This is a genomic window from Bacillus sp. WC2503, assembly GCF_052682895.1.
On record NZ_JBQYMD010000001.1, the window covers coordinates 4,667,501 to 4,715,000 of the forward strand.

Here is a 47,500-nt window from a genome sequence, read left to right on the forward strand (position 1 = left end):
CCGTAACTATAACGGTCCTAAGGTAGCGAAATTCCTTGTCGGGTAAGTTCCGACCCGCACGAAAGGTGTAACGATTTGGGCACTGTCTCAACCAGAGACTCGGTGAAATTATAGTACCTGTGAAGATGCAGGTTACCCGCGACAGGACGGAAAGACCCCGTGGAGCTTTACTGTAGCCTGATATTGAATTTTGGTACAGTTTGTACAGGATAGGCGGGAGCCATTGAAACCGGAGCGCTAGCTTCGGTGGAGGCGCTGGTGGGATACCGCCCTGACTGTATTGAAATTCTAACCTACGGGTCTTATCGACCCGGGAGACAGTGTCAGGTGGGCAGTTTGACTGGGGCGGTCGCCTCCTAAAGTGTAACGGAGGCGCCCAAAGGTTCCCTCAGAATGGTTGGAAATCATTCGTAGAGTGCAAAGGCATAAGGGAGCTTGACTGCGAGACCTACAAGTCGAGCAGGGACGAAAGTCGGGCTTAGTGATCCGGTGGTTCCGCATGGAAGGGCCATCGCTCAACGGATAAAAGCTACCCCGGGGATAACAGGCTTATCTCCCCCAAGAGTCCACATCGACGGGGAGGTTTGGCACCTCGATGTCGGCTCATCGCATCCTGGGGCTGTAGTCGGTCCCAAGGGTTGGGCTGTTCGCCCATTAAAGCGGTACGCGAGCTGGGTTCAGAACGTCGTGAGACAGTTCGGTCCCTATCCGTCGTGGGCGTAGGAAATTTGAGAGGAGCTGTCCTTAGTACGAGAGGACCGGGATGGACGCACCGCTGGTGTACCAGTTGTTCTGCCAAGGGCATAGCTGGGTAGCTATGTGCGGAAGGGATAAGTGCTGAAAGCATCTAAGCATGAAGCCCCCCTCAAGATGAGATTTCCCATAGCGTAAGCTAGTAAGATCCCTGAAAGATGATCAGGTTGATAGGTTCGAGGTGGAAGCATGGTGACATGTGGAGCTGACGAATACTAATAGATCGAGGACTTAACCATATAATATGTAGCAAATGTTATCTAGTTTTGAAGGAATATGCCTTCATAGTTTGGTGATGATGGCAGAGAGGTCACACCCGTTCCCGTACCGAACACGGAAGTTAAGCTCTCTAGCGCCGATGGTAGTTGGGACCTTGTCCCTGTGAGAGTAGGACGTCGCCAAGCAACTAAAACACAAGTCTTTTGATTTGTGTTTTTTTGTATTGTTAAACAGTGCATAAAAGAAGTAATGGTAATACAAACACGTTGCCCAAGAGTAAATCATATTATATAAGAGATGGATGTATATTTTTCTGTAAATTGTTAAGGAATAGAGGTATCAAATATGTTTATTTAAATAAAGGGAGGGAAGGTTATGAAATTACAAAGTGAAATTTGCATTGTTTGTGAGACAAAAAGAGAAGAAGGTATATATGTTTATAATAATTTGATATGTCATGAATGTGAAAAAGATATGGTGAGTACTGAGACAGATGATCCAAAATATATACATTATTTAAAACAGCTTCGGAAGTTAGAAGTATCATATTTATAAATAGGCATCTGCCTATTATTTTTTTTGCCTTAATATCTGTATAATAGATACAGAATGAATAATAAGGAAGAGATAGATATGAATCAAAAGCGTATGCCTTTATATGAGGCGTTAATAGAGTTTAAAGAAAGAGAACCACTGTCCTTTCATGTTCCAGGTCATAAGAATGGTGTAAACTTCCCTCAGGAAGCCATTGGGGAGTTTAAAGATATACTATCCATTGATGTAACCGAACTAACAGGGTTAGACGATTTACATAGTCCGTTTGAATGTATAGATGAAGCACAAAAATTATTAGCTGATGTATATGGTGCGGAAAAAAGTTATTTTTTAATTAATGGTTCAACGGTCGGAAATCTAGCAATGATTTTATCTTGCTGCGGTGAGCGTGATATTGTCCTTGTACAAAGAAATTGTCATAAATCAATCATTAATGGATTAAAACTAGCGGGTGCGAATCCAATTTTTCTAGACCCATGGATTGATGAGGCATATAACGTACCAGTAGGAATTGGTGATGAAGTTATTAAAGGGGCAATTAAAAGATATCCTAATGCTAAAGCCCTCATTTTAACGCATCCTAATTATTATGGTATGGGGATAGATTTAGAAGCAAGTATTGCTTATGCACATGCACATAAAATCCCTGTTTTAGTAGACGAAGCTCATGGAGCACACTTTTGCTTAGGGGAACCATTTCCAAAGTCAGCATTAGCATATGGTGCAGATATTGTGGTTCATTCTGCACATAAAACATTACCTGCGATGACAATGGGATCTTATTTACATATAAATAGTCATTTAGTGAATGAAGAAAGAGTTTCTGCTTATTTGAGTATGCTACAATCTAGTAGTCCGTCATATCCAATTATGGCTTCACTTGATATAGCGCGCTTTACACTAGCAAGTATAAAGGAAAAAGGTCATGATGAAATTGTCGAGTTTTTACGGAGATTTAAAAAAGGATTGTGTTCCATTTCGCAAATAGCTGTTTTACAATATCCGTTGCAAGATGATTTAAAGATTACTGTACAAACTCGTTGTCAGTTATCAGGATATGAATTACAGTCTGTATTTGAAAGGGCCGGAATATATACAGAAATGGCAGATCCATATAATGTCCTACTTATTTTACCTCTACAAGCAAAAGAGGAGTACATGAGGGCTATAGAGATAATTCGAGTTGCGTTGGAACATTATGAGGTGAAAGACAAGAACGAATCTATTCGTTATACTTATAAAAGAGAATCCTCTCCTTTACCGTATACATATAAACAATTAGAAGGATACAAAACAAAAGTAGTACCTATAGAAGAAGCGGTAGGGATGATAGCGGCGGAAATGATAATTCCATATCCGCCTGGAATTCCATTGATTATGTATGGAGAGAGAATTACTTCAGAACATAAAGAACAAATTATGTATTTAGAGAAAACAGGAGCTCGTTTTCAAGGTAGCACGAAAGATATGAAAGTGTATGATATAGAAAGTAGGTTTTAGGATGAAGGGATTATTTGTAACAATTGAGGGGCCAGAAGGTTCGGGTAAAACAACGTTAATTAAAAAATTATTACCATACTTTGAGCAAAAAGAACAAAAGGTAATGGCGACGAGAGAACCAGGTGGTATAGCAATTTCTGAAGATATTAGAACAATTCTACATAAACAAGAATATACGATGATGGAAGCACGTACAGAGGCGCTTCTTTATGCTGCTGCACGTAGACAACATTTAGTAGAAAAAGTTATGCCAGCGCTTAATGAGAACTATCTTGTATTATGTGATCGTTTTATAGATAGCTCTTTAGCGTATCAAGGATATGCAAGAGGCTTAGGAATGGATAAAGTATTTGAAATAAATCGCTTCGCAACAGAAGACTGTATGCCTAGTGTAACGATTTACTTAGACATTGAACCAGAGATTGGTTTAGCTCGCATTGAAAAAGATGCGGGGCGTGAAGTGAATCGATTAGATATGGAAGATATCTCTTTCCATAAACGTGTACGTGAAGGGTATTTAGAAGTTGTAGAACGTTTTTCTGATCGTATTGTATTAGTAAATGCTGATCAACCAATGGAAAAACTTATAGAAGAAGTTGTTCAGATTATAGAAGATAAATTGTTATAATAGAAGGAAAGAATGAAATAAGTGAGGTATGCATTATGAAGAAGACGTGGGAGCAGCTTTCTGCTATACAGCCCATCGGTGTAAAAATGTTGATGAATAGCATTGCAAAAGAGCGTATATCCCACGCTTACTTGTTAGAAGGAGGGAAAGGAACAGGGAAGTTTGCAACAGCGATTCAAATGGCAAAGAGTTTCCTCTGCTCTCAAAGGAATGAGGTAGAACCATGTCATGTATGTACAAATTGTAAACGAATTGACTCAGGTAACCACCCTAACCTACATATTGTAAAACCAGATGGATTATCTATTAAAAAGCAACAAATTCATGATTTACAGGAAGAATTTTCAAAAACAGGATTAGAGGCAAATAAAAAAGTTTATATTATCGAGCATGCAGATCGTATGACAGCAAATGCGGCAAATACACTATTGAAATTTCTAGAGGAACCGAGTAGTGATACAACAGCTATTTTACTTACTGAACAAAGTCATCAAATTTTAAATACGATTTTATCTCGCTGTCAAGTTGTTACATTTAGACCGTTACCTACGGAGTCTTTAAGTAGAAGATTACAGGATGAAGGCATTACATCCTCTTTATCAACTCTAGCTGCACAGCTTACGAATAGTTTTGATGAAGCTTTAGCTTTATGTAATGATGAATGGTTTGCACAAGCACGAACTTTAGTGATAAAATTATGTGAAGCGCTCGAAAAAGATAAAGCCTCTATTTTTTTTGTACAAGAAAAATGGGGAAAACACTTTGGAGAGAAAGAACAGTTACAGCAAGGTTTAGATATGTTGCTCCTTATTTATAAGGATTTATTATATGTTCAACTTGGAGAAGAAGATCGTCTTGTTTTTCATGAGCAGAAAGAGATGTTTGAATCTTTTTCCTATGCTCAGAAGCGCATTGTATCAGCTCTCTTTAATATATTAGAGGCAAAAAATAGAATCAACGCTAATGTAAATGCGCAGCTTGTGTTCGAACAGTTAGTGTTGCGGTTGCAGGAGGGATGACCGTTTTGTATGATGTAGTAGGTGTTCGCTTTAAGAAGGCCGGCAAGGTATATTACTTTGATCCGAATCAGTTCGATATCTCTGAGAATGAGTTTGTAATTGTAGAAACGGTAAGAGGTATTGAATACGGAAAAGTAGTTATTACCAAAAAGCAAGTTGATGAAAACGATGTTGTGTTACCGTTAAAAAAGGTTATTCGTATCGCAAATGAAAATGATCGTACCATTGTTGACGAGAACAAACATGCTGCGAAAGAGGCATATCAAGTTTGTCAACAAAAGGTAGTAGAGCATAATCTAGATATGAAACTTGTAGATGTAGAGTATACGTTCGATCGTAATAAGATTATTTTCTACTTTACTGCAGATGGTCGGATTGATTTCCGCGAACTAGTGAAAGACTTAGCGGCAATTTTTAGGACGAGAATTGAACTAAGACAAATTGGTGTTCGTGATGAAGCGAAGATGCTTGGTGGTATTGGTCCATGTGGTCGTATGCTTTGTTGTTCTACTTTTTTAGGAGATTTTGAACCTGTATCCATTAAAATGGCAAAGGATCAAAATTTATCATTAAATCCTGCAAAAATTTCTGGTTTATGTGGTCGCTTAATGTGTTGCTTAAAATATGAGAATGATGAATATGAGGCAGCAAAGGAACAACTTCCTGATTTAGATCAACGTATACAAACACCACATGGTACTGGCCGTGTTATCGGATTAAATATTTTAGAAAGATTAATTCAAGTGGAGCTAGTAGACAAGGAACGGATAGTAGAATATACGTTAGATGAGTTAGTGAATAAAGGGGTCGTTTCGAGTCAAACCACAGATTAATGAGGTGGGTGCTTGTGGAGAAAAAAGATATTTTTGCATCGGTTTCTAGTATGGAAGAGCAAATTGGACATTTATATAAACAGTTGGGTGAATTAAAACAACATCTTGCAGAGTTGTTGGAAGAAAATCAACATATAAAAATGGAAAATGAAAATTTGCGACACCGTTTTGAAGAAGTGCAGAATAAAGAAAAACAAAAAGCTCAAAAACGTAAAGAAGTGAAGCCGAAGACGGATATTGGTGAAGGCTATGACAATTTAGCAAGACTATATCAAGAAGGTTTCCATATTTGCAATCTACATTATGGAAGTGTACGTAAAGAGGGAGATTGTTTATTCTGTCTGTCATTTTTAAATAAAAAGTGAAATTACCTTTCCAATTATAATTGGAAAGGTAATTTTTTATACATGAGAATAGAACAAAATGTATTTGTATATTAGTAGAAGATGAAATAGGGTAGGTTAAGTGTAAGAAAAGGAGTAATATATGAATTTATACGAAGATGAACGTTTAGATTATTTATTAGCGCAAGATATGAAGATTATACAAAGTCCATCGGTGTTTAATTTCTCTTTAGATGCCGTTTTACTTGCAGATTTTGCTTGGGTGCCAATTCAAAAAGGAAATTTACTTGATTTGTGCACAGGTAATGCGGTTGTGCCCCTTCTATTAAGCACGAGAACAAAAGGGAATATTACAGGTGTGGAAATTCAAGAACGTTTATATGATATGGGAATAAGAAGTGTTCAATACAATAAGTTAGAAGAAAGAATTCAACTCATACATGGAGATTTGAAAGATATGCCAGAGAAACTTGGGCGCCATCAATATGATGTTGTTACATGTAACCCTCCTTATTTTCAAACACCTCAAACGTCTGAGAAAAATATGAATGAACATTTAGCAATAGCTCGTCATGAAATTATGTGTACGTTAGAAGATGTTGTATCTGCAAGTAGTCAGCTAGTAAAACAAGGTGGGAAAGTAGCGTTTGTACATCGCCCAGGTCGTTTACTCGACATTGTTACATTAATGCGTAAATACAAAATTGAACCAAAGCGTGTGCGATTTGTTTATCCTAAGGCAGGTAAAGAAGCAAATACATTGTTAATTGAAGGAATTAAGGATGGGAACGCAGATTTGAAAATCCTACCACCTCTTTTTGTATACGAAGAAAATAACGAATATACAAAGGAGATTCGTTCAATTTTATATGGAGAAGAATAAGCATTGTTTTTATGTGGTGGAATGTTCTGATGGAAGTTATTATGCTGGATATACAAATCATATAGAAAAACGGATTCAGACTCATAATAGTGGAAAAGGTGCTAGATATACACGTGCTAGACTTCCAGTTGTTTTAAGGTATGTAGAGAATCATGAGGATAAACGAACAGCTATGCAGGCTGAATATCATTTTAAGCAGTTAACGAGAAAACAAAAAGAAGAATATATGCAAAAAGGAGAACGCTATGTGGCAGCAAAAAAGCTTTCAACAAAATGAAAAGGGGATGTTATATCTAGTACCTACTCCAATTGGAAATTTAGAAGATATGACATTTCGTGCAATTCGGATTTTAAAAGAGGTAGATGTTATTGCAGCGGAAGATACAAGACAAACAAAAAAACTTTGTAATTATTTCGAAATTGAAACACCTGTCATGAGTTACCATGAGCATAATAAAGAAGTAAGTGGAAAGAAAATATTAGAGAAGCTAGAGGAAGGGAAGAATATAGCACTTGTTAGTGATGCTGGTATGCCGTGTATTTCCGATCCAGGCTACGATATTGTTGTCGAGGCCGTAGCTGAGCAATATCATGTGGTTCCGCTTCCTGGGGCAAATGCAGCCCTTACAGCGTTAATTGCATCCGGTCTTGAAACAAAGCAGTTTTATTTCTATGGATTTTTACAAAGAAATAAAAAGGAAAGAAAAATGGAATTAGAAAAACTTCGCTATGTGCAAACTACAATGATGTTTTATGAAGCACCTCATCGTCTAGATGACACTTTAATCTCGATGCAAGAAGTGTTAGGCAATAGAGAAATTGTATTATGTCGAGAGTTAACGAAAAAGTTTGAGGAATTTATTCGAGGAACAATCGAAGGAACAATTGAATGGACGAAGCAAAATGAAGTTCGTGGTGAGTTTTGCATTTTAGTAGCTGGTTCAACGGAAGAACCTGCTCCAGAAGAACAATGGTGGGAATCTATTTCAGTATATGATCATATTGAACATTATATAAATAAAAAAGGCATGAATTCAAAAGAGGCGATAAAAACAGTCGCTAAAGATCGGGATTTGTCGAAACGCGATGTATATCAAATCTATCATGTCGATAAAAAATAAGCTTCTCATAATTGAGAAGCTTATTTTGCTGTTTCGATATAATCTTGAAGTTCGTTTAAGATTTGCTCAGCGCCTTCTTTGCTTAAGATAATTTTACCTTCAGCTAAAGATAGGTTACCATCAGATACTTCACCAGTTACTTGGCAAGTCATGTTTGGTTTATATTTTTTTAAGATGATTTTTTCGTCATCAACATAGATTTCAAGTGCATCCTTTTCTGCAATACCTAAAGTACGGCGTAATTCGATTGGAATTACAACACGACCTAATTCATCAACTTTACGAACAATACCAGTAGATTTCATAATTCTTTTCCTCCTAAATAAATAGTTTATAAGTTTCGAGTCTATTTTTTTGATTCGTCATTTTTCGACAAAATACCCTATGGACATATGATACCAATCATTTACATTTCCGTCAATTCTTAAATTCTATATTTTTTAAAAAGATTTATAGATTTCTTACTTCTTATATATAATAGAATGGGAGTAATTTTTGCAATTATTTTCTGAAAAATATATTTATTTAAAAGTAGGGTTGTATATTTTGTTTGAATATGAGTAATAGATGATAAAGATATGTAGCATTAACTGGTGTTTATCCCGCGTTAACGAGCAATAAGATTCCCGCTTTAAAATGCGGTTGGAGCAAAGAAGTTAAGTTGGAGTCGGGCTGCTCGTAAAAGCTTGATTAGTGAGAGTTAATAATTTGTGGGGGATAAACACCCCTACGGATTAAAGTTTCACTTTATATATGAGTTTTTGATATACTATTTATAAATACATATGAGGTTATTCGGGAGGTCCAAAACAATGACAAAGGAAAATAAGTCCTTTTATATTACTACCCCAATTTATTATCCAAGTGGAAAGTTACACATTGGACATGCTTATACGACAGTAGCAGGAGATGCAATGGCACGATATAAGCGTATGCAAGGCTACAATGTTCATTATCTAACAGGAACTGATGAGCATGGGCAGAAGATCCAAAAGAAAGCAGAAGAGTTAAATGTGACACCACAAGCATACGTGGATAATATTGTTGCAGGAATTAAAGAGCTTTGGGAGAAAATGGATATCTCTTATGATGATTTTATTCGCACAACTGAAGATCGTCACAAAGATGTTGTCGAAAAGATCTTCAAGCAACTAGTAGACCAAGGTGATATTTATCTTGATGAATATGAAGGTTGGTATTCTGTACAAGATGAAACATTCTATACAGCGCATCAATTAGTAGATCCAATTATGGAAGGTGACAAAGTAGTTGGAGGAAAAAGTCCAGATAGTGGTCATGATGTAGAACTTGTTCGTGAAGAATCATATTTCTTTAGAATGGGTAAATATGTCGACAGACTATTAAAGTTCTATGAAGATAATCCACATTTTATTCAGCCAGAGTCTCGTAAAAATGAAATGATTAATAACTTCATTAAACCAGGATTAGAAGATTTAGCAGTTTCTCGTACTTCATTTGATTGGGGAGTTCGTGTTCCAGGCAACCCAAAACATGTTATTTACGTATGGGTTGATGCATTATCTAACTACATTACAGCATTAGGTTATGGAACAGAAAATGAAGAGATGTATAAGAAATTCTGGCCGGCAGATGTGCATTTAGTCGGAAAAGAAATTGTTCGTTTCCATACAATTTATTGGCCAATCATTTTAATGGCATTAGATTTACCTCTTCCGAAAAAGGTCTTTGCTCATGGCTGGATTTTAATGAAGGATGGAAAAATGAGTAAGTCAAAAGGAAACGTAGTAGATCCAGTTACATTAATTGATCGTTACGGATTAGATGCATTACGTTATTACTTACTTCGAGAAGTTCCGTTCGGATCTGATGGTGTATTCACACCAGAAGGATTTGTTGAACGTATCAACTTCGATTTAGCAAATGACTTAGGTAACTTATTAAATCGTACAGTAGCTATGATTGATAAGTACTTTAACGGAGAAATACCTGCATTTAAAGCAAATGTAACGGAATTCGATGAAACGTTAGTAACGTTTGCAAAAGATACATTGCAAAAAGTAGAAGACGCAATGGAAAATATGGAATTCTCTGTAGCGCTAAGCTCAATTTGGCAATTGGTTAGCCGTACGAATAAATATATTGATGAAACACAACCGTGGGTATTAGCGAAGGATGAAAATGATCGTGAAAAGTTAGCTTCTGTAATGGCTCATTTAGCAGAAGTACTTCGTCAAACAGGTATTATGCTTATGCCATTCTTAACAGTAGCACCAAGCAAGATGTTTGCTCAACTTGGTCTTACTGAAGAAGCACATAAATCTTGGGAAAGCCTATCTACAATTGGATGTATTCCAGGTGGAACAAAAGTAGAAAAAGGAAACCCAATTTTCCCTCGTTTGGAAATGGAAGTAGAAGTAGAGTATATTAAAGAACAAATGAAGAGCTCTGCGCCTAAAGTAGAAGAGAAAAAAGAAGAAGAACCGCAGGCAGAAGAAATTACAATTGATGATTTCTTTAAAGTAGAATTACGAGTAGCTGAAGTAATATCGGCTGAACCTGTAAAAAAAGCAGATAAGCTGTTAAAAATCCAGCTTGATTTAGGTACAGAAAAGCGCCAGGTTGTTTCAGGTATCGCAAAATTCTATTCTCCGGAAGACTTACAAGGTAAAAAAGTTATTTGTGTAACAAACTTAAAACCTGTAAAATTACGCGGTGAATTATCACAAGGTATGATTTTAGCGGGTGAAGAGAATGGAGTATTGTCATTAGCAACAATCGACCAAAATCTTCCGAATGGTACAAAAATCAAGTAATTAAGGCAAGAAAAGAGATGTTTCACGTGTAACATGTGTGAAGCGTCTTTTTTCTTTTTAAATTTCCTTTTTTTGCATTAAAATTGTAGTATTGTTATCGTTGAGTTAGAAAGAAAATCGTTTTTCTCTATGATAGAATTGATTTCAATATAAAAGGAGTTATTTATTATGTTGTTTGATACACATTCACATTTAAATGCAGAGCAGTTTGAAGAAGATTTACAAGAAGTTATTGCACGAATGAAAGAAGCTGGAGTTACATATACAGTTGTTGTTGGATTTGATGAAGTAACGATAAAAAAAGCGATTGAATTAGCTGAGGCTTATGATTTTATTTACGCTGCAGTTGGATGGCATCCTGTAGATGCTATCGACATGAAAGAAGAACATTTAGCTTGGTTAGAAGAATTAGCTTCACATCCTAAAGTCGTTGCAATTGGAGAAATGGGACTAGATTATCACTGGGATAAGTCTCCTAAAGAAATACAGAAGGAAGTATTCCGTAAACAAATTGCATTAGCTAAAAAAGTGAAATTACCAATCATTATACATAACCGTGATGCAACTCAAGATATTGTTGATATTCTAGAGGAAGAGAATGCGGCTGAAGTAGGAGGTATTATGCATTGCTTTAGTGGTAGTGTCGAAGTAGCACAGCGATGTGTTGATATGAACTTTTTAATTTCATTAGGTGGACCGGTTACATTTAAAAATGCTAAGAAACCGAAAGAAGTTGCAGTAGAGATTCCCTTAGAGAAATTGTTAATAGAGACGGATTGTCCATATTTAACACCACATCCATTTCGAGGGAAGCGAAATGAACCGAGTTATGTAAAGCTTGTAGCAGAAGAAATTGCGAATTTAAAAGGGATTTCTTATGAGGAAGTAGCAGAAGTTACAACAAAAAATGCAAAGGCTTTATTTGGTGTTGAATAAAAAAGGAATGGGAGAACCCATTCTTTTTTATTTTTTGAGAAAAGAAATAGTAGAAGCGAAAGAGAAGATAAGGGGAAATTAGGAAGTGTTACAATAAGGAGAGAGAACAAAGTTTGTACCAGTCTATTTTTTAAAATGTAAGAATGGGGAAAATAATAATGGAAAAGTCGTCATTTTTTTGTTTTACTAAGTAGAGACGAAATGAGTGTGGAGGCAAGCATGAAAATTAAAGAGATTATCGTTGTAGAAGGTAAAGATGATACAGTTGCAATTAAGCGTGCTGTTGATGCGGATACAATTGAAACGAACGGTTCAGCAATCGGTGATCATGTTATTGAGCAAGTTAAATTAGCGCAGCAAAAACGAGGCGTTATTATTTTTACAGATCCGGATTATCCAGGAGAGCGTATTCGAAAAATTATTTCTGACAAGGTACCTGGATGTAAGCATGCTTTCTTACCGAAGGAAGAAGCGCTTGCTAAAAGAAAAAAAGGTGTTGGAATTGAACACGCTTCTAATGAATCGATTCGCCGTGCTTTAGAGAATATACATGAAGAAATGGAAGCTTACACAAGTGAAATTAGTTGGAGTGATCTAGTCGATGCAGGCTTAGTGGGCGGAGAAATGGCAAAGAGTCGCAGAGAAAGAATGGGTAAGCTATTAAAGATTGGTTATACAAATGCAAAACAGTTACATAAACGTTTACAGATGTTTCAAGTTTCAAAAGAGACGTTTGCAGAAGCTTATAAACAAGTAATACAGGAGGAAAAGAAATGAAAGATATCGCAACGCCGAATCGTACGAAAGACATTGTTGAAAAGTATGGATTCTCATTCAAAAAAAGTTTAGGACAAAATTTCTTAATTGATACAAATGTATTAAATCGTATTGTTGATCACGCAGAAATCGGTTCAGAAAGTGGTGCAATTGAGATTGGACCAGGTATCGGTGCGTTAACAGAGCAGTTAGCGAAGCGTGCTAAAAAAGTGGTGGCTTTTGAAATTGATCAAAGATTATTACCAATTTTAGACGAGACGTTAGCTCCATATAGTAACGTTACAGTTATAAATAAAGATGTACTAAAGGCAGATGTACACGAAGTGTTTAGTGAGCAATTTGAAGAAGGACAAGATGTAATGGTAGTAGCTAATTTACCATACTATATTACAACGCCAATTTTATTTAAATTGCTTGAAGAAAAATTACCGGTTCGTGGATTTGTTGTTATGATGCAAAAAGAAGTTGGAGATCGTTTAGCTGCTAAACCTGGAACGAAAGAATATGGTTCTTTATCAATTGCTATTCAGTATTATACAGAGGTAGAAACAGTTATGACTGTACCGCGTACAGTGTTTGTACCACAACCAAATGTTGATTCTGCGATTATCCGTCTTCTAAAGCGTCCGAAACCAGTTGTAGAAGTGACAAATGAGACTTTCTTCTTTGAAGTAGTAAGAGCAAGTTTCGCACAGCGCCGTAAAACTTTAATGAATAATTTATCGAATAATTTAAATGGTTTCCCGAAAGATAAAGAGCTGTTGGATCGAATTTTAACAGAAGTAGAAATTGATCCAAAGCGAAGAGGCGAAACGCTATCTATCGAAGAGTTTGCAACATTAAGTAACGCATTAGTTCTTCATAAGTTATCATAAGGATATGAAAGGGACAGTTCAATTTGAGCTGTCCCTTTTGTCACCTTTCCTTTCCTAAATTCATACTTTAAAAACAGGTAAGATGGCCTAACGAGTTTGGAGGTAGGAGAATGGCTTTACATGTTGGAGAATTAGTGGAACGATATTCTCATAATAGGGATATCCTTTTTCGTATTATAGAAATAAAAGGCGAGATAGCTATATTGTTTGGGGAGGAAATTAGACTTGTGGCAGATGCGCCGCTTGAAGATTTAATTAGTATAGATCAACGAGAACATAAAAAAAGAGTGAAGCGTGAAAAAGAAACAATGGAGCGCACGTACCGTTTATTTCAACAGGATTATGTATTGATGAAACAAAGGCATGAACACACTTCAACTGGTGGATACACAAGTGAAGTGAATTACTTTCAAATGCCAGGACGCGTATTGCATATAGATGGGGACCCTTTGTATTTGCGCAAGTGTTTAGACCTATATAATAAAATTGGTGTTCCTGTACAAGGTGTTCATTGTAAGGAAACAGAGATGCACGAAAAGGTAGTAGACTTAATAGATCATTTCCGCCCAGACATTTTAGTTATTACAGGACACGATGCCTATACAAAATCCAAAGGGGTAAAGGGAGATTTAGCAGCATATAGGCATTCAAGGCATTTTGTACAGGCTGTCCGAGAAGTACGAAAAAAATATCCATCATTGGATCAACTCGTTATTTTTGCTGGGGCGTGTCAATCGCATTTCGAGGCGTTAATTCGAGCGGGTGCTAACTTTGCTAGTTCTCCGTCTAGGATTAACATTCATGCACTAGACCCTGTGTATGTGGTTGGTAAAATTAGCTTCACTTCATTTATGGAGAGAGTAAATGTATGGGATGTTGTACGTAATACGATTACTGGTGAAAAAGGACTGGGTGGAATTGAAACGAGAGGGATTTTACGAACAGGATTACCCTTCCAACATTATGAAGAATAAGCAAGGTACATACGTATCTTGCTTTTTTATGCGTAAGAGAATGAAATGAATTTGGATAAAAAGTGGTAAGAGCGTAAAGACTATACAATGATACTTTTACAATATAGTATTTCTTCTATCTATTCGAACGCATGATGCTTTTATAATGATATAGTCTGTGAATTGCGGTTAATAATTGGGATAGATATATCGTGTTTTAAGTGTTCAATCTAAATTACAGCGAGGTGTAGCAAGGTATATGTCAAAACGTTTAGATGAAATTAAAAGCGAATTAGATCACCATCTTGGACAGCGACTTATGTTAAAGGCGAATAGCGGAAGAAGAAAAACAGTGGAGCAATCAGGTGTACTTGCAGAAACTTATCGTTCTGTGTTTGTTGTACAGTTAGACCAACAAGAAGATGCATTGCAACGTGTATCTTATAGTTATGCAGATGTTTTAACAGAGACGGTAGAGTTAACATTTTATGGTGAACCCCATAATGAAATTATTTTATAACTCATGTGTCGTTACATATATTCCCACAAATGAAAAGTTATATTATTTTGCATACTAATTATACCGTAGCAAAATAAGGGGGGACTCTGCATTGAGTAGACGAAGAGGTGTCATGTCAAACCAGTTTAAAGAAGAGCTAGCAAAAGAGCTGGGCTTTTATGATGTTGTTCAGAAAGAAGGATGGGGCGGAATTCGTGCGAAAGATGCTGGTAATATGGTGAAACGCGCTATAGAAATTGCAGAACAGCAATTAATGAAACAAAACCAGTAGTTGTAAGATTACTTTCTATGCTACGGTAGCCGAGGAGAGATTCCTCGGCTTTTTGTACTCTGAAAGGTGCCATCATTTTACATAAGTAGTTTCATTCTGAATGCTTTTCGTTATAATTAGGGAAGTGTCATCGTCTTACTATAAATTTATGGTAAAATAAACGATAAAAGATTGAGTACATAGAGTGGGTGAATAGATTGAAGCTACTAGTGAAAGCACCAGCAAAGATTAATCTGTCGTTAGATGTACTGGGAAAAAGACAAGACGGATATCATGAAGTGAAAATGATTATGACAACAATTGATTTAGCGGATCGTTTAGAACTAATGGAATTAGCAGAAGACCGTATTGAAATTTTATCCCATAATCGGTATGTCCCAGACGACCAACGAAATTTAGCTTATCAAGCAGCGAAATTATTAAAAGAGAAGTTTAATGTGAAAAAAGGTGTATCTATTACTATTGAAAAAACGATTCCAGTAGCAGCTGGATTAGCAGGTGGAAGTAGTGATGCAGCAGCGACATTACGTGGTCTTAATAAATTATGGAATTTAGGGCTTACAATTGACGAATTAGCAGAGCTTGGCTCAGAAATTGGATCAGATGTATCGTTCTGTGTATATGGAGGGACAGCAATTGCCACTGGAAGAGGAGAGCGAATTGAGCATATAAAAACGCCACCTTCTTGTTGGGTTATTTTAGCGAAGCCACATATTGGTGTATCTACTGCTGACGTGTATGGAAATTTAAAACTAAATCGAGTTACACATCCAAATGTAGATAAAATGGTTGATGTCATCAATGCTGGGGATTACAAAGGGATTTGTGATACTGTTGGTAACGTCTTAGAAGATGTAACATTTAAGATGCATCCCGAAGTTGCTCGTATTAAAGCACAGATGAAACGATTTGGAGCAGATGCTGTATTAATGAGTGGAAGTGGTCCAACTGTATTCGGACTTGTACACCATGATTCGCGAATGCATCGCATTTATAACGGATTAAAAGGATTTTGTGAACAAGTATATGCGGTACGTTTATTAGGAGAGCGAGAAACGCTTGAATAAAGACGTATAATACGTTATGATTTGTTTAGAATATTCGTGATTTGAGGTGGGCGTATGAAAATTAGACGAAGTACAAGATTAGTCGATATGACATATTACTTGTTACAAAACCCTCGTCAGCTAGTTTCTCTCACTTTTTTTGCTGAAAGGTATCAATCGGCTAAATCCTCTATTAGTGAAGATTTAGTTATTATTAAGCAAACGTTTGAACAACAAGGGGTCGGCACATTGCAAACGGTACCAGGAGCAGCAGGAGGAGTGAAATATATACCATATATAAGTGAAGAAGAGGCAGATCTAATTATTGATGAGCTTTGTAGCTTATTTGAAAATCCAGATCGTATTTTGCCTGGCGGTTACTTATACATGACAGATCTTTTAAGTAATCCTCGTCATATTAATGGTGCAGGTCGTTTGTTTGCTTCTGTCTTTGCTAGGCAACCAATCGATGCAGTTATGACGGTAGCAACAAAAGGGATTCCACTTGCTTATGCAGTGGCAAACTACTTAGATGTACCGGTAGTAATTGCGAGGAAAGATAATAAGGTAACAGAAGGTCCAACTGTTAGTATTAACTATGTATCAGGTTCTTCTAAACGAATACAAACAATGACGTTGGCAAAGCGTAGTCTTCCAGAGGGATCAAACGTTTTAATTATTGATGATTTCATGAAAGCTGGCGGAACAATTCAAGGTATGATGAGTATGCTAGAAGAGTTTAAGGCTAATGTTGTTGGTATCGGTGTATTAGTAGAATCCACAGATATCGAAGAACGACTTATTAATAACTTTGTATCATTAATTCGCCTTTCAGAAGTTGATGTGAAAGAAAAATCGATTCAAGTGGAGAAGGGGAATTATTCACTTACACCATTTGATGAAGGACTTGTAGAGGTTGAATAAAAAAGGTAAAGCAAATGGCTTTATCTTTTTTTTATTCTATTTATAAATTATAAAATAGATGGACAAACTGCTTTTCGTGCACTATTTTTAAAGAGTAAAAATAAATAATAAAAGGGTGAAAAAATATGAAAGTTGTTCAAACAAGCAAGGCACCACAAGCAATTGGACCTTATTCACAAGGGATTATTGTAAATAATATGTTTTACAGTTCAGGACAAATTCCATTAACAGCAAGTGGAGAGCTTGTAACGGGAGATGTAACAGTACAAACAGAACAAGTATTTGAAAATTTACAAGCAGTATTAGAAGAAGCAGGTGCTTCATTTGATACGGTAATAAAAACAACAGTATTCTTAAAAGATATGGATGATTTTAATGCTGTTAATGAAGTATACGGTTCTTATTTCTCTACTCATAAACCAGCACGTTCTTGTGTACAGGTAGCAAAATTACCGAAAGATGTTTCAGTTGAAATCGAAGTAATCGCCCTAGTTAAGTAACCTTTTGTAAGCGATAACCTCTACTAATCCTTATATTCAATTGCAATAAAAATTTTTATCTTAAAAATTTTTAAAAAATTAAAGGGAAAATAGAAAATTTGTGGAATTTATACAAATATATCGCTTATTTAGAAAAGGGTGGTGAACACAAGATGGAAGTGACTGACGTAAGATTACGCCGCGTAAACACAGAAGGCCGCATGAGAGCAATTGCCTCTATTACTCTAGACCATGAATTTGTTGTTCATGATATTCGTGTAATTGATGGTAATAATGGATTATTTGTAGCAATGCCAAGTAAACGTACTCCAGATGGAGAATTCCGTGACATTGCACATCCGATTAATTCTAATACACGCTCTAAAATTCAAGATGCGGTTTTAACGGAGTATCATCGTTTAGGCGAGTTAGAAGAGGTTGAGTTTGAAGAAGCAGGTGCTTCGTAAAATTCGAATGAAAAGGCTTTTGAAAGAAAGTCTTATAATTTTGTAGCAAACTCCTGTAAGCATTTACAGGAGTTTGTTTTTTTTTGACTTTATATAATTTATATTTAAAACATTCATCGTTTATTAAAATGAAGAGAAGAAACTACTAATTTTTTCAAAATCATTTTAAATAGTATAGCTTATTTCTTAAAAAAGATACTAAAGAGTAAAACATCTTATAAGAATTATGGTAAAATTTAATAGTTAAAATGTGTTTCTTGAAATATATGATGATTTAGGATAATATCGTTAATGGATAAATAGGTTGCGATGGAGGGTCTATATGTCAAACAGATTTGCAGTGATTCTAGCTGCAGGTAAAGGCACACGTATGAAGTCTAAGCTATACAAAGTGCTGCATCCTGTATGTGGAAAACCTATGGTACAACACGTAGTCGATCAAGTAACTCAATTAGGATTGCAGAAACTTGTAACGGTCGTTGGACATGGTGCTGAAATGGTACAAGAACAGCTAGGAAACGTAAGTGAGTTTGCATTACAAGCAGAACAACTTGGTACAGCGCATGCTGTAGATCAAGCTGCTAGCGTACTTGCAAATGAAGAAGGAACAACTTTAGTTATTTGTGGTGATACACCTTTAATAACTGCTGAAACGATGGAAGCATTACTTCAGCAACACAAAGAAGCAGGAGCAATGGCAACTGTGCTAACAGCATACATAGAAGAGCCTGCTGGATATGGTCGTATCGTTCGTAACGAAAATGGTCATGTTGAAAAGATCGTTGAGCATAAGGATGCAAATGAAAAAGAATTAGCTATTAAAGAAATCAATACAGGTACGTATTGTTTTGATAATAAAGCTTTATTCGCTTCACTTTCTAAAGTTTCAAATGATAACGTACAAGGTGAATATTACCTTCCAGATGTTATTGAGATTTTAAAAAATGAAGGTCATATCGTATCAGCTTATCAAACAGAGCACTTCGATGAAACGTTAGGTGTTAACGACAGAGTCGCTCTATCGCAAGCGGAAATTATTATGAAAAATCGTATCAACCGAAAGAACATGGTAAATGGTGTTACAATTATTGATCCAAGTAACACGTATATTTCTGCTGATGCAATTATCGGTAGTGATACAGTTCTTCATCCAGGAACAATTATTGAGGGAAACACTGTAATTGGTTCTGATTGTGAAATTGGACCGCATACAGTAATTCGCGATAGTGAAATTGGAGATCGTACGACAATTCGTCAATCTACTGTACATGATAGTAAGCTTGGTACAGAAGTATCGGTTGGTCCATTTGCACATATTCGCCCAGATTCAGTTATTGGAGACGAAGTACGCGTTGGAAACTTCGTGGAAATCAAAAAAACTGTTTTTGGTAATAGAAGTAAAGCTTCACACTTAAGTTATATCGGGGATGCACAAGTTGGAGAAGACGTGAATCTTGGTTGTGGTTCAATTACGGTGAACTATGACGGCAAGAATAAATTTAAAACTGTGATTGGTAACGGGGTATTTATTGGATGTAATTCAAATCTTGTTGCTCCTGTAACAGTTGAAGATGGTGCTTATGTGGCAGCAGGCTCTACAATTACAGAGAATGTCCCATCAAAAGCATTATCGGTAGCACGTGCACGTCAAGTTAACAAAGAAGACTATGTTGATCAATTGCTGAATAAGAAAAAATCATAATGTGGAGGGTTAATCTAGATGTCGACTCAATATCTAAATTCTAATTTGAAAGTATTCTCTTTAAACTCTAATAAGGAACTTGCTGAGCAAATCGCAAAGCATATTGGAGTGGGACTAGGAAAATGTTCTGTTGATCGTTTTAGTGATGGAGAAGTTCAAATTAACATTGAAGAAAGTATCCGTGGTTGCGATGTATTCATTATTCAATCTACAAGCTTCCCAGTAAACGAACATATCATGGAATTACTTATTATGATCGATGCATTAAAGCGTGCATCTGCAAAAACAATTAATATTGTTATTCCTTACTATGGTTATGCGCGTCAAGACCGTAAAGCGCGTTCTCGTGAACCAATTACATCGAAACTTGTAGCAAACTTGCTTGAAACAGCAGGTGCAACTCGTGTAATCACTCTAGATTTACATGCTCCACAAATTCAAGGATTCTTTGATATCCCAATCGACCACTTAATGGGTGTACCGATTCTTTCAGATTACTTTGAAACAAAAGGTCTTAAAGACATCGTAATCGTATCACCTGATCATGGTGGTGTAACTCGTGCTAGAAAAATGGCAGATCGCCTAAAAGCGCCAATCGCTATTATTGATAAACGTCGTCCTCGTCCGAATGTATCAGAGGTAATGAACATTATCGGTAACATCGAAGGCAAAACAGCAATTTTAATTGATGACATCATTGATACAGCTGGTACAATTACATTAGCAGCAAACGCTCTTGTTGAGAACGGTGCTTCTGAAGTATATGCTTGCTGTACACACCCAGTATTATCTGGCCCAGCAATTGAACGTATTCAAAATTCGAATATTAAAGAGTTAGTTGTAACGAACTCTATCGTATTACCAGAAGAAAAGAAAATCGACAAAGTACATGAACTTTCAGTTGCTCCATTAATTGGAGAAGCAATCATTCGTGTATACGAAGAAGAATCTGTAAGTGTATTATTCAATTAATTGGATAGAATGAGACGTAACCAAGCTTGGTTACGTCTTTTCGTATCGAAAAAAGAAAGTAGTGGTACAAGAATGAAATTGATAGTAGGACTTGGGAACCCAGGTAGAGAATATGAATTAACAAGGCATAATATTGGATTTATGGCAATTGATGAACTTGCAAAGCGTTGGAACATTTCTTTGAATGAACAGAAGTTTAAAGGCGTATTTGGTGCAGGATTTGTTAATGGAGAAAAAGTAATCTTATTAAAGCCACTTACATATATGAATTTATCTGGGGAAAGTATTCGTCCACTTATGGATTACTATAAAATTGATGTTGATGATTTCGTTGTTATGTATGATGATTTAGATATCCCGGTAGGTAAATTACGCCTTCGTATGAAAGGGAGTGCCGGTGGACATAATGGCGTGAAATCAACAATTTCGCATTTAGGAACGCAAGAGTTTCAACGTATCCGTATGGGAATTGATCGCCCGAAAAATGGGATGAAGGTAGTAGATTACGTATTAGGACGTTTTACATCCGAAGAGATTCCTGATGTCAATCATTCCATTGAAAAAGCAGCGGATGCATGTGAAGAGTGGTTAAATAAGCCTTTTCTCCAAATCATGAATACTTTCAACAGTTAAGGTTATGATTGGGAATATTTTATTTTATTTTTACCCATACTAGTAGTAACTGGATATTTAGGAGGCTAGTATGGAAGGGTATTATTATTGTAGGCATTGCGGGAGTAATGTAGGCTCCGTTACCGCAGAAAAAGTATATAGCGACGTTTTATTTCAACTAACAGAGCAAGAGGTAGTAGAGATGATTCATTTTCATGAGAATGGAAATATATATATAAAAACGATTTGTGAATCGTGCCAAGAAACGCTCGCATCTTATCCTGAGTATTATGAATATGAAAAATTTCTACAATAAAATGTTGTCGCTTTGGCATGTCCAAAGCATTTTTCTGTTTTCTTTTTCCAAAATATTTGCATAAAATATGGTGACTTGCTCTTTATGTTGAGAGGAGTTTTGATAATGATAGGTTTATTAGAGCAATTTTATAAAAATGAAGAAATACAATCGGTTATTAATGGGTTAGAAGATGGTTTAAAAGAACAACTTATATCAGGTATGGCAACATCTTCTCGTTCATTATTAATGGCAGCTTTATATAAAAAAACAAAGAAATCGCAACTTATTGTCACACACAATCTATATCAAGCACAAAAGGTACATGAAGATTTAGTGGCATTACTTGGTGAAAAAGATGTATGGCTGTACCCAGTGAACGAATTAATTGCATCAGAAATCGGTGTTGCAAGTCCAGAATTAAAAGCGCAACGCATTGAGGTGCTAAATCGTTTAGCGGCAGGAGAGAATGGGGTTATTGTAGCGCCAGTCGCAGGATTACGTAGATTTTTACCGATAAAAGAATTATGGAAGCAAAAGCAAATTGAAATTAATCTAGGGCAAGAGATTGATTTAGAGGCGCTCTTGCATACATTACATCATATTGGCTACGAACGTAAGTCGATGGTAGAAGCTCCGGGGGAGTTCAGTTTGCGCGGGGGCATATTAGATATTTACCCATTAACTGAAGAATTACCATTCCGTATTGAATTCTTCGATACAGAAGTCGATTCTATTCGATTATTTGATGTGGATGAACAGCGTTCTCAAGATAAAAAGGAAAGTGTTAAGTTTGGTCCGGCAACAGAGTTTTTATTTTCACAGGAAGAATTGAAATCGGGAATTAAGCATCTTGAAGAAGGTTTGACTAAGACGATGCAAAAACTTTCCGATGACAAATTAAAGACTGCAGTGCTTGAGACAGTAAGTCATGAAATTGAAATGTTGAAAAATGGCCAAAGTATAGAACAGATGTTTAAATATTTATCTATTTTCTATAAAGAACCTGCTAGTCTGATAGATTATTTACCAGAAGATGGTGTTGTAATTTTAGATGAAATCTCTCGTATTCAAGAAACAGCATCACATCTTGAAACGGAAGAAGCGGAATGGTATATATCACTTCTTGGTGAAGGAACAATAATTCAGGATTTATCTTTCTCCCACTCATTTGAGGGATTTCTTCATCATAAAAAAAGAAGTTTTGTATATTTAACGTTATTCTTACGCCATATAGCACATACGCATCCGCAAAACATTGTGAATGTGACATGTAAAACAATGCAAGATTTCCATGGGCAGATGCAGTTATTAAAAACTGAAATTGATAGATGGAATGAAGGGCACTTTACGACTGTTGTGCTTGGAACAGATGATGAACGTGTAAAAAAACTACAACATATTTTAAGTGATTATGATATTGAAGCGGATATTGTAGAGGGCACAGATATTTTATTGCCTGGAAGGTTACAGATTGCTGTAGGTGATTTACATGCAGGATTTGAAATGCCGATGCAAAAGCTCGTTGTCATTACTGAAAAGGAGCTTTTTCATAAGAAAGTTAAAAAATCACAACGTAAGCAAAAGTTATCTAATGCTGAGCGTATTAAAAGTTATTCGGAATTAAAAGTTGGAGATTATGTAGTTCATGTAAATCATGGTATAGGTAAATTTTTAGGTATTGAGACATTAGAGATTAATGGTGTTCATAAAGATTATTTAAATATTAAATATCAAGGTAACGATAAGCTATATGTTCCAATTGAACAAATCGATCAAGTGCAAAAATATGTGGGTTCTGAAGGTAAGGATCCGAAAGTTTATAAATTAGGCGGGAACGATTGGAAGAAGGTCAAAACGAAGGTTGAAAAATCTGTACAAGACATTGCAGATGACCTAATTAAATTATATGCTGAGCGCGAAGCTTCAAAAGGCTATGCATATACACCAGATACGGCAGAACAACAAGAATTTGAATCTTCCTTCCCGTATCAAGAGACAGATGACCAATTACGTTCTATTGAAGAAATTAAGAAAGATATGGAACGCGGACGTCCGATGGATAGGCTTCTTTGTGGTGATGTAGGATATGGAAAGACCGAAGTAGCTATTCGTGCAGCATTTAAAGCAATCATGGATGAAAAACAAGTTGCGATTTTAGTACCGACAACAATTCTGGCACAACAACACTATGAAACAATTCGAGAGCGTTTTCAAGATTACCCGATTAATATAGGGTTACTAAGTAGATTCCGCACGCGGAAACAACAAAATGAAACGCTTAAGGGGTTAAAAGATGGCACAGTAGATATTGTAATCGGAACGCATCGTATTTTATCTAAAGATGTTACTTATAAAGATTTAGGACTTCTTATTATTGATGAAGAACAAAGATTTGGTGTGACGCATAAAGAAAAAATTAAACAATTAAAAGCAAATGTTGATGTGTTAACCCTAACGGCAACGCCAATTCCACGTACACTTCACATGTCTATGCTTGGTGTGCGGGACTTATCTGTCATTGAAACGCCACCAGAAAATCGTTTCCCAGTCCAAACGTATGTGGTGGAATATAATCCAGCGTTAATGAGAGAAGCGATAGAGCGAGAGCTTGCAAGAGGTGGGCAAATTTACTTCTTATATAACCGGGTAGAGGATATCGAAAGAAAAGCAGATGAAATTTCGATGCTAGTTCCAGACGCTCGTGTAACATACGCACATGGGAAAATGAACGAAAGTGAATTAGAGTCTGTTATGCTATCGTTTTTAGAGGGACAGCATGATGTTCTTGTAAGTACAACAATTATTGAAACAGGTGTAGATATCCCGAACGTTAATACGTTAATTGTATTTGATGCAGATCGTATGGGACTATCGCAGTTGTATCAGCTTCGTGGGCGTGTTGGGCGTTCTAATCGCGTTGCATATGCATACTTTGCATACAAACGTGATAAAGTGCTATCAGAAGTTGCAGAGAGACGTCTACAAGCAATTAAAGAGTTCACAGAGCTTGGATCTGGTTTCAAAATTGCGATGAGAGATTTATCAATTCGTGGTGCGGGTAACTTGTTAGGGGCAGAACAACACGGGTTTATTGATTCTGTCGGATTTGATCTATATTCTCAAATGTTAAAAGATGCAATTGAACAGCGCAGAGGAACCGATGGAGTTGAAAATACAGTTAATGTTGAAATTGATTTAGAAGTAGATGCGTATTTACCAGATGCTTATATTTCAGATAGTAAACAAAAGATTATGATGTATAAACAATTTAGAGGTGTTTCTACAATTGAGGATATTGAAGAATTACAGGAAGAGATGATCGATAGATTTGGTGATTACCCACAAGAAGTTGGTTATTTATTACAAATTGCAAATATTAAAGTATTGGCAATGAAAGAACAAATCGAATTAATTAAGCAAAATAAATTTGAAGTAACAATTCTGTTCTCAGAACAAGCAAGCCAAAATATTGATGGTGGAAAATTATTCATGCTTGGAAATAGTTTTGGGCGTATGATCGGTCTTGGAATGGAAGGATCACAATTGAAAATCGTTATGAAAACGAATGGATTAGAGACATCGAAGTGGTTAACAATTGCTGAAAATTTATTAAAAGGCTTACCAGATGTAAAAAAAGAAGTAATAAATGCCTAATATTAGATAAAAAAATACAATTCGACGTGCATAGAAGAACTAATGTGTAAAATACTATGTCTAACAGTTGGTGATTTTTACATGAACAGGTAAATTCACCACTTTGATCATCAGTAGAAAGTGAGGTAGCATTAGAATGAAAGCAACTGGAATCGTACGTCGAATTGATGATTTAGGCAGGGTAGTAATCCCGAAGGAAATTCGTAGAACTTTACGTATTCGAGAAGGAGACCCACTAGAAATATTTGTTGATCGCGATGGAGAAGTAATTTTGAAGAAATATTCTCCGATTAGTGAATTAGGGGATTTTGCAAAAGAATATACGGAAGCTTTATACGATAGCTTAGGACATAATGTGCTTGTATGTGATCGTGATTCTATTATCGCAGTAGCAGGCATATCTAAAAAAGAATACTTAAATAAAAGTGTTGGCGATTTAATTGAGAAGACAATGGAAGAGCGTAAGTCTGTAATTATGACGGACGAAAGCGAAATTTCAATTATTGATGGAGTAACAGAAAAAGTTAGCTCCTATACAATTGGCCCGATTGTTGCGAATGGGGATCCAATTGGAGCTGTTATTATCTTCTCTAAAGAGGCTATTATAAGTGAAGTAGAGCATAAGTCAGTAAATACAGCAGCGAGCTTCTTAGCGAAGCAAATGGAGCAGTAAAGATATATAATTTTAGAAGTTGCAATCTTTCCTAATTATGATATTTCTTTTGAAAAATCAATTATTTGGAGATATAGGTATATTGAATGAAGGTAGCGCTTTGCTACCTTTTTTCGTTGAACATTTTTAGTTTTGTAAGAACTCTTTATTACTCGTGGGTGTAAGGGAGCCTGTTTTTTCTTTGTGATATAATACGAAAGGTGAGAATAGAAAAAGGAGTTTTCTTGTATGGAAGCGAAGAAGTATCAAGCCTTTTGGCGTGGGGCTATTATATTAACGATCGCAAGTTTTATTACAAAAGTATTAAGCGCTTTTTACCGTATTCCATATCAAAACATAGCGGGAGATGTTGGTTTTTATATTTACCAACAAATTTATCCGTTTTATGGATTTTGTTTAATTTTAGCTACTTATGGATTCCCTATTATAATTTCAAAAATGGTTGCAGAAAGATTAGAAAGAGGAAAACAAAAAGAAGCAGAAGAAATAATTTGTGTATCTTTTTGGTTTTTATTAGGAATTGGCTTTATAGGGTTTTTCACATTGTTCTTTGGTGCCGAAACGATTGCATCGGCTATGGGTGATGTACACTTATATAAGTTATTACGTGTTATTTCATTTTCATTCATATTAATGCCATTCTTATCCGTAGCGAGAGGATATTTTCAAGGATTTAATAATATGATGCCGACGGCTGTTTCACAAGTAATTGAACAAACGATTCGTGTATCTATTATTGTCTTTTTATCACTATTCCTTATTGCTCACGGATTTGATCTATATACAGTCGGTGCAGGTGCTATGTTAGGTTCGATTGCAGGCGGGCTTATTGGGATTATCGTACTTTTACTTTATATGCGTCATGATTTTCGCGCCATTTTCTTTAAAAGCTTGAAGAGAGTTGGGGGAAAAAGAAGAATTGTTAAAATCCTTTTTTGGCAAGGAATAGCTATTTGTGTTAGTAATTTAGTCCTTATTTTTATACAAATGGCAGATTCGGTTTCCTTCTATACTTTACTCATTGGGGCAGGGGAACAGGCTGAAAGTGCAAAGGTACTAAAAGGTGTTTATGACAGAAGTATCCCTCTCATGCAATTAGGTACTGTCGTGACAACGTCTTTCTCATTGTCACTTATTCCGATTATTACAGCGGCAAAGGAAAGAGGAGATCTTGCTTTTATTCAAGAAAAGGTAAAGTTAGCGATGAAAATAACACTTGTTATTGGATTTGCAGCAGCCATCGGATTAACTTGCATTATTCAGCCTACAAATATTATGTTATTTGAGAATAGTGATGGGTCAGATGTGTTATCGATTTTATCTTTATCTATTTTATTTAGTTCATTGTCAATTACAACTGCTTCTATTTTACAAGGGCTGGGACAAACATTAAAACCAGCAATATTCGTTGTATTTGGAGGTTGTTTGAAGTTAGTTTTAAACTATATGTTAATGCCGCATTTTGGAGTTAAAGGAGCTGCGATTGCAACTTTAATTGCGCTTGTTGTAATTGCCTTGTTAAATAGTGTATTACTTATGCAATCTGTATCGGGGTCGCTTATTAATAAGCAGAAGATGTTCGGTATAGTTATTAGTGGTATCAGTATGGGATTTGTATTAATAATGTTTATTCGTGTGTTACAAATGTCTGGGTTGGTAATTGATGGGAATCATAGAGGAATCGCGACATTTGAAGCGTTGTTAGGTGTAGCTATTGGCGGATTGACATACATGTTTTTAATTTTAAAATTACGTGTATTTACAAAAGAAGAATTAGGATCCGTTATGAAAAAAGAGAAAAAAGAAGGTTCATTGAAGAAGAGTGGATAGAGGTGACAGGTTGTGAGTGGAATCATTACTATTTTAGGATTAGGTGCTGGTGAATTAGATCAGCTGACGATGGGCGTATACCGAAAGATAAAAGTAGCAGACCATATGTTTGTTAGAACGAAGGAGCACCCGGTTATAGAAGAGTTGGAGAAAGAAGGTATAAAATATACGGCTTTCGACAATATATATGAAGCGCATGATACATTTGAAATTGTATATGAAACAATTGCGAATACATTGCTAGAACAAGCTGAAGGTGCAGAAATTATTTATGCTGTTCCAGGTCATCCGCTAGTAGCAGAAAGAACAGTTCAGCTACTTTTAGAAAAAGGAGAAGTAGCAAATGTTGAAGTGCGAATTGAAGGTGGACAAAGTTTCCTTGATCCAATGTTCGCAAGTTTAAAAATCGATCCGATTGAAGGATTCCAATTAATTGATGCTACATCATTTGAAAGAGGGCAATTAGAATTACGTCAACATTTAATCTTTTGCCAAGTGTATGATGCGTTCGTTGCTTCAGATGTGAAGTTAACATTAATGGAAATATTGCCAGATGATTATGAAGTGTATATCGTAACAGCTGCAGGAACTTCGTTTGAACAAGTCAAAAAGGTACCGTTGTACATGTTAGATCATGAAACAGAATTGAATAATTTAACGAGTGTGTATGTACCACCAGTTCAGGAACGTGCATCCTTGTATCAACAGTTTGATGTACTGAGAGAAATTATTGCAGACCTTCGTGGACCGAATGGTTGTCCGTGGGATAAAAAGCAAACACATCAATCTTTAAAGAAGTATTTAATTGAGGAAGCTTATGAAGTATTGGAAGCAATTGATGAAGAGGACGATGATCACTTAGTAGAAGAGCTAGGTGATATATTATTACAAGTCATGCTTCATGCCCAAATTGGAGAGGATGAAGGTTGGTTCTCCATCGATGATATTATTCGAACTTTATCGGAGAAAATGGTTCGTCGTCATCCACATGTGTTTGGAAATACAGATGTAAATAATGCTGAAGAAGTCATTGCGAATTGGGAAGGAATTAAAAAACAAGAAAAGGGATTCGTAAAAGAATCTGTTTTAACTGGAATTCCAAAAAGTTTGCCGCAATTAATGCGTGCCTACGAAATTCAGAAGAAAGCTGGAAAGGTTGGATTTGATTGGGTTGATGTACAGCCAATGATAGAGAAAGCCCTAGAAGAATGGCAAGAATTCCAGCAAGAAGTTATAAATATGGATGAGGAAAAGATGCTAGGTGAATTTGGCGATTTACTATTTGCATTTGTTAACATAGCTCGTCATTATAAATTAGATCCAGAAGAAGCATTACGTTCAACTAATGAGAAATTTATGGGGCGTTTTTTATACATGGAAGCAAAAGTAGCTGAAATGAATAAAGAAATGCAAGATCTGTCATTAGAACAGTTGGATGTTTTATGGGAAGAGGCAAAGCAAACAGAGCGTTAATAGGGGGATTTGATATGCGTCTAGATAAATTTTTGAAAGTGTCACGTTTAATTAAAAGAAGAACATTAGCAAAAGAAGTATCTGATCAAGGAAGAATATCTATCAATGGTCAAGTCGCAAAAGCGAGTTCAGATGTGAAAGTGGCTGATGAATTAACAATTCGTTTCGGTCAAAAAATAGTAACGGTGAAAGTAAATGAATTGAAAGAAACAACAAAAAAAGAAGATGCAGCAAATATGTATAGCCTAGTTCGCGAAGAAAAAGTAAAAGCAGAAGAGGGCTTGTTCTAAAATATGCTATCCCTTCATACATTACTATTAGCTAGTATAAAGCTATGGGGGGATTTTCGTGAATAATGGTTACTCACCTATGTCTTCTAATCAACAAAATGTTTCTGTAGAGCATGATATTATTATGCGTGGTAGGCGTGTGATCGATATTACTGGTGTAAAACAAGTAGAGAGTTTTGATAGCGAAGAATTTTTACTCGAGACTGTGATGGGTTTTTTAACAATTCGTGGACAAAACTTGCAAATGAAGAATTTAGATGTGGAAAAAGGTGTTGTATCGATTAAAGGCAAGATTCATGAGATGTTGTATATTGATGAGAATCAAGGGGAGAAAACTAAAGGCTTCTTTAGTAAGTTGTTTAAATGAGTCTAACAATTCAGTTGTATACAATGCTTTCGATGATCGGAATGGGTGCTTGGATTGGAGCATCATTAGATACATACCAACGTTTTTTAAAGCGTCAGGAACGTAAACGTTGGCTTGTATTTATACATGATATACTATTTTGGGTTGTCCAAGCATTATTCGTTTTTTATGTATTACTTCTCGTAAATGAAGCTGAACTACGTATATATGTATTTTTGGCATTATTATGTGGTTTTGCGGCATATCAAAGCTTATTGAAAGCACTATACATGAGGTTGTTAAATTTTCTCATCTATATTTTTGTGCAAACAACACATTTTTTTGTTCGAATTATACAGCTACTCATGATAAAACCTGTTATTATTATAGCGCAGCTATTTATTACATTTATATTATTCTTATTTCGTATACTGCTTTCAATTGGACATGTGTTATGGAAAATGGTGATTTGGATATTACTTTTCATATGGAAAGTTTTTTTCTGGCCTGTTCGATTTATTGCTTTGCTCATATGGAAACTTCTCCCTAATCGTGTTAAACTTTTTATAATGAAACATGTAGGGTTCCTGCAATATATAGCAAAATTGAAGGGACACATCTTCCAACTATGGGAGCGTATAAAAAAGAAGTTAGGGGGACCTCGGAAATGAGGGAACTGAGACAAAGAACAATCGAAAAACAGAGTCCAAATCCTGTTAAAGAGCATATAATACAAACGGATGAGAACAGGAAGCGACTTTATCGCCGTTTAGCGGTTTTTCTTGTCTTTGCTTTTACAATTATTGCGAGTATTAGTGTAACTTTTTATCAACAAAACAGTTCCATTAAAGCAAAAGAAGCAAAAGTTAAGGACATGAAAAAAGAACTAGATTCATTAACGAATAAAGAAAAAAGTCTAAAAGACGAAGTTCAAAAGTTAAATGATGAAGAGTACGTATTAAAGATTGCTAGAAGGGATTATTTCTTCTCCGGAAAAGGGGAGATAATTTTTCCTGTTTCTAAGTAAAGTATGTCTTATTGACACTATATTTTAGGATTATATATAATAAAGTAAAATTTGACTTTTTAATCACTAAGGAGGAGCATTTTTTTTATGTCAATCGAGGTAGGCAGCAAGTTACAGGGTAAAGTAACAGGTATTACAAATTTTGGGGCTTTTGTGGAGCTGCCAGAAGGCTTAACGGGTCTTGTTCATATTAGTGAAGTTGCTGATAATTATGTGAAAGATATTAATGATCACTTAAAAGTGGGCGACCAAGTAGAAGTAAAAGTTATTAATGTTGAAAAAGATGGGAAAATTGGTCTATCTATTAAAAAAGCGAAAGAACGTGAAAAAACAGAAGGAGATCGTCCACGCGGTGAATACCAACGCGGTGGTGATCAACAACGTTCTGGACGTCCACAACGTAATAATCGCTCTTTCAACAGAGATAATCGCGGTGGCGGTAACGACCGAGCTCCAAAAGAAACATTTGAGCAAAAGATGGCACGCTTCTTAAAGGATAGCGAAGATCGTTTAACTTCTTTAAAGCGTAACACAGAGTCTAAACGTGGTGGCCGTGGCGCACGTCGCGGATAATAAGAACGTTTAGTTTTTAACATATAGAGAGGTACCCAGAGTGATGGCTCAGGGTGCTTTTTTATATGCGAAAATATATTTTTTAAAAAAGTTTTTGAGATGTGTTGACTTTAAATGATATCTGATGTAAGATACTAATTGTCCGTTAAATAAGACGACATGGCGGTGTAGCTCAGCTGGCTAGAGCGTACGGTTCATACCCGTGAGGTCGGGGGTTCGATCCCCTCCGCCGCTATATTTAATTTAACGGCCCGTTGGTCAAGTGGTTAAGACACCGCCCTTTCACGGCGGTAACACGGGTTCGAATCCCGTACGGGTCATCTAAAAAGATCATGCAAACTTGCATGATCTTTTTTTGTTAAATAAAAAAGTAAGACATACAATACTTCTACAAAATCACCTTAAATTTTCTGAATCTTCAATATAATAAAGGGAGATAAATTACATACTATGTATATATGTAGAGTTATTTCGAATAAAAAGTCGAACGATTATAAAAGTGAAAACTGTTGTTTTGACAAAAATCCCAATAAGCATCTTTTATAATGACAGTAATTAAACTATGCAGGTGGTGTTAAAAATATGCCTAAAGCAGGAAGGAATACTATGAATACAAGTGCATTGGCAATAAATGAAAGTCAGCTTGGAGGAATAAAGTGGACGAGTAAGTTGCGAATGAAGTTTGAACAAGTTTTCTTTAGATGGGGATTTATTATTGTTGTTATTGGTTTTCTTTTGGGAAGAGCGTATATATTAACAAACATTTTACCGTTTGCATTACCGTTTTTCGCTGCCGTTTATGTTATGAAGCGAGATAAAATGCCGCTCGCATTCCTAGCTTTAATGGGAGGAGCACTTTCAGTTTCGATAGATAATTTATTTTTTACTTTCGCGTCTATCTTTACTTTCTTCATTTATAATATCTTCTTTAGTCGGTTTACACGTAAAACTGTTGGACTTGTACCATTCCAAGTATTTATCTCCGCATTAACCGCACATTTAGTTGTTGTATATTTTGCACAGCAAACTATCACCATGTACGATTTGCTCGTTAGCACGATTGAAGCGGGGCTTAGTTTCGTATTAACGATGATATTTTTACAAAGTGTTCCGCTCTTAGTAGAAAGGAAAGGGAAACAACAAGCATTAGAGACAGAAGAAATTGTTTGTTTAATTATATTACTAGCATCTGTTTTAACAGGTACGACGGATTGGTTTGTATATGACGCTTCTATTCAACATATTTTCACTAGATATTTAGTGTTAGTATTTGCCTTCATCGCCGGCGCTGCTACAGGATCCACAGTTGGGGTTGTCACCGGCTTAATATTAAGTTTAGCGAATGTGTCCAGTTTGTCTCAGCTTAGCCTTCTTGCTTTTTCTGGATTGCTTGGAGGGTTATTGAAAGAAGGGAAGCGTCTAGGCGTTAGTTTAGGTTTGTTAATTGGGACAAGCTTAATTACATTATATGTAGATAAGCAAACGAACATTGTAACAACTTTAATTGAATCAGGTGTGGCAATTGTTTTCTTTTTATTAACACCGAAACTTGTTCTGGATCGCATTGCTAAATTTATGCCGGGAACACAAGAGCATTCACAAGATCAACAACAATATTTAAGAAGAATGCGCGATGTTACAGCGAACAAAATTAATCAATTTGCAAATGTGTTTGCGGCTTTATCTAATAGCTTTTCTGTATATGGTTATGTGGAGGAGGAAGATAAAGAAACAGAGGCAGATTTATTTTTAAGTACAATTACTGCGAAAACATGTCAAACGTGCTTTAAAAAGGATCAATGCTGGGTGGTTAATTTTGACAAAACGTATGATTATATGAAACAAATAATGAGTGAAACGGAAGAAGGAACACTGCAGCATAATCGGAAGTTAGTTCGTGAATGGGACAAGCATTGTGTGAGAGGTAAGAAAGTAACAGATTTAGTAGCCGGTGAATTAGATCACTTTTATGAGGGACAAAAATTACGAAAACAAATGAAAGAAAATCGCAGAATAGTAGCGGAGCAATTATTAGGCGTATCAAAAGTTATGGAGGATTTCGCACAGGAAATACAAAGAGAGCGAGAAAATCATCAAGTACAGGAAGAACAAATTTTGCAAGCGTTTCGTGATTTTGGCGTCGAAGTGGAGCATGTTGATATTTATTGTTTAGATAGAGGGAGCATTGATATTGAGATGTTAATTCCGGCTGCATCTAATGGGCATGGTGAGTGCGAAAAATTAGTTGCGCCGATGCTTTCGGATATTCTAAAAGAAAATATTGTCGTTAAACATGAAGAAAAGTCTTCTTATCCAAATGGTCACAGTTTAATATCATTTGGTTCAGCAAAGACGTATTCTCTTGATACGGGATTGGCTACAGCTGCAAAAGGCGGTGGGTTTGTTTCGGGGGATTCTTATGCGATGATGGATTTGAGTGTGGGTAAATATGCACTTGCGATTAGTGACGGTATGGGAAATGGGCAACGAGCTCATATGGAGAGTAAGGAAACGGTAAAATTATTACAAAAGATACTTCAATCAGGTATTGATGAGGAAATAGCAATTAAATCGATCAATTCAATTCTTTCTTTAAGAACGACAGAAGAGATGTTTACAACACTGGATTTGGCGATGGTAGATTTACGGGATGCGAATGCGAAATTTTTAAAGATCGGATCGACGCCGAGTTTTGTTAAACGCGCAAATAATATTTTGAAAATTGAAGCAAGTAATTTGCCAATGGGGATCATTGAAGATGTTGAGGTTGATGTAGTGGGTGAGCAATTAAAAACGGGCGATATTCTTATTATGATGAGCGATGGTATTTTTGAAGGAGCGCAGCATGTGGAGAACCATGAATTATGGATGAAACGAAAAATTAAGGAACTGCAAACCGAGGACCCGCAAGAAATTGCTGATATCATTATGGAAGAAGTGATTCGTTCTTGTGATGGTTATATAAATGACGATATGACAATTGTTGTGGCGAAAGTAAAGAAGAATATGCCGAAGTGGGCTACGATTCCAATTGTAGGAATGCAGGCGCAATAAAGTAAAACTTTAATCAGTGGGGGGTTCTCCATCCCCGCAGATAAAAAGCCCGTACCAATCGGGCTTTTTATCTGCTATTGATTCATATAGTCTATTCTGAAAAACCTAGGCGAATTCCTAGGTTTTTTTGCTTTAAAAGGTAATGTTATTATTTTTTTGAATATGTGCGGAGGATGTAAGATAAAAATGTAATTTTTGTATATCTTTTTTTTGCACAATGTTTGTAAAAGTTGTACCATTATAGACAAGGTAACTAACGTTGCTGTTCTTGTTTAATGAAAGGTGATTACGAAGTTGAAAGATACATTTGTTGAAAAGGTAGATGACTTTGTAAAGCAGCATGATGTATTAAAGGAATGTTCAACAATTGTTGTAGGAGTTTCGGGTGGCCCTGACTCTTTAGCTCTTCTATATTATTTGTTAGAAAAAAGGGCAGAAAAACAGTTGGAAATTGTAGTAGCGCATGTGGATCATATGTTTAGAGGCGATGAATCTCATGAGGATCTACAGTTTGTGCAGGATCTTTGCAAAGGACTGGGAGTTACTTGCGAAACGATAAGGGTTAACGTGTCGCAATATCAACAGCAATACGGAATGAATGCGCAGGTTGCTGCTAGAGAATGCAGATATGCATTTTTGGAAAGAATAATGAAGAAATATGATGCGAGATATGTAGCTCTTGGGCATCATGGAGATGATCAAGTAGAAACGATTTTAATGCGCCTTGTACGAGGGAGTACTCCGAAAGGGTATGCAGGAATTGCAGTGAAGCGTCCTTTTCATAATGGATATTTAATTAGGCCTTTACTTGGAGTAACGAAGGAAGAAATTGTTAATTACTGTAATGAGCTAAATTTAATTCCCCGTATAGATCCGAGTAATAAAAAGGAAGTATATACAAGGAATCGATTACGTAAATATGTCCTTCCTCATTTGAAAGAAGAAAATCCACAAGTGCATGAGAAATTTCAAAAATTTAGCGTGCAGATGCAAGAGGATGAGGCTTATTTGCAGGAATTAGCTTTTGAGAAAATGAATAAAGTAATTACAAAAAAAAGTGATAAACAAATTAGCTTATCAATTCCTGCCTTTGAATCCATGTCTATGCCTTTACAAAGAAGAGGGATTCAACTAATATTAAACTATCTTTATGAATATAAGATTCCATCTTCTCTTTCCTCTATACATATTGACAAAGTGATTGAGTTTTTTAAGCGGACACAACCTTCGGGTTCACTTGATTTCCCAGGTGATTTAAAAATTGTTCGCACATACGAGGAGTGTAGCTTTGGATTTAAACAAGAAATTGTTTCTCCTTTTTCGCAAGATTTATCAGTACCCGGGACAATTACGCTATCGAACGGGGATGAACTTGTAATAGAGGTGAGCGAAGATATACCAAGTAACATGAATGAAACAGTATTTGTTGCTAAGTATAATGATATATCATATCCACTTCGTATTCGTTCTAGGGAAAATGGAGATCGCATGTCAATACAAGGTATGAATGGCACAAAAAAGATAAAAACTATTTTTATCGAAGCAAAAGTACCAAGAGAAAAAAGAGAAGCATGGCCGGTCGTTTGTGATGCAAGTGGGAATATTATTTGGATACCCTTGTTGAAGCGATCTGCATTTGCTGTTTCGAAAGAGATGGCAAAGAAGGATAAATATATGATTATTCACTACAAAAGCAAGGAGTCTTCCGGGAGGATAATGAAATGATGAATCAAGATATCGAAAAAGTATTAATTTCTGAAGAACAAATACAAGAAAAGGTGCGCGAATTAGGTGCAATTATTGCAGAGGATTATAAAAACACAGTACCTCTTGCAATTGGTGTATTAAAAGGCGCAATGCCATTCATGGCAGATTTATTAAAGAGAACAGATACATATCTTGAAATGGATTTTATGGCTGTATCTAGTTACGGTCACTCTACTGTTTCAACAGGCGAAGTGAAAATTTTAAAAGATCTTGATACTTCTGTAGAAGGTCGCGATATTTTAATCGTTGAGGATATTATTGATAGCGGTCTTACGCTAAGTTACTTAGTGGACCTATTTAAATATCGTAAAGCGAAGTCTGTAAAAATTGTTACGTTATTAGACAAACCAACAGGCCGCAAGGTAGATTTGAAAGCGGATTATGTTGGATTTACTGTCCCACATGAGTTTGTTGTAGGATATGGATTAGATTATAAAGAGCAGTACCGTAATCTTCCTTATGTAGGAGTATTAAAACCAAGCGTTTACTCAAATTAATTAAATACAGGCGTTACAATTGTATAGGAAAGTTTTTCTATGTTACGATTTACAATAGTGTTTATGCCGTGAGAGGAGGTTAGGAATGAATCGTATCTTCCGTAATACCATCTTTTATTTACTGATATTCCTAGTAGTAATTGGAATCGTGAGCTATTTTAATGGTTCAACGCAAAAAACGACATCAGTTAGCTACGATAAATTCATTACTAAACTAGAAAAAGGTGAAGTGCGCAATGTGCAACTTCAACCGAAAAATGGTGTGTTTGAGGTAAAAGGACAATTTAATACTTCTAGCCAAGGAGAACAATTTGTTACTTATGCACCAAATACTGAGGAATTACAAAAGAAAATTAATGATAAAGCGCAAGGTGCTGAAGTTAAGTATCAACCAGCAGAAGAAACAAGTGCTTGGGTAACCTTCTTTACTTCTATCATTCCGTTTGTCATTATCTTCATTTTATTCTTCTTCTTATTAAACCAAGCTCAAGGCGGCGGTAGCCGTGTTATGAACTTCGGGAAAAGTAAGGCGAAGTTATATAATGACGAAAAGAAAAAAGTTCGTTTCAGAGATGTTGCTGGAGCGGATGAAGAGAAACAAGAGCTTGTTGAGGTAGTTGAATTCTTGAAAGATCCTCGTAAGTTTGCTGAAGTTGGTGCCCGTATTCCTAAGGGTGTTCTGTTAGTGGGACCTCCAGGTACAGGTAAAACTTTATTAGCACGTGCTGTTGCAGGTGAAGCTGGCGTTCCGTTCTTCTCTATCAGTGGTTCTGACTTCGTAGAGATGTTTGTCGGTGTCGGTGCATCCCGTGTACGTGATTTATTCGAAAATGCAAAGAAAAATGCTCCTTGTATCATTTTCATTGATGAAATTGATGCAGTAGGACGTCAACGTGGCGCAGGTCTTGGTGGTGGCCATGATGAGCGTGAGCAAACGCTGAACCAATTACTTGTTGAAATGGATGGATTCGGTGCAAACGAAGGTATTATTATCATCGCTGCAACAAACCGTCCCGATATTCTTGATCCAGCATTATTACGTCCAGGTCGTTTTGACCGTCAAATTACAGTAGATCGTCCAGATGTAAATGGTCGTGAAGCTGTACTTAAAGTACATGCTCGTAATAAACCGCTTGATGATCATATTAACTTAAGAGCAATTGCAACTCGTACACCAGGGTTCTCTGGTGCCGATCTTGAAAACTTATTAAACGAAGCTGCTTTAGTAGCTGCGCGTCAAGATAAGAAGAAAATTGATATGAGTGACATTGATGAAGCGACGGATCGTGTTATTGCAGGTCCAGCTAAGAAAAGTCGTGTTATCTCTGAAAAAGAACGTAATATCGTTGCATTCCATGAAGCTGGCCATACTGTAATTGGTGTTGTCCTTGATGAAGCAGATATCGTTCATAAAGTAACAATTGTCCCTCGTGGTCAAGCTGGTGGATATGCAGTAATGCTTCCGAAAGAAGATCGTTACTTCATGACAAAACCAGAGTTACTTGATAAAATCACTGGTTTACTTGGTGGTCGAGTAGCTGAAGAGATTGTGTTTGGTGAAGCAAGCACAGGTGCTCACAACGACTTCCAACGTGCGACTGGTATTGCAAGACGTATGGTTACGGAGTTCGGTATGAGTGATAAGCTTGGACCGATGCAATTCGGTAGCTCGCAAGGTGGTCAAGTGTTCTTAGGAAGAGACTTCCATTCAGAACAAAACTACAGTGATGCAATTGCACATGAAATCGATGTGGAAATGCAAACGATTATAAAAGAATGTTATGCCCGCGCGAAACAAATTCTTACTGAAAAACGTGATAAGCTAGATATTATTGCGAAAACGTTACTTGAAGTAGAAACGTTAGATGCAGAGCAAATTAATCATTTATATGATTACGGCAGATTGCCAGAGCGCCCAACATCTTCAGATGATGTAAAAGTAAACATCAATATGAAGAAGGACGATGAAGACGTAGAAGATAAGTAAGAGATAAAGGAGTGACAATTGTCACTCCTTTTTTATTTGTAGAAAAATACTAAGTCGGAAAAATTTTTAATAAAATTAGTATTAAAAATTGAAATAGAGAGTAATCTTTTTGTAAAATGATGAGGATAGAAAAGCTGATTATATAAGTATGTGTGATATGATGTTTTTATAAGTTTTATACATACTACATAAATATAGATTAAATAAGATAAGTGGTGAGAATATGATTTTTGTATTGGATGTAGGGAACACAAATGCTGTACTAGGCGTATTTCAAGATGGGGAACTTCGTCAGCATTGGCGTATGGAAACAGATCGTCACAAGACGGAAGATGAATATGGAATGCTTGTAAAGCAGTTACTTGAGCATGAGGGTCTTTCATTTGAAGATGTGAAAGGTATTATTGTGTCTTCAGTTGTACCACCAATTATGTTTGCTTTAGAGCGCATGTGTGAAAAGTATTTTAAAATTAAACCGCTTGTAGTAGGGCCCGGGATAAAAACAGGGCTAAATATTAAATATGAAAATCCGCGTGAAGTAGGCGCAGACCGAATTGTAAATGCAGTAGCGGGAATCCATTTATATGGAAGTCCGCTTATTATTGTCGATTTCGGTACGGCTACCACATATTGTTATATTAACGAAGAGAAGCATTACATGGGTGGAGTTATTACACCGGGAATTATGATTTCAGCGGAAGCCTTATATAGTAGAGCGGCAAAACTTCCTCGTATTGAAATTACAAAACCAAGTAGTGTTATTGGGAAGAATACAGTAAGTGCGATGCAATCTGGTATTCTTTACGGATATGTTGGACAAGTGGAAGGTATTGTTAAGCGTATGAAAGAGGAAGCTAAACAGGAACCAAAAGTTATTGCAACAGGTGGATTAGCGAAATTAATTTCAGAAGAATCAAATGTAATTGATATCGTAGATCCGTTTTTAACGTTAAAAGGTTTGTATATGTTATATGAACGTAATGCAAATTTACAGTATGAGAAAGGTGAATAAATAAGTATGAAAGATTATTTAGTAAAAGCTTTAGCATTTGATGGAGAAGTACGTGCGTATAGTGTGCGTACAACAAATACAGTAAGTGAAGCGCAAAGACGTCACGACACGTGGAGAACTGCTTCAGCAGCGCTTGGCCGTTCTTTAACTGCGGGTACAATGATGGGTGCGATGTTAAAAGGTAATCAAAAGTTAACAATTAAGGTAGAGGGTAACGGTCCGATTGGTCCAATCTTAGTGGATGCTCATGCAAATGGGGATGTACGTGGTTATGTAACGAATCCGCATGTTGATTTTGAAGGAACAGAACAAGGAAAACTACGTGTATATCAAGCGGTGGGAACAGAAGGATTTGTAACTGTAATTAAAGATATTGGTATGCGCGAGCCGTTTATTGGTCAATCTCCAATTGTTTCAGGTGAATTAGGAGAAGACTTCACGTACTATTTTGCAGTTTCTGAACAGACGCCTTCTTCTGTTGGTGTTGGTGTTCTTGTAAATGGAGATGACAGCGTATTAGCGGCGGGTGGATTTATCCTTCAAATTATGCCGGGCGCACAGGAAGAAACAATTGCATTCATTGAAGATCGTTTGCAAAAAATCCCTCCTGTATCAACATTGATCGAACAAGGTCTTTCTCCAGAAGAGCTACTATATGCAGTTCTTGGGGAAGATAAAGTAAAGGTATTAGAAACTATGGATGTTCAATTTAATTGCACTTGCTCACGTGAACGTATTGAGAGTGTGTTAATTAGTTTAGGTAAAACAGAATTAGAGCAAATTCGTGAAGAAGAAGAAGAGACGGAAGTGCACTGTCATTTCTGTAATGAACGATATAAATTCTCTAAAGAAGATATTACAAGCATAATTGTGAACTTGTAATAAGGAAGTTTGGGTGGAGAATTGTTCGCTCGGATAGATTGACAAACAGGGAATTTTCTGACAAAATCTAAATATAGATAAAACCAATAAAAATACTCGGTGTTAGGAGTGACAGGAATGCGAGTGGCACAATCAGTTTCAGAATTAATCGGGAAAACGCCGATCGTTAAGTTGAACCGCATCGTAGAATCAGACAGCGCAGATGTATACTTAAAATTAGAATTTATGAATCCTGGGAGCAGTGTTAAAGATCGTATTGCATTAGCTATGATTGAAGATGCTGAAAAGAAAGGATTATTAAAAGAAGGCGATACAATCATTGAGCCAACAAGTGGTAACACAGGAATTGGTTTAGCGATGGTAGCGGCCGCTAAAGGATATAAGGCGATTTTAGTAATGCCAGAAACAATGAGTATTGAGCGTCGTAATTTATTACGTGCTTACGGTGCTGAATTAGTATTGACTCCAGGTCCTGAAGGAATGGGTGGGGCAATTCGTAAAGCGACTGAATTAGCGAAAGAGCATGGCTACTTTATACCGCAACAGTTCCAAAATCAATCAAATCCAGAAATTCATCGTTTAACAACAGGTCCAGAAATTGTTGAACAAATGGGTGATCAATTAGATGCGTTTATTGCAGGTATTGGTACAGGTGGAACAATTACTGGTGCTGGTGAAGTGCTGAAGGAAGCGTATAAAGATATTAAAATTTATGCAGTAGAACCTGCGGACTCACCAGTATTATCTGGTGGGAAGCCGGGGCCACATAAAATCCAAGGAATTGGGGCGGGATTCATCCCAGAGACATTGGATGTAAAGGTATATGATGAAATTATTCAAGTAAAAACAGAGCAAGCGTTTGAATATGCGAGAAGAGTGGCTAAAGAGGAAGGTATTTTAGTTGGTATCTCTTCAGGAGCAGTTATTTATGCAGCGACAGAAGTTGCGAAAAAATTAGGTAAAGGGAAAAAAGTACTTGTTATTATTCCAAGTAACGGTGAACGTTATTTAAGTACACCACTTTATCAATTTGAATCATAATTGAATGTGATTGAAAAGCATCCTTGAAAAAGGATGCTTTTTTCTTTTTGGATTGGAAATAGGAAAAGAGTGATTGACTAGAAAACTTCATGTAAAATAAGAGGTAGTATAATTAATTTATTTTCACTAACCTTCGAGTATAATCATTTTCTATATAAAGAGCTTATGTAGTTTGAGGTGGTTAATCTAAGAGGGTGGGATAAAAGAAGACGGGGTGTTGATATGCAACGAAGAAAATCTTTAGCGCTTTCTATTCCATATCAGTTAGATTTCTTTAAGCAATATAAATTTCTTTCTCAGGATAAGCCGCAACATATTTTGCTAGAAAGCGGACGTGGCGGTCGTTATAACATAGTGGGGTTAAACCCAGTAGCGGTAATCCAAGGGAAGGGTGAAACGTTACATATAAGCGAAAGTGGTAAGGAAACAATAAAGCGAGGGAATCCATTAGATTTAATGCAAGAATATATGGAAAAATGGAAAACAGACTACAATCCAGAGTACCCGCCGTTTCAAGGTGGTGCGATTGGCTACTTTAGTTATGATTGTATCCGTTATATCGAAAAACTCCCTTCTCTTGCAGAGGATGATCTGAATATACCCGATATATTCTTTTTATTATTTGACGATGTGTTCGTCTATGATCAAGAAGAAAAAGTATTGTGGATTATTACACATTATGTAGATAAGCATGCAGAGGCGGAAGAACGATTACATGAATGGAAGAATCTTTGGGCGGCAGAAGTGCCTGAAGTGACTATGCCGTTTGAACGTCCTGAAAAGAAAAATGAAGCGGTTGCTTTTACAGAAGAAGGCTTTATGAAGGCTGTTGAACGTATTCAAGAATATATTGGAAATGGTGATGTGTTTCAAGTAAACTTGTCGACAAGGCAAGAAAGAACTTTACAAACGCATCCGCTAGAAATTTATACAAGTCTTCGTAAAATTAATCCATCTCCATATATGGGATACTTGGAGCTTGGGGATTTTCAAATTGTTAGTGCTTCGCCTGAATTGCTAATTAAAAAACAAGGGCAAGAAGTAAGTACAAGACCAATTGCTGGTACAAGATCCCGCGGTGCGAATGAACAAGAGGATGAAGAATTAGCGAGGGAATTAATTGAGAACGAAAAGGAACGAGCGGAGCATGTAATGCTTGTAGATTTAGAACGAAATGATTTAGGGCGCGTTTGTAAATATGGCACTGTAGAAGTAGATGAATTTATGGTAATTGAAAAGTACTCACATGTTATGCATATCGTTTCTAATGTGCGTGGTGAGGTGGAAGAAGATAAGGATGCTTTCGATTTAGTGAAAGCTGTATTCCCTGGTGGAACAATTACCGGTGCCCCGAAAATACGTACGATGGAAATTATTGAAGAATTAGAACCTGTTCGACGAGGGATTTATACAGGTTCAATTGGTTGGATTGGTTATTCTGGAGATACGGAATTGAATATTGTAATTAGAACGCTTCTTGCTAAAGATGGGCAAGCGCATGTGCAAGCAGGAGCGGGAATTGTAATTGATTCAAATCCGAAAAATGAATATAAAGAGTCGTTAAAAAAGGCAATTGCTTTATGGCGTGCAAAAGAAAGTAGCGAAGAAACGGTTAGGTGAGAGAAATGATATTAATGATTGATAATTATGATTCTTTTACATTTAATTTGGTGCAATTTCTTGGAGAACTTGGACAAGAGCTTGTTATTAAGCGTAATGATGAAGTGACTATTGCAGATATTGAGAATATGAAACCAGATTTCTTAATGATTTCACCAGGTCCATGTAGTCCGAATGAAGCGGGAATTAGTATGGAAGCTATTAAATACTTTGCAGGAAAGCTTCCGATTTTTGGAGTTTGTCTTGGGCATCAATCTATTGCGCAAGTCTTTGGTGGAGAAGTTGTTCGAGCAGAGCGATTAATGCATGGGAAAACGTCGCCTATGCATCATGATGGAAAGACGATTTTCTCGGACATTCCTAATCCATTTACTGCAACGCGTTATCATTCCCTTATTGTTAAGAAAGAGACGTTACCTGATTGCTTAGAGGTAACATCTTGGACAGAGGAAGGGGAAATTATGGCGCTTCGTCATACAACATTACCGATTGAAGGTGTGCAGTTCCATCCGGAATCTATTATGACTTCTCATGGGAAAGAATTATTACAGAATTTCATTCGCAAATATAGTCCAAGCGTGGCATCGTGTTAATTTACGTAAATGGTGAATATGTAGAAGCGAATGAAGCGAAAATTTCTCCTTATGACCATGGTTATTTATACGGACTTGGAGTTTTTGAGACGTTTCGTATTTATAATGGTCATCCTTTCTTGTTGGATGATCATTATAAACGTTTAATAGATGCGCTAGATACATTGCAAATCAAATGGACAATGACAAAAGATGATGTAATGCTTATTTTGAAAAATCTCCTCGTTAAGAATGAATTGGAGCATGCATATGTTCGTTTCAATGTATCGGCGGGTGTAGATGAAATAGGATTGCAAACCGAAATGTATGAAGAGCCGTCGGTTATTGTTTTTATAAAACCTTTACCAGCCCCAGGGGATATAGTGGAAAAAGAAGGGGTTGTTTTAAAACAAGTGCGAAATACACCAGAGGGTGCGTTTCGCTTGAAGTCCCATCATTATTTAAATAACATTTTAGGGAAACGCGAAATTGGAAATGTTGTGGATAAGGAAGGTATTTTTCTTACTGAAGCAGGTTATGTTGCAGAGGGTATTGTTTCGAATCTCTTTTTTGTGAAAGACAATGTTTTGTATACGCCTTCGCTAAAAACAGGGATTTTAAATGGTATCACTCGTGCATTTATTATAAAGGTTGCAGAGGAGCTTCGTATAGAAATAAAGGAAGGTTTCTTTACGAAAGATGAATTGCTTTCAGCAGATGAAGCTTTTGTAACGAATTCCATTCAAGAAATTGTTCCGCTTTATCATATAGAGGGACGAGATTTCCCGGGTAAAGTCGGAATGATTACAAAAAGGTTTATGCATCTTTATGAAATGCAGAGAGAGAAATTGTGGAGTAGAAATGAATTGCGAAGAGGAGATGTGTAATTTGAAGTGGGATTATGATTTGCGCTGCGGCGAATATACATTGAATTTAAATGAAAAGACATTAATTATGGGGATTTTAAATGTAACGCCAGATTCATTTTCTGATGGTGGGAGTTACAACGAAGTGGATGCTGCGGTGCGCCATGCGAAAGAAATGAAAGATGAAGGTGCTCATATTATTGATATTGGTGGTGAATCTACTCGCCCGGGTTTCGCTAAAGTTTCGGTGGAAGAAGAAATTAAACGAGTTGTTCCGATGATCCAAACGGTTTCGAAGGAAGTGGAATTGCCTATTTCTATCGATACGTATAAAGCAGAAGTTGCGAAACAAGCAATTGAAGCTGGTGCTCACATTATTAATGATATTTGGGGGGCGAAGGCGGAACCGAAAATTGCTGAAGTTGCAGCTCATTATGATGTACCTATCATCTTAATGCATAACCGTGACAATATGAGTTATCGTAATTTAATGGCGGATATGATTGCTGATTTGTATGACAGTATTAAAATTGCTAAAGCTGCTGGTGTACGAGATGAGAATATTATTTTAGACCCAGGTATTGGTTTTGCTAAGACGCCTGAACAAAATTTGGAAGCGATGCGTAATTTAGAACAGTTAAATGTACTAGGTTATCCAGTTCTTTTAGGCACTTCAAGAAAGTCCTTTATTGGACATGTACTAGATTTACCGGTAGAGGAACGTCTTGAGGGAACTGGAGCTACCGTTTGTCTCGGTATTGAAAAGGGCTGTGAATTTGTTCGTGTTCATGATGTGAAAGAAATGGCGCGTATGGCTAAAATGATGGATGCGATGATTGGTAAGGGGGTAAAGTAATTGGATAAAATTTATATCCATGATATGGAGTTTTACGGTTATCATGGTGTATTCCCAGAGGAAAATAAATTAGGTCAGAGGTTTAAAGTTGATTTAACGGTAGAATTGGATTTGAAACGTGCAGGAGAAAGTGATGACTTAGAGCATTCTGTCAATTATGGAGAGCTTTTTGAATTGTGTAGGAAAGTTGTCGAAGATAGAACGTATAAGCTTGTAGAGAGCATCGCTGAAAATATCGCTACAAATATATTGAAACAATATGAGAGTATTTCACGATGTACAATTAAGGTAATTAAACCAGATCCGCCGATACCGGGGCATTATCGCGCTGTAGCGGTAGAAATTACGAGAGAACGTTCATGAATAATATAGCGTACATTGCATTAGGTTCGAATATTGGAGAGCGTTATACGTATTTAACTGAAGCGATTCAGTTTTTAAATAAAAGTCCGTATATCCAAGTTGATGATGTTTCATCAGTGTATGAAACTGATCCAGTTGGCTATACTGACCAAAGTTGCTTTTTAAATTTAGTTATAAAAATTTCTACCAATTTATCACCACAAGAATTATTGAAAGTAACGCAAAAAGTAGAGAATGACCTAGGAAGAAAAAGGGAAATTAGATGGGGTCCGAGAACCATCGACCTTGACATCTTACTCTATAATCAAGAAAATATTGAAGCAGAGAATCTTATTGTTCCGCATCCGCGGATGTTCGAAAGAGCTTTTGTTATCGTTCCGTTGTTAGAAATTAATCAAGATATAAAACAAGACATTTCACGTTCACAAGTAGAAGAAATGAAAAGGCGAGAGGGAGTAACGGTATGGAAGCAGAAAAATGGGGAAGACGCATTCGTGCTTTTCGAAAGCTGAAAGGCTATACACAAGAAGGTTTTGCTAAAGAATTAGGGGTATCTGTATCTGTTTTAGGTGAAGTTGAGAGAGGGAATCGATCGCCTTCCCAAGATTTTGTAGTAGAAGTTGCTAAAGCATTAAAGGTCTCGATAGATGAACTAATGCCAAAGTAATTATGAAGGAAGGAGTAAATCCAGTGTTAAAGATTGCAAATATTGAGATGAAAAATCCGGTTGTACTAGCACCGATGGCGGGAGTGTGTAACTCTGCATTCCGTTTAACAGTAAAAGAATTTGGTGCAGGCTTAGTTTGTGCTGAAATGGTAAGTGATAAGGCGATATTACTTAATAATAAGAGAACGTTAGATATGTTATATATCGACGAGAGAGAAAAGCCATTAAGTTTACAAATTTTTGGTGGAGAGAAAGAAACGCTTGTAGATGCTGCGAAATATGTAGATAAATATACGACAGCAGACATTATTGATATTAATATGGGTTGTCCAGTACCAAAAATCACTAAGTGTGATGCAGGAGCAAAATGGCTTTTAGATCCAAATAAAATATATGAAATGGTAGCGGCAGTTGTAGATGCTGTTGAAAAGCCAGTTACAGTTAAAATGCGTATAGGTTGGGATGAAGAACATATTTTCGCAATAGAAAATGCTAGAGCTGTTGAGCGTGCTGGTGGACAGGCAGTGGCAGTTCATGGACGTACACGAGTGCAAATGTATGAAGGAAAAGCAGATTGGGATATTATTAAACAAGTAAAGCAAGCTGTGAATATCCCGGTTATTGGAAATGGTGATGTTGAAACACCGCAAGATGCGAAGCGTATGCTTGATGAAATTGGTGTAGATGGTGTTATGATTGGCCGTGCTGCTCTTGGGGATCCGTGGATGATTTATCGTACGGTAAAGTATTTAGAGACGGGTGAATTAATGCCGGAACCAACAGTGCGCGAGAAAATTGATGTATGTATGTTGCATCTAGATCGTCTTATCGATTTAAAGAATGAAAATGTTGCTGTAAGAGAGATGAGAAAGCATGCGGCTTGGTATTTAAAAGGTGTTCGTGGTAATGCGAGTGTGCGTAATGGCATCAATACTTGCAACACACGTCAAGACCTTGCGAATGTATTA

General features: G+C 36.4%; 49 protein-coding genes, 2 tRNA genes and 2 rRNA genes (2 of these 53 cut by a window edge). 52 read left to right on the forward strand and 1 reads right to left on the reverse strand.

Annotated features, from left to right (window positions below; translation table 11 throughout):
• The 11 genes from ACUN26_RS24055 to rsmI all read left to right on the forward strand — a co-directional run.
• Window positions 1–992: ribosomal RNA gene (locus ACUN26_RS24055) — 23S ribosomal RNA — on the forward strand (it extends 1,930 nt beyond the left edge of the window).
• Between the two features lie 49 nt (window positions 993–1,041).
• Window positions 1,042–1,157: ribosomal RNA gene (rrf, locus tag ACUN26_RS24060) — 5S ribosomal RNA — on the forward strand.
• Between the two features lie 190 nt (window positions 1,158–1,347).
• A complete protein-coding gene (locus tag ACUN26_RS24065; protein ID WP_000776275.1) occupies window positions 1,348–1,527 on the forward strand; it encodes a sigma factor G inhibitor Gin in 180 nt (59 codons plus the stop codon).
• Window positions 1,528–1,605: 78 nt separating this feature from the next.
• Entirely contained in the window at window positions 1,606–3,027 is a 1,422-nt protein-coding gene (locus ACUN26_RS24070) for an aminotransferase class I/II-fold pyridoxal phosphate-dependent enzyme (RefSeq protein ID WP_001072283.1), read from the forward strand.
• 1 nt (window position 3,028) lies between these two features.
• The gene (gene tmk / locus ACUN26_RS24075; RefSeq protein ID WP_000677211.1) at window positions 3,029–3,655 is read left to right on the forward strand and encodes a dTMP kinase; all 627 of its coding nucleotides are present in this window, start codon (window positions 3,029–3,031) and stop codon (window positions 3,653–3,655) included.
• Between the two features lie 35 nt (window positions 3,656–3,690).
• Window positions 3,691–4,674: a DNA polymerase III subunit delta' gene (holB, locus tag ACUN26_RS24080; protein ID WP_000754512.1), complete on the forward strand. Its 984-nt coding sequence runs from the start codon at window positions 3,691–3,693 to the stop codon at window positions 4,672–4,674.
• A gap of 5 nt (window positions 4,675–4,679) precedes the next feature.
• Entirely contained in the window at window positions 4,680–5,507 is an 828-nt protein-coding gene (locus ACUN26_RS24085) for a PSP1 domain-containing protein (protein ID WP_000272428.1), read from the forward strand.
• A 14-nt stretch (window positions 5,508–5,521) separates the two neighbouring features.
• Window positions 5,522–5,872 (forward strand): DNA replication initiation control protein YabA, encoded by a 351-nt coding sequence (gene yabA / locus ACUN26_RS24090; RefSeq protein ID WP_000412058.1) that lies wholly within the window; start codon window positions 5,522–5,524, stop codon window positions 5,870–5,872.
• 121 nt (window positions 5,873–5,993) lie between these two features.
• Complete coding sequence (locus ACUN26_RS24095) at window positions 5,994–6,734, forward strand: tRNA1(Val) (adenine(37)-N6)-methyltransferase (RefSeq protein ID WP_001055365.1); 741 nt, start codon at window positions 5,994–5,996, stop codon at window positions 6,732–6,734.
• Window positions 6,721–7,011, forward strand: coding sequence for a GIY-YIG nuclease family protein (locus ACUN26_RS24100; RefSeq protein WP_000414346.1), 291 nt, complete (start codon window positions 6,721–6,723; stop codon window positions 7,009–7,011). Before ACUN26_RS24095 ends, ACUN26_RS24100 begins: the two co-directional genes overlap by 14 nt.
• Window positions 6,980–7,855 (forward strand): 16S rRNA (cytidine(1402)-2'-O)-methyltransferase, encoded by an 876-nt coding sequence (gene rsmI, locus ACUN26_RS24105; RefSeq protein WP_000267801.1) that lies wholly within the window; start codon window positions 6,980–6,982, stop codon window positions 7,853–7,855. Before ACUN26_RS24100 ends, rsmI begins: the two co-directional genes overlap by 32 nt.
• Before the next feature lie 20 nt (window positions 7,856–7,875).
• Here the strand turns inward: rsmI and ACUN26_RS24110 are convergent, their stop codons facing one another.
• The gene (locus ACUN26_RS24110) at window positions 7,876–8,160 is read right to left on the reverse strand and encodes an AbrB/MazE/SpoVT family DNA-binding domain-containing protein (RefSeq protein ID WP_000843036.1); all 285 of its coding nucleotides are present in this window, start codon (window positions 8,158–8,160) and stop codon (window positions 7,876–7,878) included.
• Window positions 8,161–8,667: 507 nt separating this feature from the next.
• Here ACUN26_RS24110 and metG point away from each other — a divergent pair.
• From metG to dusB, 41 genes are all read left to right on the forward strand, one after another.
• On the forward strand, window positions 8,668–10,650 hold the full coding sequence (gene metG, locus ACUN26_RS24115; protein ID WP_000159673.1) for a methionine--tRNA ligase: 1,983 nt from the start codon (window positions 8,668–8,670) through the stop codon (window positions 10,648–10,650).
• Window positions 10,651–10,818: 168 nt separating this feature from the next.
• Window positions 10,819–11,586: a TatD family hydrolase gene (locus tag ACUN26_RS24120; RefSeq protein ID WP_000895828.1), complete on the forward strand. Its 768-nt coding sequence runs from the start codon at window positions 10,819–10,821 to the stop codon at window positions 11,584–11,586.
• 219 nt (window positions 11,587–11,805) lie between these two features.
• Window positions 11,806–12,363 carry a ribonuclease M5 gene (rnmV, locus tag ACUN26_RS24125; protein WP_000692838.1) on the forward strand — a complete coding sequence of 186 codons (558 nt, stop codon included), beginning with the start codon at window positions 11,806–11,808 and terminating at the stop codon, window positions 12,361–12,363.
• Window positions 12,360–13,238: a 16S rRNA (adenine(1518)-N(6)/adenine(1519)-N(6))-dimethyltransferase RsmA gene (gene rsmA, locus ACUN26_RS24130; RefSeq protein WP_000651556.1), complete on the forward strand. Its 879-nt coding sequence runs from the start codon at window positions 12,360–12,362 to the stop codon at window positions 13,236–13,238. Before rnmV ends, rsmA begins: the two co-directional genes overlap by 4 nt.
• A gap of 110 nt (window positions 13,239–13,348) precedes the next feature.
• Window positions 13,349–14,212 (forward strand): sporulation peptidase YabG, encoded by an 864-nt coding sequence (yabG, locus tag ACUN26_RS24135; RefSeq protein WP_001173740.1) that lies wholly within the window; start codon window positions 13,349–13,351, stop codon window positions 14,210–14,212.
• Window positions 14,213–14,450: 238 nt separating this feature from the next.
• A complete protein-coding gene (gene veg / locus ACUN26_RS24140; RefSeq protein WP_000044348.1) occupies window positions 14,451–14,711 on the forward strand; it encodes a biofilm formation stimulator Veg in 261 nt (86 codons plus the stop codon).
• 91 nt (window positions 14,712–14,802) lie between these two features.
• Window positions 14,803–14,982 carry an acid-soluble spore protein SspF gene (gene sspF / locus ACUN26_RS24145; protein ID WP_001985066.1) on the forward strand — a complete coding sequence of 60 codons (180 nt, stop codon included), beginning with the start codon at window positions 14,803–14,805 and terminating at the stop codon, window positions 14,980–14,982.
• Window positions 14,983–15,179: 197 nt separating this feature from the next.
• Window positions 15,180–16,049, forward strand: coding sequence for a 4-(cytidine 5'-diphospho)-2-C-methyl-D-erythritol kinase (gene ispE / locus ACUN26_RS24150; protein WP_000772089.1), 870 nt, complete (start codon window positions 15,180–15,182; stop codon window positions 16,047–16,049).
• Window positions 16,050–16,103: 54 nt separating this feature from the next.
• A complete protein-coding gene (gene purR, locus ACUN26_RS24155) occupies window positions 16,104–16,952 on the forward strand; it encodes a pur operon repressor (RefSeq protein WP_000702479.1) in 849 nt (282 codons plus the stop codon).
• A 125-nt stretch (window positions 16,953–17,077) separates the two neighbouring features.
• Entirely contained in the window at window positions 17,078–17,452 is a 375-nt protein-coding gene (locus tag ACUN26_RS24160; RefSeq protein WP_000869820.1) for a RidA family protein, read from the forward strand.
• Window positions 17,453–17,604: 152 nt separating this feature from the next.
• Complete coding sequence (spoVG, locus tag ACUN26_RS24165; RefSeq protein WP_000454042.1) at window positions 17,605–17,898, forward strand: septation regulator SpoVG; 294 nt, start codon at window positions 17,605–17,607, stop codon at window positions 17,896–17,898.
• 322 nt (window positions 17,899–18,220) lie between these two features.
• The gene (glmU, locus tag ACUN26_RS24170) at window positions 18,221–19,600 is read left to right on the forward strand and encodes a bifunctional UDP-N-acetylglucosamine diphosphorylase/glucosamine-1-phosphate N-acetyltransferase GlmU (RefSeq protein ID WP_000071045.1); all 1,380 of its coding nucleotides are present in this window, start codon (window positions 18,221–18,223) and stop codon (window positions 19,598–19,600) included.
• Window positions 19,601–19,618: 18 nt separating this feature from the next.
• Window positions 19,619–20,572: a ribose-phosphate diphosphokinase gene (locus ACUN26_RS24175; protein ID WP_000107420.1), complete on the forward strand. Its 954-nt coding sequence runs from the start codon at window positions 19,619–19,621 to the stop codon at window positions 20,570–20,572.
• 72 nt (window positions 20,573–20,644) lie between these two features.
• Entirely contained in the window at window positions 20,645–21,205 is a 561-nt protein-coding gene (pth, locus tag ACUN26_RS24180; RefSeq protein WP_079520253.1) for an aminoacyl-tRNA hydrolase, read from the forward strand.
• 70 nt (window positions 21,206–21,275) lie between these two features.
• Window positions 21,276–21,500: an anti-sigma-F factor Fin family protein gene (locus tag ACUN26_RS24185; RefSeq protein ID WP_000399441.1), complete on the forward strand. Its 225-nt coding sequence runs from the start codon at window positions 21,276–21,278 to the stop codon at window positions 21,498–21,500.
• Window positions 21,501–21,605: 105 nt separating this feature from the next.
• Window positions 21,606–25,136 carry a transcription-repair coupling factor gene (gene mfd, locus ACUN26_RS24190; RefSeq protein ID WP_000579697.1) on the forward strand — a complete coding sequence of 1,177 codons (3,531 nt, stop codon included), beginning with the start codon at window positions 21,606–21,608 and terminating at the stop codon, window positions 25,134–25,136.
• Window positions 25,137–25,272: 136 nt separating this feature from the next.
• Window positions 25,273–25,809, forward strand: coding sequence for a stage V sporulation protein T (spoVT, locus tag ACUN26_RS24195; RefSeq protein ID WP_000648310.1), 537 nt, complete (start codon window positions 25,273–25,275; stop codon window positions 25,807–25,809).
• Between the two features lie 228 nt (window positions 25,810–26,037).
• Window positions 26,038–27,639: a putative polysaccharide biosynthesis protein gene (locus ACUN26_RS24200; protein WP_000387567.1), complete on the forward strand. Its 1,602-nt coding sequence runs from the start codon at window positions 26,038–26,040 to the stop codon at window positions 27,637–27,639.
• Window positions 27,640–27,651: 12 nt separating this feature from the next.
• On the forward strand, window positions 27,652–29,112 hold the full coding sequence (mazG, locus tag ACUN26_RS24205) for a nucleoside triphosphate pyrophosphohydrolase (RefSeq protein ID WP_000014273.1): 1,461 nt from the start codon (window positions 27,652–27,654) through the stop codon (window positions 29,110–29,112).
• A 14-nt stretch (window positions 29,113–29,126) separates the two neighbouring features.
• A complete protein-coding gene (locus ACUN26_RS24210) occupies window positions 29,127–29,402 on the forward strand; it encodes an RNA-binding S4 domain-containing protein (RefSeq protein WP_001234879.1) in 276 nt (91 codons plus the stop codon).
• 58 nt (window positions 29,403–29,460) lie between these two features.
• Window positions 29,461–29,769 (forward strand): sporulation protein YabP, encoded by a 309-nt coding sequence (gene yabP / locus ACUN26_RS24215; RefSeq protein WP_001059100.1) that lies wholly within the window; start codon window positions 29,461–29,463, stop codon window positions 29,767–29,769.
• Window positions 29,766–30,419 carry a spore cortex biosynthesis protein YabQ gene (gene yabQ / locus ACUN26_RS24220; RefSeq protein WP_000059780.1) on the forward strand — a complete coding sequence of 218 codons (654 nt, stop codon included), beginning with the start codon at window positions 29,766–29,768 and terminating at the stop codon, window positions 30,417–30,419. The genes yabP and yabQ overlap by 4 nt, the downstream gene beginning before the upstream one ends.
• The gene (gene divIC / locus ACUN26_RS24225) at window positions 30,416–30,775 is read left to right on the forward strand and encodes a cell division protein DivIC (RefSeq protein WP_001208736.1); all 360 of its coding nucleotides are present in this window, start codon (window positions 30,416–30,418) and stop codon (window positions 30,773–30,775) included. Before yabQ ends, divIC begins: the two co-directional genes overlap by 4 nt.
• Before the next feature lie 87 nt (window positions 30,776–30,862).
• The gene (locus ACUN26_RS24230) at window positions 30,863–31,348 is read left to right on the forward strand and encodes a S1 domain-containing RNA-binding protein (RefSeq protein WP_000021451.1); all 486 of its coding nucleotides are present in this window, start codon (window positions 30,863–30,865) and stop codon (window positions 31,346–31,348) included.
• 161 nt (window positions 31,349–31,509) lie between these two features.
• Window positions 31,510–31,583, forward strand: a tRNA-Met gene (locus tag ACUN26_RS24235).
• Window positions 31,584–31,596: 13 nt separating this feature from the next.
• Window positions 31,597–31,668 (forward strand) — tRNA-Glu (locus tag ACUN26_RS24240).
• Window positions 31,669–31,930: 262 nt separating this feature from the next.
• The gene (gene spoIIE, locus ACUN26_RS24245; RefSeq protein WP_445540890.1) at window positions 31,931–34,402 is read left to right on the forward strand and encodes a stage II sporulation protein E; all 2,472 of its coding nucleotides are present in this window, start codon (window positions 31,931–31,933) and stop codon (window positions 34,400–34,402) included.
• Between the two features lie 294 nt (window positions 34,403–34,696).
• The gene (gene tilS, locus ACUN26_RS24250) at window positions 34,697–36,127 is read left to right on the forward strand and encodes a tRNA lysidine(34) synthetase TilS (protein WP_000655437.1); all 1,431 of its coding nucleotides are present in this window, start codon (window positions 34,697–34,699) and stop codon (window positions 36,125–36,127) included.
• Window positions 36,124–36,666 carry a hypoxanthine phosphoribosyltransferase gene (gene hpt / locus ACUN26_RS24255; protein WP_000981842.1) on the forward strand — a complete coding sequence of 181 codons (543 nt, stop codon included), beginning with the start codon at window positions 36,124–36,126 and terminating at the stop codon, window positions 36,664–36,666. The genes tilS and hpt overlap by 4 nt, the downstream gene beginning before the upstream one ends.
• 85 nt (window positions 36,667–36,751) lie before the next feature.
• Entirely contained in the window at window positions 36,752–38,653 is a 1,902-nt protein-coding gene (gene ftsH / locus ACUN26_RS24260; RefSeq protein ID WP_001079666.1) for an ATP-dependent zinc metalloprotease FtsH, read from the forward strand.
• A gap of 223 nt (window positions 38,654–38,876) precedes the next feature.
• Window positions 38,877–39,665 carry a type III pantothenate kinase gene (locus ACUN26_RS24265; RefSeq protein ID WP_000578374.1) on the forward strand — a complete coding sequence of 263 codons (789 nt, stop codon included), beginning with the start codon at window positions 38,877–38,879 and terminating at the stop codon, window positions 39,663–39,665.
• Window positions 39,666–39,671: 6 nt separating this feature from the next.
• A complete protein-coding gene (gene hslO / locus ACUN26_RS24270) occupies window positions 39,672–40,547 on the forward strand; it encodes a redox-regulated molecular chaperone HslO (protein WP_000656374.1) in 876 nt (291 codons plus the stop codon).
• A gap of 117 nt (window positions 40,548–40,664) precedes the next feature.
• Window positions 40,665–41,588: a cysteine synthase A gene (gene cysK, locus ACUN26_RS24275; RefSeq protein WP_001261721.1), complete on the forward strand. Its 924-nt coding sequence runs from the start codon at window positions 40,665–40,667 to the stop codon at window positions 41,586–41,588.
• 222 nt (window positions 41,589–41,810) lie between these two features.
• On the forward strand, window positions 41,811–43,208 hold the full coding sequence (gene pabB, locus ACUN26_RS24280) for an aminodeoxychorismate synthase component I (RefSeq protein WP_001189707.1): 1,398 nt from the start codon (window positions 41,811–41,813) through the stop codon (window positions 43,206–43,208).
• A gap of 5 nt (window positions 43,209–43,213) precedes the next feature.
• The gene (pabA, locus tag ACUN26_RS24285; RefSeq protein ID WP_000602280.1) at window positions 43,214–43,801 is read left to right on the forward strand and encodes an aminodeoxychorismate/anthranilate synthase component II; all 588 of its coding nucleotides are present in this window, start codon (window positions 43,214–43,216) and stop codon (window positions 43,799–43,801) included.
• Complete coding sequence (gene pabC / locus ACUN26_RS24290; RefSeq protein WP_000909853.1) at window positions 43,795–44,667, forward strand: aminodeoxychorismate lyase; 873 nt, start codon at window positions 43,795–43,797, stop codon at window positions 44,665–44,667. Before pabA ends, pabC begins: the two co-directional genes overlap by 7 nt.
• Window positions 44,642–45,502: a dihydropteroate synthase gene (gene folP, locus ACUN26_RS24295; RefSeq protein WP_002104269.1), complete on the forward strand. Its 861-nt coding sequence runs from the start codon at window positions 44,642–44,644 to the stop codon at window positions 45,500–45,502. Before pabC ends, folP begins: the two co-directional genes overlap by 26 nt.
• Complete coding sequence (gene folB, locus ACUN26_RS24300; RefSeq protein ID WP_000358065.1) at window positions 45,503–45,865, forward strand: dihydroneopterin aldolase; 363 nt, start codon at window positions 45,503–45,505, stop codon at window positions 45,863–45,865.
• Window positions 45,862–46,377: a 2-amino-4-hydroxy-6-hydroxymethyldihydropteridine diphosphokinase gene (folK, locus tag ACUN26_RS24305; protein ID WP_001059455.1), complete on the forward strand. Its 516-nt coding sequence runs from the start codon at window positions 45,862–45,864 to the stop codon at window positions 46,375–46,377. Before folB ends, folK begins: the two co-directional genes overlap by 4 nt.
• On the forward strand, window positions 46,329–46,532 hold the full coding sequence (locus tag ACUN26_RS24310) for a helix-turn-helix domain-containing protein (protein WP_000387027.1): 204 nt from the start codon (window positions 46,329–46,331) through the stop codon (window positions 46,530–46,532). The genes folK and ACUN26_RS24310 overlap by 49 nt, the downstream gene beginning before the upstream one ends.
• Window positions 46,533–46,555: 23 nt before the next feature.
• Window positions 46,556–47,500 carry the 5' portion of a tRNA dihydrouridine synthase DusB gene (gene dusB / locus ACUN26_RS24315; RefSeq protein WP_000912241.1) on the forward strand. The gene runs 54 nt beyond the window's last position, so 945 of the gene's 999 nt are visible here — the first part of the coding sequence; it begins with the start codon at window positions 46,556–46,558; its stop codon lies off the right edge, out of view.

Coding starts and splice junctions, on each gene's coding strand:
- ACUN26_RS24110 (WP_000843036.1), bottom strand. CDS start 8,160: ATGAAATCTACTGGTATTGTTCGTAAAGTTGATGAATTAGGTCGTGTT.
- spoVT (WP_000648310.1), top strand. CDS start 25,273: ATGAAAGCAACTGGAATCGTACGTCGAATTGATGATTTAGGCAGGGTA.
- ACUN26_RS24160 (WP_000869820.1), top strand. CDS start 17,078: ATGAAAGTTGTTCAAACAAGCAAGGCACCACAAGCAATTGGACCTTAT.
- yabG (WP_001173740.1), top strand. CDS start 13,349: ATGGCTTTACATGTTGGAGAATTAGTGGAACGATATTCTCATAATAGG.
- ACUN26_RS24210 (WP_001234879.1), top strand. CDS start 29,127: ATGCGTCTAGATAAATTTTTGAAAGTGTCACGTTTAATTAAAAGAAGA.
- ACUN26_RS24185 (WP_000399441.1), top strand. CDS start 21,276: ATGGAAGGGTATTATTATTGTAGGCATTGCGGGAGTAATGTAGGCTCC.
- glmU (WP_000071045.1), top strand. CDS start 18,221: ATGTCAAACAGATTTGCAGTGATTCTAGCTGCAGGTAAAGGCACACGT.
- ACUN26_RS24265 (WP_000578374.1), top strand. CDS start 38,877: ATGATTTTTGTATTGGATGTAGGGAACACAAATGCTGTACTAGGCGTA.
- rnmV (WP_000692838.1), top strand. CDS start 11,806: ATGAAAATTAAAGAGATTATCGTTGTAGAAGGTAAAGATGATACAGTT.
- ACUN26_RS24120 (WP_000895828.1), top strand. CDS start 10,819: ATGTTGTTTGATACACATTCACATTTAAATGCAGAGCAGTTTGAAGAA.
- ACUN26_RS24230 (WP_000021451.1), top strand. CDS start 30,863: ATGTCAATCGAGGTAGGCAGCAAGTTACAGGGTAAAGTAACAGGTATT.
- pabB (WP_001189707.1), top strand. CDS start 41,811: ATGCAACGAAGAAAATCTTTAGCGCTTTCTATTCCATATCAGTTAGAT.
- rsmA (WP_000651556.1), top strand. CDS start 12,360: ATGAAAGATATCGCAACGCCGAATCGTACGAAAGACATTGTTGAAAAG.
- divIC (WP_001208736.1), top strand. CDS start 30,416: ATGAGGGAACTGAGACAAAGAACAATCGAAAAACAGAGTCCAAATCCT.
- ACUN26_RS24070 (WP_001072283.1), top strand. CDS start 1,606: ATGAATCAAAAGCGTATGCCTTTATATGAGGCGTTAATAGAGTTTAAA.
- holB (WP_000754512.1), top strand. CDS start 3,691: ATGAAGAAGACGTGGGAGCAGCTTTCTGCTATACAGCCCATCGGTGTA.
- yabQ (WP_000059780.1), top strand. CDS start 29,766: ATGAGTCTAACAATTCAGTTGTATACAATGCTTTCGATGATCGGAATG.
- ACUN26_RS24310 (WP_000387027.1), top strand. CDS start 46,329: ATGGAAGCAGAAAAATGGGGAAGACGCATTCGTGCTTTTCGAAAGCTG.
- pth (WP_079520253.1), top strand. CDS start 20,645: ATGAAATTGATAGTAGGACTTGGGAACCCAGGTAGAGAATATGAATTA.
- pabA (WP_000602280.1), top strand. CDS start 43,214: ATGATATTAATGATTGATAATTATGATTCTTTTACATTTAATTTGGTG.
- ACUN26_RS24065 (WP_000776275.1), top strand. CDS start 1,348: ATGAAATTACAAAGTGAAATTTGCATTGTTTGTGAGACAAAAAGAGAA.
- hpt (WP_000981842.1), top strand. CDS start 36,124: ATGATGAATCAAGATATCGAAAAAGTATTAATTTCTGAAGAACAAATA.
- hslO (WP_000656374.1), top strand. CDS start 39,672: ATGAAAGATTATTTAGTAAAAGCTTTAGCATTTGATGGAGAAGTACGT.
- mfd (WP_000579697.1), top strand. CDS start 21,606: ATGATAGGTTTATTAGAGCAATTTTATAAAAATGAAGAAATACAATCG.
- veg (WP_000044348.1), top strand. CDS start 14,451: ATGTCAAAACGTTTAGATGAAATTAAAAGCGAATTAGATCACCATCTT.
- metG (WP_000159673.1), top strand. CDS start 8,668: ATGACAAAGGAAAATAAGTCCTTTTATATTACTACCCCAATTTATTAT.
- rsmI (WP_000267801.1), top strand. CDS start 6,980: ATGTGGCAGCAAAAAAGCTTTCAACAAAATGAAAAGGGGATGTTATAT.
- ACUN26_RS24200 (WP_000387567.1), top strand. CDS start 26,038: ATGGAAGCGAAGAAGTATCAAGCCTTTTGGCGTGGGGCTATTATATTA.
- ACUN26_RS24095 (WP_001055365.1), top strand. CDS start 5,994: ATGAATTTATACGAAGATGAACGTTTAGATTATTTATTAGCGCAAGAT.
- cysK (WP_001261721.1), top strand. CDS start 40,665: ATGCGAGTGGCACAATCAGTTTCAGAATTAATCGGGAAAACGCCGATC.
- folK (WP_001059455.1), top strand. CDS start 45,862: ATGAATAATATAGCGTACATTGCATTAGGTTCGAATATTGGAGAGCGT.
- ACUN26_RS24175 (WP_000107420.1), top strand. CDS start 19,619: ATGTCGACTCAATATCTAAATTCTAATTTGAAAGTATTCTCTTTAAAC.
- spoVG (WP_000454042.1), top strand. CDS start 17,605: ATGGAAGTGACTGACGTAAGATTACGCCGCGTAAACACAGAAGGCCGC.
- ftsH (WP_001079666.1), top strand. CDS start 36,752: ATGAATCGTATCTTCCGTAATACCATCTTTTATTTACTGATATTCCTA.
- spoIIE (WP_445540890.1), top strand. CDS start 31,931: ATGCCTAAAGCAGGAAGGAATACTATGAATACAAGTGCATTGGCAATA.
- folP (WP_002104269.1), top strand. CDS start 44,642: ATGAATTGCGAAGAGGAGATGTGTAATTTGAAGTGGGATTATGATTTG.
- purR (WP_000702479.1), top strand. CDS start 16,104: ATGAAAATTAGACGAAGTACAAGATTAGTCGATATGACATATTACTTG.
- tmk (WP_000677211.1), top strand. CDS start 3,029: ATGAAGGGATTATTTGTAACAATTGAGGGGCCAGAAGGTTCGGGTAAA.
- ACUN26_RS24100 (WP_000414346.1), top strand. CDS start 6,721: ATGGAGAAGAATAAGCATTGTTTTTATGTGGTGGAATGTTCTGATGGA.